This is a genomic window from Silanimonas sp., from assembly GCF_027531545.1.
GTDB lineage: Bacteria > Pseudomonadota > Gammaproteobacteria > Xanthomonadales > Xanthomonadaceae > Silanimonas.
In genome coordinates, this window is record NZ_JAPZSC010000016.1 from 391,576 (window position 1) to 447,583 (window position 56,008).

Here is a 56,008-nt window from a genome sequence, read left to right on the forward strand (position 1 = left end):
TGACGAACAGAAGCTTCGAGCCGTCCGGCGAGAACTGCGGCGTGCGCGCACCGGTCGAAATCGACGTGACGCGGCGCGGCTCGCCGCCCTGGCGCAGGTCGATCACGTAGACCTGCGGCGCGGTGTCGCCTTCGCGTTGCACGGTGTAGGCGATCTGCGAGCCGTCCGGGCTGAACACCGGGCCGGCTTCCGCGGCCTTGCTGAAGGTGAGCTGGCGCGGCTCGCCCTTGCCGTCGGTGGGCAGCAGCCAGAGGTCGGCGCTCTGCTGGGTCGGGTCGTAGGCCGGCCGGGTGGCGACCACGGCGGCGAAGCGCCCGTCATGCGACAGCGCCGGCGGCGACAGGCGTGCGAAGCCCCAGAGGTCTTCGTGGGTGATCGGCCGGCCCGCCGCGGAGGCGGCGGTGCTGGCGGCCGCGGCCGCGAGGGCGAGCAGGACGATGGTCGCGCGGGTGGCGCGGGGCAGGGCGAGGCGACGCAGCAGGCTCATGCGGGGTCCCGTGGGTTGGCGAGCCGCCGAGGATCGCCGAAATCCCCGCGCCGCGCGTAGGCCTGAAGTGAGGGGTCGGGTTCAGGTGCCCGGGGCGGGGCGGGGGTATCCTGCGCGCCCTTTCCCTTTCGGCACGCAGCGATGCGCCTGAACAAGTACCTCTCCGAGGCGGGCTACTGCTCGCGCCGCGAAGCCGACCGCCTCATCGGCGAAGGCCGCGTCACCATCAACGGCATCCGCGCCCGCGTCGGCGCCGAACTGGGCGAGGGCGACAAGGTCGCCGTCGATGGCCAGAACGTCGCGCAGCGCGCCGCCGGTGCCGCGAACAAACGCCGCCACGTCTACATCGCGTACCACAAGCCTGTCGGCGTCACCTGCACCACCGAGGCCGACGTCGCCGGCAACATCGTCGAGGCCATCGGCCACGAGCAGCGCATCTTCCCGATCGGCCGTCTCGACAAGGACAGCGAAGGCCTGATCCTGCTGACCAGCAACGGCGACATCGTCAACGAGATCCTGCGCGCCGAGAACAGCAAGGAGAAGGAATACCTGGTCGGCGTCAACAAGGACGTCACCATGGAATTCCTGCGCGGCATGGCCCGCGGCGGCATCGCCATGCACGGCCAGACCACGCTGCCGTGCAAGGTGTCGAAGATCGGGCCGGTCGGTTTCCGCATCGTGCTGACGCAGGGCCTCAACCGGCAGATCCGCCTGATGTGCACGCACTTCGGCTACCGCGTGAAGCGCCTGTTCCGCAGCCGCATCGTCAACATCCAGATGGGCCACCTGAAGCCGGGCCAGTGGCGCAACCTCACCGACGCCGAGCTGCGCGGCCTGCTGCCGAACCGCACCGAGTGGTGAGATGGCGGCCCGAGGGCCGCCGTTGGGCTCAAGTCAGCGCGGGCAGCACGAAAGCGAACACCGCGCCGGTGATCGTGGCGAGCACCGAGAACACGTAGAGCCCGTTCGACCAGCGGCGCAGCCGCGTGCAGGCACGGGCCAGCGCCGGATCGGCCGGGCAGGGCGCCGAGCGTGCCCGCCAGAGCAGCGTGCCGGCGATGGCGAGCGCGAACGCCGCCACGCCGAACACCAGGCCTTTGCGCTCCGAGAGCCAGATCAGCTGCGGCACGGCGGTGACGAGCCCGGCGAGGGTGGCCCCCGCACCGACGCTGACCATCACCGCCGGCAGCACGCAGCAGACCAGCGTGCCCGAGCTGGCCAGCAGGGCGCCGAAGGCGCCCCACAGGCCCTGCTTCAACTCATTCACCGGTGACCTCGGCCTTGATGGCGGCGACCGTGGCGTCCGTGCGCTGGATGCCGACCACGGTGTAGCCGGCGTCGGTGAGCAGCTTCGTCGCCGTGGCATCGGCGATGTCCTGCCCGTCCTTCAGGCCCACGGCGACCAGCTTGTTCTCGAGGCTGACGAACACCTCGGCGGTGGCGGCGTCCTTCTTGAACGCACGGGTGATGCCGTCGGCGCAGAACGCGCACACGAGGCCGTTGACCTCGATGCGCAGGCTACGGGCCTCCAGCGTCGAGGTGGCGAAGGTGGCGCCCAGGACGAGGGCGGCGGTGGCGAAGGCAAGGAACGAACGGTTCATGGGGTGGCTCCTGGGAATCAAAGGTTGATCATCACGTTGGCGAGGGGCTGTCCGTCGGCATCGGCGCCCACTTCCAGCCACCAGCGGGTGGTGAAGAAGCGCAGCACCGCGACGGGCTTGATGTCGTCGTCGATGGCGTTCGTCGTGCGCATGCCCTTCAGCACCACCCAGGTCGCGACCCGGTCGATGTCGTGCTCGTAGGGCGCCCAGCCGATCGCCGCGGTGTCGAAGCGGTGCGACCAGCCATCGCCTTCGTGCAGCTCGCTGACGAGCGAGGTGTAGATCCGCCGGGTCTCGTAGTCGAGCTGCAGGCCGACGTGACGCGCCAGGCCGTCGCCGAGCGCGGTGCGGCCTTGGCCGACCCCGCCCCAGACGAAGGCGTTGGCCTGTGCGGCAGGCAGGTTCCAGCGATGCAGCAGTCGCGAGGTGCGGACGTAGCCGAGTTCGAGCTCGTCCGTGCGCTGGAGGCCGTCGGCGCGGACGCCGCCCGCCGACACCGACCAGCGGTGGCTTGGCGAATAGGTGTAGCTGAAGCGGTCGACGTCCGGCTCGTGCTCGACCATCAACATGTGGCCGCCGGCGTAGGAAATCGGGCGGGCGAGGGTGGGCGACGCGAGGGCGACGCCGGCGAGGGCCATCAGGCCCAGGGAAAGAATGCGTGGCATGGGAACTCCGTGCGGCAGGCGGTGGCGCCTGCGGTGCATATCCGTCGCGCAACGGGCGCGACGGGGCGGCGACGGGGTTCAGGAGATCGGCGGGCGGAGCGGGGACTGCGCGCTCCAGCGGAGCGCGGGCAGGAGCGGTGTGGCACCGGGGCGTTCTGCCAGCACGTGCTCGGTCGTGAGCACGAGCCGCGGAGTGAAGCCGAGGGCCTGCGCGCAGGACCAGCGGCAGGATTCACCGAGCGCCGAATCACCACAGCAATCCGCCGCCGTGGCCGGGTCGGCATCCACCACCGCGGCCGCCAGCGCATGGCAGGGCGGCAGCGTCGCTGCGGTTTCGGTCGCCAAGGGGGCTGGCGTGTCGCCCGTCGCCCCCATCACGGGTGAGGCATGCATCGCGACGGCCAGACTGGCCTGCAGCAGCACGGCCAGCGCCAGAAAGGCGTGCATGGCGAAGCGCAGCAGGGGCGGGCAGGCGACGGGCATCGAGGCTCCAGTCTAGCGGGCGTCGGACCCCGCCTGAACCGCGAAGTTCCCACCCAAGACAAAAAAGTTGGCTTTCGTCAAGAAAAGGTTTAAGGTCGGCGTCGCTGAGCTTGCCGGGTCACGGTGAATTGTGTCCCGATGCGGTAGATCGATGATCCGCTACATCGCCCTTGTGTTGCCTCCCTGCAGACAGCCGCCGGTCCCAAACCCGGTGAAAACCTCAAAACATCGAATCTGTTCTTAGGAGACAACTCATGTCCGATCGTCAGACTGGCACCGTCAAGTGGTTCAACGACGCCAAGGGCTTCGGCTTCATCTCGCGTGAAGGCGGCGAAGACCTCTTCGTCCACTTCCGCTCGATCCAGGGCTCGGGCTTCAAGACGCTGAAAGAAGGCCAGAAGGTCAGCTTCACCGTCGTGAAGGGCCCGAAGGGCCTGCAGGCCGACGCCGTCCAGGCGCTCTGAGCCGCACCAACGCGTTTGCGTGACGAACCCCGGGCTTGCGCCCGGGGTTTTTCATTTTTGAAGGAGAATCCCCGATGCAGATCGCCGAGCGCACCGTCGCTTCCTTCCACTACACGCTGACCAGCCCCGAAGGCCAGGTCATCGACAGCTCCCGCGGCCGTGAGCCGCTGCCGTACCTCCACGGCGTTGGCCAGATCGTGCCGGGCCTCGAGAAGGCCATGGCCGGCCGCGTCGCCGGCGACACCTTCCAGGTCGTCGTCCCCGCCGCCGAAGGCTACGGCGAGAGCAACCCCGAAATGATGCAGGCCGTGCCGCGCGCCGCGTTCCCGCAGGACGTCGAAGTCCAGCCGGGCATGCAGTTCGAGGCCAACGGCCCGATGGGCCCGATCACCGTGGTCGTGAAGTCGGTCGATGCCGACACCGTCACCATCGACGCCAACCACCCCCTCGCCGGCATGCCGCTGCACTTCGACATCGAGATCGTCGAAGTCCGCGAAGCCTCGGTCGAGGAAGTGCTGCACGGCCACGTGCACGGCGCCGGCGGCCACCAGCACTGAGCCCCGCGGGGCCGCGGCTTTCGAGCCGCGGCTCCAGTACCATCCGGTTAAACTTCCGTTACCCCGCGCTCCGCGCGGGGTTTTGCGTTTCCCGGCCAGGATGGCCCCGAATCCCACTCCCTTTCGTCTCCAAGGAACCGAGATGCGCCGCACTCAGCCCACCCGTTTGAACCGCCACGCGCTGGCCCTCGCCATCGCCCTGACCCTGCCGGCCCTTGCGTCGGCGCAGGATGCCGCCCCCGCGGACGCCACGACCGACGCCACGACGCTGGACACCATCACGGTGACCGCCACCCGTCGCGCCGAGAACGCCCAGCAGGTGCCCATCGCGGTCAGCGCGGTCGACGGCGAGAAGCTGGACGCGATCCGCTCCGGTGGCGATGACATCCGCTTCCTGGCGGCGCGTTCGCCCAGCCTCAACGTCGAGTCCTCGTTCGGCCGCGTGTTCCCGCGCTTCTACCTGCGCGGCCTCGGCAACACCGATTTCGACCTCAACGCCTCGCAGCCGGTGTCGCTGGTGTACGACGACGTCGTCCTCGAGAACGTCACGCTGAAGGGCTTCCCGGTGTTCGACGTCGACCGCATCGAAGTGCTGCGCGGCCCGCAGGGCACGCTGTTCGGCCGCAACACGCCGGCCGGCCTCGTGAAGTTCGACTCGGTGCGCCCGGACTTCGAGACCTCGGGCTACGGCCGTCTCTCGTACGGTGAGTACGACACGATGAACGCCGAAGCCGCCATCGGCGGCGGCCTCACCGACACGCTGGCCGGCCGCGCTTCGGCGCTGTACCAGCGCCGCGGCGACTGGGTGGACAACACCTTCGGTGGCACGCGCCGCAACAACGCCGTCGAGGGCTACGAGGACATGGCCTTCCGCGGCCAGGTCCTGCTGCAGGCCAGCGAGGACTTCGAAGCCCTGCTCAGCGTGCAGATGCGCGATCTCGAGGGCACCGCCCGCCTGTTCCGCGCCAACATCCTCGGCGCCGACGGCCGCCTGGTGCCGGGCTTCGACCCGGAGAAGGTCGCGATCGACGCGCTGAACCAGCAGGACCTGGACACCGACGGCGCGAGCCTGCGCATGAGCTGGAACCTCGGCTCGGCCACGCTGTTCTCGATCACCAGCCTGAACCACGGCGAGCTCGCTTCGCGCGGCGACATCGACGGCGGCTTCGGCGCCGTGTTCCTGCCGAGCGGCGGCGGCCCCGGCCTGATTGCGTTCCCGGCCGAGTCGGGTGATGCCGCCGAGGTCAAGCAGGCCACGCAGGAACTGCGCCTCGCCTCGAACGGCGACAACGCCATCGACTGGCAGGCCGGCCTGTACTGGTTCAAGGACCAGGCCGACATCGAGAGCATCAGCTACGACACCCTGGGCGGCGGCACGATCAACGCCCTCGCCACGCAGCGCCAGGACAACACCGCGTGGGCGGCCTTCGGCTCGGTGGATTGGGCCGTGAGCGAGACCTTCGTGCTGCGCGCCGGCCTGCGCTACACCGAGGACGAGAAGGACTTCACCGCCCGTCGCGTGTTCGGCGCCTTCGGTGCGCCGGCGATCGCGCCGATCACCGTGAACCCGTCGGACGAGAACGTGAGCTGGGACCTCGCCGGCACGTGGACGGTGGCCGATGACGTGAACCTCTACGCCCGCGTGGCCAAGGGCTTCCGTGCGCCGTCGATCCAGGGCCGCCTGGCCTTCGCCAACGCGGCGCTGCCGGCCAACCAGCTGGTGACCGTCGCGGATTCGGAAGAAGTGCTGTCGTACGAAGTCGGCATGAAGGTCGCGCTGTTCGACAACCGCGCGCGCCTGAACCTCGCCGCGTTCAACGCGACCGTCGACAACCAGCAGCTCACGGCCGTGGGTGGCACGGCGAACTTCAACAGCCTGCTCAACGCCGACGAGTCGTCGCTGCGCGGCTTCGAAGCCGACCTCGAGGCCTACCTGACCGACCAGCTGCTCGTCACCTTCGGTACCGGCTACAACCGCACCGAGATCAAGGACGCGAACCTGACGACGGCGATCTGCGGCAACCCGCTGGGCTGCCTCGTCACCGACCCGACGGTCGTGGTGGGCGGCGTCACGCTGGCCCGCATCGACGGCAACCCGCTGCCGCAGGCCCCGGAGTGGACGACCAACCTGACCGCCCGCTACGGCATCCCGCTGTCGGACGACTCGGAGCTCTACGTCTACACCGACTGGGCCTACCGCAGCGAAGTGAACTTCTTCCTGTACGAGTCGACGGTGTTCACCGGCGCCCCGCTGCTCACCGGCGGCGTGCGCGTGGGCTACAGCTGGGGCCTCGGCCAGTACGAAGTCGCGGCGTTCGGTCGCAACATCCTCAACGAGATCGAGGCCGTCGGAGGCATCGACTTCAACAACCGCACCGGCTTCATCAACGAGCCGCGTACGTGGGGCGTGGAGTTCAAGGCGAGCTTCTGATCCCGCGCCGCGCGAGCGGCGAGATCGTGGCAACTGAGACGGCCCGGTGACCCCGGGCCGTTTACTTTTCGGCGCCGGCGCGGAAAAGGCGGGGCGGATGGCCGCCTTCTCGCGCCACTGGGGTGGGGCAGGCTAGGCTTCGCTTCCCGATTCCGGAGCACAGGCCCATGACCAACGCTTTCGACTTCAAGGCCATCGACATCGACGGCAAGGAACGCTCGCTCGACGAGTTCAAGGGCAAGGCCGTGCTGGTGGTGAACACCGCGAGCAAGTGCGGCTTCACCCCGCAGTACACCGGCCTCGAACAGCTGTGGAAGGACTACGGCGACAAGGGCCTCGTGGTGCTGGGCTTCCCCTGCGACCAGTTCGGCCACCAGGAGCCGGGCGACGAGGCGGAGATCAAGAACTTCTGTTCGCTCACGTACGACGTGAGCTTCCCGATGTTCAAGAAGGTGGACGTCAACGGCCCGAAGGCGCACCCGTTGTTCAACTGGCTGAAGAGCGAGAAATCGGGCTTCCTCGGCACCGAGGGCATCAAGTGGAACTTCACCAAGTTCCTCGTTGGCCGCGACGGCCAGGTGCTGAAGCGCTTCGCCCCGACCGACAAGCCCGAGAGCCTGCGCAAGGACATCGAGAAAGCGCTGGGCTGAGGACCGCCACGCGGTTCACTCGCGGCGCCGCACCGGCAGCAGGATCTCGTTGCGGCGCATCGGGCCCGGAACCCAGGGCGCGTCGTACTGCGCGGACTGGGGCTCGGCGGCGGCGATCCAGTCCGTTTTCGCGAGTTCGCGTTCGAGCAGGCGCAGGTTCTCGGCGTAGCGGATCGTGCTCCAGCGCCCGCTGAAGCGGATGGCGGCGACGTTCCGCGAAGGCACGCCGACGATGCGGATGCGTGGATCGCGCGGCAGCGGCAGGTTCTCGGCCGTGTAGCGGGCGGGCATCACGAAGCCCACCACCCAGCCCTGCGCCGAACCCGACTGCGTGACCGGTGCCGTCATGCCGATGCGTTCGCCTTCGCGTTCCTGCGTGACCGGTGCGGTCATGCCGATGCGCTCGCGCCGCGTGTTGTTGCCGAAGATGTAGTCGGCCAAGGGCTGGAAGCCGAGGCTGCCGGCGCGGCCGAAGTCCTCGGTGGCGACCACCACTTCGGCGACCAGCATTGGCGCGTACTCGCGCACTTCGACGCTGGCACCGAGCGAATCGACCACCGTGTAGGCGGGTTCTTCCGCGCGGGATGCGGTGGGCGTCAGCGCCACGGCGAGCGCGGAGAGGAGCAGCAGGGCGGAACGCATCGGGGCACGGCTCGGCGGGATTAATGGAGTGAGCCCCACATTGAGGCCCATGCCGTCGCCGCCGCGTCGTGGTCTCGGGGAGTCAGCCCTGGCGCTCGGCCAAGCGCATGCGGACCATGCCGGCCAGGGCGCCGAGGCCGCCGAAGGCGATGCTGGCGACGACCAGGGTCACCACGCCGGCGACCATCAGGACGGGCAGGCCGCTGTCGCCCATCAGGTAGGCGATCGCCACCGCGAGCACACCGACTCCAGCACCCAAGGCGAGGGTGATCGGCAGGGCGGCCAGCGCGGCCCAGGCATCCCCCGACCAGGCCAGTGCCGCATCCGTCCGAAGTCGTCGCCACGCGTAGCCCAGGGCGACGTTGGCGCCGACCAGCAGCGCCAACAGCGGCGACCATTGGGCGGTCGCGAACACGCTGGAACCGAGTGTGTCGTGCAGCAGGCCCGGTAACGCGCCGCTCACTAGGTCAATGCCGAACGCGAGGAGGGTGCCGAAGATCGCGGCGCCAGCCCAGGCTTGGCGCGAAGGCTTGGCCGGCATGGGAGCCGTGCCCGGCTTCAGCAACACTGCGGTGCCCACGGAGGCGCCGAGCGCGGCGACAGCGACGTGCAGCAAGGACATGGCGACGCCGACCACGGCGAAGCCGATCGGTGACTGCAGGGCGGGGATAAAGCTGTAGGCCAGGGCGGAGACGAGGCTCACCGCGGCCCAGGCGCCGAAGGCCGCCAGCAGACCGGTGGCCGCTGCCGCGCCATGCGCGTGGCCAACGCGGTCAGGCGCCCGTAGCTGCCGACGCGTCGCGATAACGAAGACGAGGACGGCCATCAGCGCCGCGCCGAGCAGGCTCTGGCCGACGAGGCCCGGGAGCAGGTCGCGCAGCACGTCGGGCATCGCGCTGTCGCCCATGTAGCGTCCGAAGGTGATGCCGGCGTTGACCAGGCTCGCGGCGAGGGACCCCGCGACCGCCCACAGCGCGGCGGCCAACGGAAAGGTGAAGGTGTCGCGGGGGGACGACGGAGGCATCAGGAGGTCATTTCTCGACGAAGGCGCGTTCGAAGACGTAGTGGCCCAGCTGGCCGATCTTCGGCGAGGCCACGAGGCCGCGCTCGTCGAGCAGCTTCCGGAAGTCGGCGAGCATCTGCGGGCTGCCGCAGATCATCGCGCGGTCGGTCGCGGGGTTGATCTCGGGCAGGCCGAGGTCGCGCTGCATGGTGCCGTTGGCCATCAGGTCGGTGATGCGGCCGTGGTGCTTGAACGGTTCGCGGCTGACGGCGGGGTAGTACAGCAGCTTCTCGCGGATCTGCTCGCCGAGGTATTCGTGTTGCGGCAGTTCGCGCTCGATGTAGTCGCGGTAGGCCAGGTCGTCGGCGTTGCGCACGCCGTGGGTGACGATGACCTTGTCGAAGCGCTCGTAGGTGGCCGGGTCGCGGATCACCGACAGGAAGGGCGCGAGGCCGGTGCCGGTGGCCAGCAGGTAGAGGTTGCCGCCCGGATGCACGTCGCTGATCAGCAGGGTGCCGGTGGGTTTGCGCGACAGCAGCAGGGTGTCGCCGGGCTTGATGTGCTGCAGGCGGGACGTGAGCGGGCCGTTCTGCACCTTGATGGAGAAGAACTCCAGGTGCTCGTCCCAGTTGGGGCTGGCGATCGAGTAGGCGCGCATCAGCGGCTTGCCGGCGACCTCGAGGCCGATCATCACGAACTGGCCGTTCTCGAAGCGGAAGCCGTCGTCGCGCGTGCAGGTGAAGCTGAAGTAGGCGTCGGTCCAGTGGCGGACGTCGAGGATGGTTTCGGAGATGAAGGGCGAGGTCATGCCGGGCCGCGGGATCGGAAGGCCGCCATTGTCGCATCCGGCACCGCGGCGACGTTGATCGGGGTCATCCCCCGCTGGCGCGGGGGGGCGGACTCGGGCGACGGCTCGAAATCGCCACGGAGTGGGCGGATTCGCGCATTTTCCTGCTGCAACGCAGCAGCCGATGCCCGGGATTCAGCCCCGGACCCCTGTTTTCGCGAACTGGATCACGGCTTCACGGGGCCTTACTTTTCGTTCAGGCGCGGGTTACTGTAGGGCCGCTGCTGCGCTTGGGTCACAGTGAACCGTGGCCGGGTGTGCTGATCCGACCGATCCGCTGCATCGACGCAACGATTCCCCGGGCAAGCAGTCTTGGCGCGATGCCTGCGCCGTTCCCAACCAGCCAATGTTCGAGGACGCATAGCAATGTCGGATCGTCAGTTCGGGACCGTGAAGTGGTTCAACGATGCCAAGGGCTTCGGCTTCATCACGCCGGAGAACGGCCAGGACGTGTTTGTCCACTTCCGTTCCATCATGGGTAACGGCTTCAAGACCCTCAAGGAAGGCCAGCGCGTGAGCTTCAAGGTCGTCGCCGGCCAGAAGGGCATGCAGGCCGATGAGGTGCAGGTGGCCTGAGCCATCTGCACGGAAGCTGCCGAAGAACCCCGGGCCCGTCCCGGGGTTTTTTTCACCCTCGCGGGCGCACACTGCCCCCACGCCTTCGGAGATCGCCATGGACCTGCTCTACTTCGCGCCCGGCAGCGCCAGCCTTTGCGTGCACTGGATGCTGCTGGACATCGGACGCCCACCCGAACTGCGTCGCGTCGACCTCGCGGCGGGCGAGCAGCGTTCGCCGGAGTATCTGAAGCTGAATCCGGCCGGAGTGGTGCCAACGTTGGTACTGGATGGCGAGCCGTTCAACGAGTCAGGCGCGCTGGTGCTGATGCTGGCCGATCGCTACCCCGACGCCGGCCTGCTGCCGCCCCCCGGTACCGCCGCGCGCAACGCCGCCTACCAATGGCTGCTGTTGATGGCGAACGGCCTGCAACCGCCTTTCCGGACCTGGTTCTACCCGCACGAGCCGGCGGGCGAAGCGGCCAGCGACGCTGCGAAAGCCGCGGCGGGTCAGCGCATCGGGGCCTTCTTCGACCGCGTGGACGCCCATCTCGCCGCCAACGGCCCCTACCTGCTGGGCGAGCGGGTTTCCGCGCCCGATTTCTTCCTGGCCATGCTGTGCCGCTGGTCGCGCAACATGCCGAAGCCGGCCACCGAGTGGCCCGCCCTGCGCGGCTTCATCGATCGCATGCGCGCACGCCCGAGCTTCAAGCTGCTTTGCGAGCGCGAAGCCCTGACGGAGTGGCTTGCGTGACTGGCGTCGCGCCGATGCAGGCCATCGCGGGCCTCGAGCCCGCGGATCTGCGTTGGCGCATCGACGTCGATGTACTCGTGGTGGAGTTCCGTGGTCGTCGGCACACCCCCGCCCATATGGCGGGCTGCTGGCGTGCCGTGCAGGGGCTCGCCGCCGAGCGGGGCCTCGGCAAGGTGCTGGCCATCGACCTGATGGACGACGATCCGCTCACTGGCGAGCAGCGTGCGGCCTTCATCCGCCAGCTTGGGATGGATGTCTTCGCCGGGCGCCGTTGGGCGTACGTCGCGCGCTCCGTGGACCGCGTCGGTGCCTACGAGGCCACCCAGCTCGACGCGCAGGAGCAGGGGCTGGACGTGCGGGTCTTCAGTTCCGTGGCCGAAGCCGAGCTCTGGGTGCGCTTCCCCGGCTGACTTAAACTGGCGGTCTGTCCCCAGCCCGCGGCGCCGCGCCGCCATGCCATGACCGTCATCAAGCAAGAGGACTTCATCCAGTCCGTCGCCGACGCTTTGCAGTACATCAGCTACTACCACCCGGTCGACTACATCAAGGCTTTGGCGGCCGCGTACGAGAAAGAGGAAAGCCCCGCGGCCAAGGACGCGATGGCGCAGATCCTCATCAACTCGCGCATGTGCGCCGAAGGCCACCGTCCGATCTGCCAGGACACCGGCATCGTCACCGTGTTCCTCGAGATCGGCATGGACGTGCGCTGGGACGCCACGATGAGCGTCGAGGACATGTGCCACGAGGGCGTGCGCCGCGCCTACCACCACCCGGACAACAAGCTGCGCGCTTCCGTCTTGGCCGACCCGGCGGGCAAGCGCATCAACACCAAGGACAACACGCCGGGCGTGGTGAACATGAAGGTCGTGCCCGGCGACAAGGTCGACGTGATCGTCGCCGCGAAGGGCGGTGGTTCGGAGGCGAAGTCGAAATTCGCGATGCTCAACCCGTCGGATTCGATCGTCGATTGGGTGCTGAAGACCGTGCCGACGATGGGTGCCGGCTGGTGCCCGCCGGGCATGCTCGGCATCGGCATCGGCGGTACCGCCGAGAAGGCCATGCTGCTGGCGAAAGAATCCTTGATGGAGGAAATCGACATCCAGGAACTGATCGCGCGCGGCCCGAGCAATCGCGCGGAAGAGCTGCGCATCGAGCTCTACGAGAAGGTGAACCAGCTCGGCATCGGCGCGCAGGGCCTTGGCGGCCTGACCACCGTGCTCGACGTCAAGATCAAGGATTACCCGACCCACGCCGCCAACCTGCCGGTGGCGATGATTCCGAACTGCGCGGCCACGCGGCATGCGCACTTCACGCTGGATGGCAGCGGCCCGGTGATGCTGGAGCCGCCCTCGCTCGAGGACTGGCCGGAGCTCACCTACGACGCCTCGAAGGGCAAGCGCGTCAACCTCGATGCGATCACCAAGGAAGAGATCGCGAGCTGGACGCCCGGCGACGTGCTGCTGCTCAACGGCAAGCTGCTGACCGGCCGCGACGCCGCGCACAAGCGCATGGTCGACATGCTCAACAAAGGCGAGGCGCTGCCGGTCGACCTGCGCGGCAAGTTCATCTACTACGTCGGCCCGGTCGATCCGGTGCGCGATGAAGTCGTCGGCCCCGCCGGCCCCACCACCGCCACGCGCATGGACAAGTTCACCGGCCAGGTGCTCGAAGCCACCGGGCTCTTCGGGATGGTGGGCAAAGCGGAGCGTGGCCCGGTGGCCATCGAAGCGATCAAGAAGCACCAGAGCGCCTACCTGATGGCGGTCGGTGGTGCGGCGTATCTCGTCTCGAAGGCGATCAAGGCGGCCAAGGTCGTGGGCTTCGCCGACCTCGGCATGGAAGCGATCTACGAGTTCGAGGTGAAGGACATGCCGGTGACCGTGGCCGTCGATTCGCGCGGTGAATCCGTGCACACCAGCGGCCCCGCCGAGTGGAAGGGCCGCATCGCCAAGAGCCTCGGCATCCCGGTGGTCGTCGAGTGAGTGAGCGCGAGCCGTCGTCGCGCCTGCGGCGGCTGCTCGCGATCGATGCGGCGGGCGCGGTGCTCACCGCCGTGATCACGCTGGCGTTGCTGGCGAGCGGCGTCGTCCAGAGCGGCGTGCCGTCCATCGCTTGGTGGGTGTTGGGCGGCGTGGCGATGGGTCTCGCCGTGCTCGGTGCCGTTGCACTGTGGCGGCAGTGGCCGCCGGCCCTCCAACTGCGGCGCCTCGCCGCCGCGAACCTCGCCTATGCGCTCGCGTCCCTGCTGCTCGTGGGGACGTTTCGCGACACCGTGACGATCCTCGCCCTCGCCTACGTCATGATCGAAGCGACGGTGCTGGTGATCCTCGGGAGCGTCGAGTGGCGCGAATCCGCTCGCATCGGCTGAGCGGCGCGACTCAGCCGAAAACCCGCCGCAGCAGGTCGGTATTGCGCGAGGCCGGATTCGAACGGATCGCCTGTTCCTGCCCGCCGATGACGTGGAACAGGCCATCGATGGACCGGTTCGTCACGTAGTCGTCGAGGTCCAGCGCCGAGCGGCCGTCGCGACCGCTGCCGCCGAGCAGCGCGCCCAGGGAGCCGCCACCGGCGCGTTCGCTGAGGGCCTTGTACTTCTCGGTGACGCCGACGCTGGCGGTCTGTCGCGCGACGATCGGGCGGAATGAGGCGAACAGGGCTTCGCCGCTGCTGCGCTTGAAGTAGTCGGTGGCCGAGGTGCCGCCACCACGAACGATGCCGATGGCGTCCTGCATGGTCATCGCGCGCACCGCATCGGCGAGGATGCCGGCGGCTGCGGGCACGGCCTTTTCGGCCGCGCGGTTCATCGATTCTTCGAAGGCATCGACGCGCGCGCCCTGGCCAGCCTTGCGCGCGAGGTCGGCGACCTGTCGCAGCCGATCCGGCACGAGGATCTTGACCGCCTGGTCGCGGAAGAACCCGTCCGGCCGGCCCAGCTGCCGCACCGAGCGGTCGACGCCCTGCGCGAGTGCTTCCTTGATGCCGCCGGCAGCGTCCGAGGACGTCAGGGCCCCCGCGCTGCCGCGCGAACCGCCAATGCGTTGCAGGGCGCGTTCAAGACCGGACTGCGCGAGCAGCGATGGCGCCGCCACGAGGGCGGGGACACCGACGAGCAGCGCGGCGAGCAGTTCGCGGCGGCGGGCGGATGGCGGACGCATGGCGGGGCTCCTGCAGGGGGAGCCCCGAGCATACGCCGGGCCTTACCAGCCGTAGCGGAGGCCGGCGACGATCTGGCGGGGATTGCCGAAGAGGATGCCGCGCGTGCGATCGACGATGTACTCGCGGTCGGTCAGGTTCTTCACCGCGAGGTAGCCGCTCCAGGCGCTGCCCGTCGGCTCGTAGTTCAGCGTGGCGCTCCAGGTGGCGTAGCCGTCGAGCTGCCCGATCTGGCCATCGCCATTCACGACCGGGTGGCGCGTGTTGGCGAAGTCGGCCCACTGCCGGCCCACCTGCTGCACTTCCACCGAACCGTCCCAGGCGCCGCGCACGTAGCCGACGCGGAAGGTGGTGGTGAGGTCCGGGGCGTAGGGCAGGCGGTTGCCGGCCACGCTGCCGTTGGCGGCAGCGCCGGTGTCGACGCGGCGCAGCACCGTGCTCTGTTCGGCCGTGGGCAGCCAGGTGACGGCCAGGTTGGCGTAGAACTCGCCGCTGCGGCGCTGCAGCGCGCCGCGATTCATGCCGGCCGCGAACTCGAAGCCCGCGTACTCGGTTTCGCCCTGCGCCAGCGGCGTGCTGCCACCGGCGATCGATCCGACGACGACCTGGTTGGCGAAGTCGGTACGGAACACGGTGGCTTCGAGGTCGATGCCCTGCCAGCGCGTGCGCAGGCCGAGTTCAAGGTTCAGGCTGTCTTCTGCGCCCACGGCGACGCTGGTGCCGTTTCCGGCGATCAGGTCTTCCACGCGCGGCGGAGCGAAGCCTTCATGCGCCGAGGCGAAAAGCACGACGGCGTCGCTGACGATCCAGTTCGCGCCCAAGCCCCAGGTGGTTTCGGCGATGTCTTCCGCCCCACCGAGGCCGCCGGGCAGGCGGTTCTGGCGGGCGAACGCGATGTCCTCGCGACGCACGCTCGGGGTCAGTTGCACGGTGCCGAGGTCGAAGGTGGTGGTGGCGAAGGCGGCCAGTGCTTCGGCGGTGCGCAGGTTGTTTTCGACCAGGGTGCCGGTGCGCGCGGCGGGCGCCGTGCCGTTCACCTGGAAGCGGACCTGGTCCTCCTCGTGCCAGCGCAGGCCGGCCTCGCTGCTGCCCGCCGTCCCGAACAGGCTGGTGTTCCAGGTCAGGCGCGTGTCGACGCCCCAGGTGTAGTAGCGGCGAAGGCGGCCCTGCGCGGAGTTGCACAGCGCAGGGTTCACGCGCTCGCCGCGCAGGCGGGCGTCGCGGAACGCGGTGCCGCACTGCGTGTCGGTGGTCGTGCTGGACTGGCGCCACCAGTCGCGCACGAACTCGGTGTAGTAGGCCGAGGTCAGCAGTTGCAGGCCCTCGCGCGGGGTCCAGGCGTGGCTGGCCGAGAGCGCGCCATGCTCGATGTCGAACAGGTCGTTCTCGAACGGGTAGTACTCGGCGCCGAAGTTGCGGGACTCCGCTTCCGTGAGACCGGAGTAGCCGACCTCGGAGGCTTCCCGGAGCGTGTTCGCCCGGAAGGTGAGGGCGTGCTGCTCATTGACCTGCCACTGGTACTTCGCGAACAGGTCGGTCTGTTCCAGCGCGGTGTTGTCGCGCGCGCCGTCGCCCTGCTTGTGGCCGAGGTCGACCAGCAGCCCCTGGCCGCCCACGCTGGCGTGCAGCGCGCGGTAGCCCCGCGTGCCGACCGAGATCTCCGCGTGACCCGAGGCGTCCTCCGGCGGATCCGGGGTGATGTAGTTGATCGCCCCGGTGATCGTCTGCGGGCCGAAGCGCAGCAGGCCCGCACCCTTCAGGACCTCGATGCGGTCGTAGCGCTGGATCGGTGCGTGGTAGTAGCTGGCGTTGTCGCCATAAGGCGCGTACATCGCCGGCAGTCCGTCCTCGAGGATCAGCACCTTGGTGCTGCGCGTCGGGTTGCTGCCGCGGATGCCGATGTTCGGGCGCAGGCCGAAGCCTTCCTCGTCGCGGACGGTCACGCCGGGCACCTTGCGCAGCGCCTCGTTCACGGTGAGCGCGCGGGCCGAGACCAGCACGCTCTGGTCGAGCGTGGTGGCGCTGCCCTCCGCCGTTTCCGGGGCGGGCAGGCGGCCCACCACTTCGATTGTCGCCAAGGTGCGCTTGGCGTTCGCCGGTTCGGGGGCCGGGGCGGGCGCAGCGAGGCCGGGAAGGGGAGCGAGGGCAAGGGCGAGGGCCAGCGAAAGCGGGGTGCGGCGGGTCATGGTCCGGACGAGTTGCAAATGCGAATGGTTATTATGCGGAAATGATTCCGTTTCGTCATCCCTGCGCCTCCGCGGCGCAAAACCGTGGCGGCCATCGGATTTCCGTCTTGGGGCCCGTGATAGCCTCGGGCGTCCTTCACGCCCCCACCACGTCCCCATGCAGGCTCGTCTGCCGCTGCCGGAAACCGACGCGCAGACCCGCCGGGTGCTGCTCACCGGGGCGTCGGGGCTGGTCGGCGGGCAGGTCCTGAAGCGCTTGTTGGCATCGGGCGAGCGTTTCGAGGTCGTGGCGCCGACGCGCACGCCCTTGATGGCCCAGTCGCCTCGTCTCCGCAATGTCGTCTACGACTCCAGCACGGCCGAGCGCCGTACCGACAGCGGTCTGCGCCGCAGTCTCGTCGGCCTGAAGGCGGACATCTGGATCTGCGCCTTGGGCACGACGATGGGCAAGGCGGGCAACCAGGCGGCCTTCGTGGCCGTCGATCGCGACCTCGTCCTGAAATTCGCGGCGCTCTCGCGGGCCCTCGGGGCGCGCCACGCCATCCTCGTGTCCTCGGTCGGCGCAGACGCGAAATCGGGCAACTTCTACCTTCGGGTCAAGGCCGAAGCCGAGCGTGGCCTGGCCGAACAGAACTTCCCGCGCGTCGACATCCTGCGCCCCGGCCTGCTGCTGGGGGAGCGTGGCGAACGCCGGCCCGGCGAGCATCTGGCCCAGCGCCTGGCGCCCTTCTACAACCCGCTGCTCTTGGGGCCGCTGGCGCGCTTCCGCGCCATCGAAGCCAGTGCCGTGGCCGGGGCGGCGGTGTCCCTTGCGCGTGACGTCGGCAGCGGCTGGTTCGTGCACGAGTACGCTTCTCTGCGAAAATTGGCCGGCCGCTGAGCCGCGCCATCGCGCGGCCGCCCATGAGGTCCACCGTGCCGACGTCGCTCGAATCCCGCTTCACCCCCTTCCGCGAACAGATCATCGGCATCGACCAGACGTTCCGGTCGCCGTTCGGCGAGCAGGCCATCCGCTATGCGGACTGGACGGCGAGCGGGCGGCTCTACGCACCGATCGAGCGCGCCTTGCTCGAGCGCTTCGGGCCCTTCGTGGCGAACACCCACAGCGAATCCAACACGACGGGAACGCTGATGACGCGCGCCTACCAGGCGGCGCAGGCGATCATCAAGCAGCACGTCAACGCCGGCCCGGCCGACGTGATCATCACCCAGGGCAGCGGCATGACCGCGATGATCAACAAGTGGCAGCGCATCCTCGGGCTGCGCGTGCCCGAGCAGCTCGCGGCCTACGTCACGCTGCCGGAGCGGCGCCCCATCGTGTTCGTGACCCACATGGAGCACCACAGCAACCAGACCTCGTGGGTGGAGACCATCTGCGACGTCGAAGTGGTGCCCGCCGACGAGCGCGGCCTCGTCTGTCCCGACCAGCTCGATCGCCTGCTGCGTGAGTACGCCGACCGGCCGCTGAAGATCGGTGCCTTCACAGCCTGTTCGAACGTCACGGGCATCCAGACGCCGTACCACGCGCTGGCGAAGGTGATGCATCGCCACGGTGGCCTGTGCTTCGTCGATTTCGCGGCGTCGGCCCCCTACATCGACATCGACATGCACCCGGCCGACCCGGAGAGCAAGCTCGATGCGATCTTCTTCTCGCCGCACAAGTTCCTCGGCGGCCCGGGAACGCCCGGCGTGCTGATCTTCGACAGCGCGCTCTACCACAACCGCGTGCCGGACCAGCCCGGTGGCGGCACGGTGAACTGGACGAACCCCTGGCAGCAGCATGCCTTCGTCGATGACGTCGAGGCCCGCGAGGACGGTGGCACCCCGGCGTTCCTGCAGACCATCAAGGCCGCCATGGCCATCCGGCTCAAGGAGCAGATGGGCGTCGCGAACATCCTCGCGCGCGAGCACGAGTTGCGGGACATCCTGATGCCGGGGCTTCGCGCGATCCCGGGCGTGCACCTGCTGGCCGACCACCTCGAGGACCGCCTCGGCATCTTCTCGTTCTATGTCGAGGACCTGCACTACAACCTGCTCGTGCGCCTGCTCAACGACCGCTTCGGCGTGCAGGTTCGCGGCGGCTGCTCGTGCGCCGGCACCTACGGTCACTACCTGCTGAACGTCGACCCCAACCGTTCGAGGGCGATCACCGAGAAGATCGACAGCGGCGACCTCTCGGACAAGCCGGGCTGGATCCGCCTGTCCATCCACCCGACCACCACGGACGACGAGGCCCGCGCGCTGGTCGACGCGGTGCGCGCCTGCGTGCTCAACGCCGCCGAGTGGTCGAAGGACTACCGCTATTGCAACAAGCGCAACGAGTACGTGCATCCCACCGATGCCGACGGCGCCGAGGCGATGTTGTCGTGGTTCGAAACCCCGGCTGAGGCGACGGCCTGAGGCCTCCCAGAGTCACCGCTCGTCGGCGATGAGCCCGTAGATCGCCGAATCCTGAAGTTCCCCGCCCGTGCGCCAGCGTTGGCGCAGCAGCCCTTCCCGCTGGAAGCCGAGGGATTCGAGCACCCGGCAGGACGCCGCGTTGCGCGGGTCCACGTCGGCCTCGATCGTGTGCAGTGCCATGGCCTCGAAGGCGTGGTCGAGCGCGAGGCCCACCATCCGACGCCCCAGACCGCGACCCCAGAGCGCGGTGTCGATGAGGTAGCCGATCTCGGCGCGGCGGTGCGTCAGGTCGATGCGGTACAGCGTCACCCAGCCCACCAGCGCCGAGGATCCGGGCAGGCGCGCGGCGAACTGCCGCAGGTCGCCTTCTTTGGCACCGTCGTCGATCGCGTCGAGGTAGGCCTCGGCCCGCGCACGATCGCCCGGCACCCAAGGCTCGGTGCTCCAGTAGCACATGGCGGTGGCGTCGGCATGCAGACGGGCCAGCGCTTCTGCGTCTTCGTCGGCCGTTTCCGCTAGCCACGGGCCGAGGTGGATCGCGTCGGCCTCGAGGACGGGCAGGGCGGCGGCGTGCGGTCGGCGCGGCTCCGCGGAGCCGGGTTCGACAGACGTCATCGCTCAGCCCTGCGCCAGCGTCGTGAACAGCGCCCGCGCGGCGCGCAGGCGGCTCGGTGCATCGGGCAGCTCGAGCTTCATCTTCAGCTTCTCCGGGCCGTCCATCGCGTAGACCTTGGGCTGGCCCTGGATCATGCGGATCACCGACATCGGATCGATGTTCGGCTTGGCATCGAACACGAGGCGCCCGCCGGTCGGGCCGAGATCCAGCTTGCGGATGCCAAGGCGCGCGGCATCCAGCTTCAGTTCGCTGATGGCGAACAGGTGCTTGGCGGCGTCGGGCAGTACACCGAAACGGTCGACCAGCTCGACCTGCAGTTCCTTGAGGCGGTCGGCGCTCTTCGCCGCGCTGATGCGCTTGTACTGCGTCAGCCGCGCGTGCACGTCGGGCAGGTAGTCGTCGGGCAGCAGGGCGGGGAGGTGGAGGTTGATCTCCGGCCCGATCGGCGCGCCCGCGTCGAGGTCGGGGATCTTGCCGGCCTTGATCGACTTGACCGCGCGCTCGAGCAGCTCGGTGTAGAGGCTGAAGCCGACTTCGGCGATCTGGCCGGATTGCTCCTCGCCCAGCAGCTCGCCGGCACCGCGGATCTCGAGGTCGTGCGTGGCCAGCATGAAGCCGGCGCCGAGCTCCTCGATGGCGGCCAGCGCTTCGAGGCGCTTCTCCGCATCGCCCGTGAGCTTCGGCGGCACGATCAGGTAGCAATACGCGCGGTGGTGCGAGCGGCCGACGCGGCCGCGCACCTGGTGAAGCTGCGCGAGGCCGAACTTGTCGGCGCGGTTGACGATGATCGTGTTCGCGCTCGGGATGTCGATGCCCGATTCGATGATGGTGGTGCACACCAGCACGTTGAAGCGCTGGCGGTGGAAGTCGAGCATCACCTGTTCCAGCTCGCGCTCGGCCATCTGGCCGTGCGCGACGCGGATGCGGACGTCGGGCACGAGCGCCTGAAGGTCGCGGGCCATCTTCTCGATGGTGTCGACCTCGTTGTGCAGGAAGTACACCTGCCCGCCGCGGGCCAGCTCGCGCTGGAAGGCCTCGACGACGGTCTCGTTCTCCCACGGGGTGACGAAGGTCTTCACCGCGAGGCGGTGCGCCGGTGGCGTGGCGATGATCGACAGGTCGCGCAGGCCGCTCATCGCCATGTTCAGCGTGCGCGGGATCGGCGTGGCGGTGAGCGTGAGCAGGTGCACCTCGGCGCGCAGCGCCTTCAGGCGCTCCTTCTGCCGGACGCCGAAGCGCTGCTCCTCGTCGACGATGACGAGGCCGACGTCCTTGAACTTGACGTCCTCCTGAAGGAGACGATGAGTCCCGACAATCACGTCGACCTTGCCCTCGGCCACCTGCTCAAGCACGGCCTTGATGTCCTTGGCCGACTTGAAGCGCGACAGCACTTCGACGCGGATCGGCCAGTCGGCGAAGCGGTCGCGGAAGTTCCGGTAGTGCTGCTCGGCGAGCAGGGTGGTGGGCACCAGCACCGCCACCTGCTTCCCGGCTGCCGCCGCGACGAAGGCGGCGCGAACGGCCACTTCGGTCTTGCCGAAGCCGACGTCGCCGCAGACCACGCGGTCCATCGGCGAGGGCTTGGCGAGGTCGGTGATGACTGCCTCGATGGCGCTGAGCTGGTCGGGCGTTTCCTCGAAGGGGAAAGTGGCAGCGAACGGCTCGTACATGGCGCGGTCGACCGGCAGGGCGAGGCCGGCGCGGGCCTGTCGGCGCGCCTGGATCTCCAGCAGTTCGGCGGCGACGTCGCGCACCTTGTCGGCGGCGCGCTTCCGGGCTTTCTCCCAGGCCTCGCCACCGAGGCTGTGCAGCGGCGCGTGTTCCGTCGAAGCTCCTGAATAGCGCGACACGCGTTCCAGCTGCGAGACCGGCACGTAGAGCTTGTCGCCCTTGGCGTACTCGATGACGAGGTATTCGCCGGCCACCCCGCCGGCTTCCAGCACTTCGAGGCCGCGGTAGCGACCGACGCCGTGTTCCTCATGGACGATCGGCGAGCCGACGGCGATCTCGGACAGGTCCTTGATGATCGCGTCCGGGTCGCGCACCCCGCGCCGCGTGCGCCGGCGCGACTGCTCGGCCTTCTCGGGGAACAGCTGGCGTTCGGTGAGCACCGCGATGGCGGGCTCCGTCAGCGCGAAACCGGCATCGAGCGGCACGACGCCGATGGCGTAACGATTTTCGCTGGCAAGGAAGGACGCCCAATCGGCCACCGTGGGGGGCTTCAGGTCGGCGGCCGCCAGCACGTCGATCAGCGCTTCGCGGCGCCCCGGCGAATCGGCCGCGATCAGGACGCGCCCCGGATAGCTCGACAGGAAGGTCCGGAGCGCCGCGGCCGGTGCTTCGCCCTTGGCGGCGAGCGGCAGGTTCGGCGCCGGTTGCGCGTCGAAGGTGAGGCCCTTCTCGAAGCGCGGGTGCTCCGGCGGCACCTGCTCGATGCGCACGTGCCGGTTCAGTGCGGCGCGCAGCTCGTCGAGGCGCAGCCACAGGTCTTCCGGCGGGAGCACCGGGCGCTCGATGTCGTGGCGGCGCTGTTCCCAGCGCTGCGCGCATTGCGCGAGCTGCTGCTCGGCCGCGGGCTCCCAGCCGGCGTCCAGCACCACCAGGGCGTTCGCCGGCACGTGTTCGAACAGGCTCGCCGTCTTGTCGAAGAACAGCGGCAGGTAGTACTCGATGCCGGCCGGTGCCACGCCTTCCTTCAGGTCCTGCACCAGCGGGCAGCGCCGCGGGTTCACGTCGAAGCGGTCGAGCATCGCCTCGCGGGCGCGCTTGCAGGAGGCTTCGTCGAGCGGGAACTCGCGGGCCGGCAGCAGTTCGATGGCGTCGATGGCGTGCATCGATCGCTGCGTCTCCGGGTCGAAGCTGCGCAGCGAATCGATGGTGTCGTCGAAGAGCTCGATGCGGTACGGCTCGGCGGCACCCGTGGGGAACAGGTCCAGAAGCGCACCGCGCACGCTGAAGTCGCCGGGATCGTTCACCTGCGGCACGTGCCTGTAGCCGGCGGCCTGCAGGCGGCGTTTCTCGGCATCGAGGTCGAGCTTCTGGCCCTTCTTGAGGTCCAGCACGTTGCCGGCCACCCACTCCGGCGGCGCGAGCCTCTGGAGGAGGGTCGAGACCGGCACCACGAGCACGCCGCGCTTGAGCGACGGCAGCCGGTACAGCGCCGCGACACGTTCGGAAATGATGTCCGGGTGCGGCGAGAACAGGTCGTAGGGCAGGGTCTCCCAGTCCGGGAAATGCAGGACGGGCAGCCCGCGGGCCAGCGACTTCAGGTCGGCTTCGAGGCGCAGGGCCGATGAGGTGTCGCGCGCGACGGCAACCACCAGGCCATCGTGCGCATGGGCGCGTTCGACGATCGCGAGCGCGGCAGCGGTCGGGTTGACGGGGAGGCGCCAGTCGGCGCGCTGCTGGCCGCGGGCGGGGAGCGGCGCGGCGGGAAGTCTGGGAAGCGTCATGAGGCCGCGGAGTTTAGCCCTTTGCTTGCGTGCGGAAGGGGGCGGGGCGCGCCGCCGCGGGGTCGGATCGCGAGGCGCGTGCACAAAGTCTTGACGCTCCGGGGCCGTCGCGGCCTGATCGACCTCAGGGGAAAACGAGCCATGCATCACGTTCCACGCCGCGGTCCGCGGTGGGGTCGCCGGTGCTCGCCAAGGGGACGCGCGGATGGCGAATGACAACATCCTGAGCCACGAGCGTCTGCGCTACTTCAAGTGGTCGGCGCTGCTGATGGCCGCCAGCATCGGCTGGTACGCCGTCGACACCCCGCGCTTCGGGCCGGGGGGCGGCACCGTGCTCGGCTACACCCTCGGCACGGTCGGGGCGCTGCTGATCGTCTGGCTGCTGCTATTCGGCATCCGCAAACGCCAGTACCTCGGCGGCGCGGGCACCGTGCGCGGCTGGCTTTCGGCGCACGTCTACCTCGGGCTCTCGCTGCTGGTCGTCGCGACCCTGCACACCGGCTTCCAGTTCGGCTGGAACGTGCACACGCTGGCGTACGGCCTGATGGTCGCGGTCATCGCGAGTGGCGTCTGGGGCGTGGGCGTCTACCTGCGCAATCCCGGCTTGATGAGCGACCTCCTCGACGGCAAGACGCTGGAGCAGCACGCCGCCGCGCTGGGCGAGATCGACGGGCAGGCCCGCGCGCTGGCGGCAACGATCTCGCCGCGCTTCCTCGAGCTGGTCGAGGCCTCGGCCAAGGCGCCCATCGGCCTGCCGGGCTGGCGTCGGCTGTTCCGTCGCGTGCCGGGCTGCGCCACGACGGCAGCGGTCGAATCCCTGCGCACCGACCTGCGTGCGTCCGAGCGCGAGGTGCGCGATCTGTTCGCGCTGCAGTTCCGTCGCCTGCAACAGCTGAAGCGCATCCGCGCCTACCTGCGCCTGCGGGCGTGGACGGAAGTCTGGCTGGTCGTGCACGTGCCGCTGTCGCTCGCGCTGCTCGGGGCCCTGCTGGCGCACATCCTCGCGGTCTTCACCTACTGGTAGCCCATGGCCTCGAGCTCGCCCTCCGACCCGAATGCCGCCGAGCTCGACGCCCTGCGTCGGCCCCTGCGCGGCCGTCGCCTGCTGTCGTGGATCCTGTTGCTGGCCGCCCTCGCCACCTTGGCGTTGGTGCCGTGGTGGTTGTCGAACTCGGCCGCCGAGCGGCAGGCGAGCGCGACGGCCGACGCCGCGCCGAGGATGACGGCGGTGAGTGCGGAGGAGATCCAGGCGCATCGCACCGCCCATGCCTGGGATCGCGTCTGGGACGCCGGCCCCTTGGATGCCGCGCATTCGGCGCTGTCCCTCGACTGCCGCGCCTGCCACAGCGAGCCCTTCGCGCGCGTTCGCGACGAGGACTGCACGGCGTGCCATCTCACGGTGACGGCGCACGGCGGACCCTCGCCGCCGATCGCCGGTGATCCGGCGCCGCGCTGCGCCGCCTGCCACCGCGAGCACCAGGGCCCACAGGGTTTGGCCCTGCAGAACATCGCGCAGTCCGGCCCGACCTGCGTCGATTGTCACTCGGCGCTGGCCGCACGCAAGCCCGAACTCGGCCTCCTCGATGTGCGCGACTTCGGCGACGCCCATCCGGAATTCGCGGTGCGCTTGGCCGGCGACGGCGGGACGCTGCGCAAGCTGCGCCTCGGTGTCGAGCCCGCCATCGAGCCGACCGGCCTGAAGTTCCCGCACGACGTGCACCTGAAGGCCGGTATCGACGGGCCGGAGGGTCCGCAGACGCTCGCTTGCGGCAGCTGCCATCGCGCGACCGAGGACGCGCTGGGCTTCGAGCCGGTGCGTTTCGAAACCGACTGCGAGAGTTGCCATGCGCTCACGCTGGAGACATCGCTCGCGCGCCGCAGCGTGCCGCACGGCTCCGCCGAGGACGCGCTGTCGATGATCCGCGAGTTCTACAGCTTCGCCGCCAACAACACCGACCCGCGCCGCGACGAGGTCGCCCCGGGCGCCGTGCAGCGGCCCGGTGCGACGGAAGCGGCCGATGCGCGATTCGTCGGACGCCCCGGCGATGCCTTGGCCCTTGCGCGCATCGAAGCCACCGACCTGTTCGAAAAGCGCGCCTGCGCCGTCTGCCACACCGTCACCCGCGTCGCCGAGAGAGGCCCGCCCGGCTCGCCGGGGGCCGACCTGCCGCAGTACCGGATCGATCCGGTGGCGCCGGTGCATCCGTGGATGCCGGGTGCCCGCTTCAGCCACGCCGCGCACGTGCAGACCGAGTGCAGTGCCTGCCACGCGGCGGCCACGTCGACGGACGCCAGCGAGGTCCTGATGCCGGGTATTGCCGGTTGCCGCGACTGCCATGCCGGTGCCGTGGCCGAACCGACGCAGGTGCGATCCGACTGTGGCCTGTGCCACGACTACCACCCGGCCCATGCCGCGCTGCAGGAGGCGGACGTGCTCGCGGGCCGCCTGGTGCCGACGGAGGCGCAATGACGGCATCGGGCCGGCCGCGACGTCGCCCCCGCGCCGCCGCGCTGCGCGGCGCGGCCATGGTTGGCGCCGCCCTGCTGGCTGGCGCCTCGTTCGAGGCGGTGGCGCGCTGCCCGGGCACGCCGTTGCCGAACCAGCGTCTCGAGTCCGCCGACGTGCGCCGCGTGGTGGCACAGGCCGCCGATGTCGCGCAGCGCTTGAACCAGCCGGCGACGATCGCCGTGGTCGACCGGGTGGGCAACGTGCTGGCCGTGTTCCAGACCAACGGCGCGGCGCCGAGCGTGCGCATCACCAGTGGCGTGTCGAGCAGCGGTGGGCTCGAAGGCCTGGTCGTGCCGAGCACGGCGGCGGCGATCGCGAAAGCGGTCACCGGCGCCTACCTGTCGTCGTCGGGCCAGGCCTTCAGCACGCGAACCGCCAGCTACATCGTGCAGGATCACTTCCCGCCGACCATCCGCAACGTGCCCTCGGGGCCGCTGTTCGGCGTGCAGTTCAGCCAGCTGCCCTGCGGCGACCTCGTGCAGGGCGGCAGCGCGCTGGGCATCGGCCCGCGGCGCTCGCCGCTCGGCTTGTCGGCCGACCCGGGCGGTTTCCCGCTGTACAAGGGCGGCAGCGTCGTCGGCGGCATCGGCGTGATCGCCGGCAGCGCGCCCACCTACAGCCTCGATCTCTTCCCCTTCGACTTCGACAACGACCCCGAGGAAGTGATCGCGCACTCGGCGCTGTCCGGTTTCGCCCCGCCCGATTGCATCCGCGCCGAACGCGTGACCGCCGGTGGCGTGAGCCTGCGCTTCTCCGATGCCGACGGCCGGCTCGTGGCCACCGCGGCCACCGTGCCCAGCGGCGGCGCGTTTGTCGATGTGGGCGGCTATTACGTCGCCGCCGACGGCGCACGCACCGGGCGCATCTTCGGCCTGCCGGAATCCGGCGTGGCGCGCGAGAACGTCAATCTCGCCGGCGGCTCGCATGGTCTGCTGAATCCGGACGGCAGCAACCGCTACCCGCCGATCGCCTCGGCCGGCCTCAGTGCCAACGATGTGGTGAGCCTGCTGGACGAAGCGCTCGCCGTCGCGAACGCCGCGCGCGCGCAGATCCGCATCCCGCTCGGCTCGCCGGCACAGGTGACGGTGTCGGTCGTGGATGCGCAGGGCGTGGCGCTGGGCATCGGACGCACGCCGGACGCGCCGATCTTCGGCATCGACGTCTCGCTGCAGAAGGCGCGCGCGGCGGCGCTGTTCTCGCGCACCGATGCCGCGACGCGCATCACCGCGGCGAACTCCGCTGCGCAGCAGGCGTTCTATTTCAATGGTGATCCGCGCGCGGCCGTCGGCTTTTTCCAGCGTCCGACCATCTTCACCGACGGCACCGCCTTCACCGCGCGCGCGATTGGCAACATCGCGCGGCCGATGTACCCGGATGGCATCGACGGTCGTTCGCGTGGCCCGCTGTCCAGCCCGAAGCCGAACTGGAGCCCGTTCAACGTCGGCCTCCAACTCGACCTGGTGTTCCCAGGCCTTGCCGCGTCGCTGGCGCCCGGCGGCCCGATCATCAATCGCTGCACCGCTGCAGCCATCGGTGCCGACAACGGCATCCAGATCTTCCCTGGCGGCGTGCCGATCTACCGCAACGGCGTGCTGGTCGGGGCCGTGGGCGTCTCCGGCGACGGCGTCGACCAGGACGACATGATCGCCTTCCTCGGCATCACCCGAGCAGGGCGCTGGCGCGGTGGCGGTCTCGGCCATGCGCCGCTGGCGAAGCGCGCCGACCAGCTCGGCTTGCGCTACGTGCAGTGCCCGCAATCCCCCTTCAACGGCAGCGATGCGCAGAACGTCTGCGGCGGCGACGGCGACCTGCCGACGACGGGAGCGGCCCCGGTGACTGCCGCGCTGCCGCGCATCCCCGAGTTGCTGCGCCGCGAACGCATGGAGGACCGCCGATGACTCGCCGGCTCCGCGCGCGCCTGCATCCGCTTCGGCTGTCCGCCGCCTGTGCCACGGCGCTCGCGCTGGTGGCGGCCCTGCCGGCCCTGGCCGCGCCGGTCGCCGAGCCGGTGGCCGTAGAAGCCGACGTCGCGCTGGTGCAGGTGATGGCGCCGCGCCTCGTGTTGCGCGCTGCCGCACGGGCTGATGCGGAGCCGCGCTTCGACGTGGCCCGCGGCCGTTTGCTGGAAGTCGTCGCCGGGCAGGGTGACTGGATCGAAGTGCGCGTGCGCGGCGGTGCCATGGGCGCCGACGGCGGCACCGCCTGGCTGCTGCGCGAGCGCCTGCCGGATGGCCAATGGAACGTCGAACCGATGCGCGCGCCGGCTGCGCCGCGCGTGGTGGGTGCGGATGGCGTGCCGGCCCCGGCGATCGAGCCGCTGGTGCGGCCTGGCGGCGATGTCGCGCCGCTGGTGACGCTGCCGCCGCCGCAGCCCGGCCAGGTCGAGGCTCCGGCGCCGAACCTGCCGCGCGAGTCGGTGTCCGTGCCGGACCGCTGGCGGATCATGCAGGGCCTCGGCTACCGCTTCCCGTGGTACGACCCTTACCACCAGAACGTGCTTAAGGGCGATTTCCCCATCCTCGAATGGGGCAGCGACTGGTTCCTCGCGCTGAACCTCGTCAGCGACACGCTCGGCGAGGCGCGCCGCTTCCCGGTGCCGGTGGCCCAGGTGATCGGCACGCCGGGGCAGGGCAACGACATCTACGGCCGCAACCGCTTCGAGATCGGCGCGCAGACCTTCATCCTCAGCGCCTCGGCGATCAAGGGCAACACCACCTTCAAGCCGCCGGACTACGAGTACCGCATCGTCCCGGTGATCAACATCAACCGCGTCGTGGCGCAGGAGTCCGGACTGCTGCGCATCGATCCGGAGGCCGGTCGCACCCGCACCGACACCTTCTTCGGGCTGCAGGAGCTGTTCTACGACAAGCACCTGCGCAACGTGTCGGACCGCTACGACTTCGACAGCCTGCGCATCGGCATCCAGCCCTTCACCAGCGATTTCCGCGGCTTCCTGTTCCTCGACCAGCCTTTCGGCGTGCGTCTGTTCGGCAATCGCGACAACAACTTCTGGCAGTACAACCTCGCGTGGTTCCGCCGGATGGAGAAGGACACCAACAGCGGCCTCAACGACATCACCGAGCCGCTGCGCCACGACGACGTCTTCGTGGCGAACGTGTACCGGCAGGATTGGCCGAGGCTCGGCTTCACCTCGCAGGCCACGGTGGTGCACAACCGGAACCGCGAGGACCGCTTCCACTACGACACCAACGGCTTCCTGGTGCGCCCGGCCTTCCTCGGCGACCTGCGGCCGCACCGCTACCACGTCACCTACCTCGGCGTCAGCGGCGACGGGCACTTGACCTCATGGTTCCCGAAGTCGCGGCTGAACCTCACCACCACGACCTATGTCGCGCTGGGTGATGACGAGCGCCATCCGCTGGCCCAGCGCTCGCAGAGCATCCGCGCGCTCTTCCATGCCGGCGAGCTGTCGCGCGATTTCAGCTGGGTGCGCGTGCGCGCCAGCGTGCTCTACGCCAGTGGCGACAAGGACCCGTACGACGGCAAGGCCACCGGCTTCGACGCGATCTTCGAGAACCCGCAGTTCGCCGGCGCCGACACCAGCTACTTCATCCGCCAGACCATCCCGCTGATCGGCGGTGGTGGCGTCGCGCTGAGCGGCCGCAACGGCCTGCTGCCCTCGCTGCGCTCGTCGAAGGAGCAGGGGCAGTCCAGCTTCGTGAACCCCGGCCTCGCGCTGGCCGGCGTCGGCGCCGACATCGACCTGACGCCGGAGCTGCGCATCACCAGCAACTTCAACCATCTGTGCTTCCTCGAAACGGAGGTGCTGGGCGTGCTGCGCAACGAGGCGCCGCCGCCGAAATCGATCGGTTGGGATGCTTCGTTGGGCGTGCAGTGGCGGCCGCTGTTCATCCAGAACATCGTCGTCAACGGCTCGCTGGCGGTGCTGAAGCCGGGCGACGGCCTCCAGCGTTTCTACGGAACGGAGCAGGGCACGCTGTACTCCGGGATCGTCAACGTGCTTCTGACCTTCTGAGCCCATGACCGACGCCAACGTCCATCGTTCCACTTTCCGGCTGCGCGCCGCGCTGTTCTCGCTGAGCGTGACGCTGGCGCTGGCCTCGGTCTCGCTCACGGTGCGCTCGGCCGGCATCGAGAAGGTCGAGCGCACCTACCACGAGTTCCCCGCGGCCCCGGCGCGGCAGCCGCAGACGCTGGCCGACACGAAATCGGTGGGCTGCACGACCTGCCACGAAAAGACCGACCAGCCGACCATGCACGCCAACCCCGGCGTGGTGCTCGGCTGCGCGGATTGCCACGGTGGCGATCCCGCCGTGCGGCGCGGCAGCGAGGCGCCGGACAGCGAGGCCTACACCGCGCTGAAGGAGGCGGCCCACGTGCTGCCCGCCGACGTCGGCACCTTCGGCCACGGGCCGGGCAACCCCAAGCACACCATGGCGCGCTGGACACAGGAGCATCCGGCCTACGTGCGCTTCGTGAACCCCGGCGACCTGCGCATCGCGCGCGAGGCCTGCGGCGCCTGCCACCTGCCCATCATCCAGGCGCAGGAACGCAGCCTGATGGCCACGTCGGCGATGCTATGGGGCGGTGCGGCGTACAACAACGGCATCCTGCCGAACAAGATCTACAACCTCGGCGAAGCCTATTCGCGCGACGGCACGCCGGCCCTGCTGAGGAACCCGGTCGACGCCACCGACCCGGCGCTTGCCGCGCGCGGCGTGCTGCCCTACCTCGCGCCGCTGCCGGCGTGGGAGACGGTGCCGCCGGCCGACGTGTTCCGCGTCTTCGAGCGCGGCGGCCGCGTCATCAATTCACAGTTCCCTGAAGTCGGCCTGCCGAACTCGCTCGGCCAGATCCAGCGCCTCGACGAACCCGGCCGCCCCGACCTCCGGCAATCGAACCGCGGGCCGGGCACCGGCAGCCGCATCGCGGTGCCGGTGATCAACCTGACGAAGACGCGCCTCAACGATCCACACCTGTGGATGCTGGGCACGAACGACAACCCGGGCGACTACCGGAGCTCGGGCTGCACCGCCTGCCACACGGTCTACGCCAACGACCGCGATCCGCGGCATTCCGGCCCCTACGCCGTTCACGGCAACCGCGGCCAGACCGCGACGGTCGACCCGACGATCCCCGCGGGCACGCGCGGCAGCCCGATCCAGCACGCGTTCACGCGTTCGATCCCGTCTTCGCAGTGCATGGTCTGCCACATGCACCAGCCGAACATCTACGTGAACTCGTTCTACGGCTACGTGCAGACGGATTACGAGAGCGACGCCGCGGCCCTGTGGCCGGAGGAGCAGCGCTACCCGACGGCGGCCGAGATCCGCGAGATCAACCTGCGCAACCCGGAAGAGGCGGTCGTGCGCGGCAAGTGGGCCGACCCGGAGTACCTCGCCGAAATCTCCCGGCTCAACCCGACGCTGAAGGACACCCAGTTCGCCGATTACCACGGCCACGGCTGGGTGTTTCGCGCGGTGTTCAAGCGCGACCGCGAGGGCAACCTGCTCGACGCCGAAGGGGCGCAGGTCGCCAACGACGACCCCGAGAAGTTCGACAAGGCGGTGCACCTGTCGTCGATCCACCTCGACAAGGGCATGCACTGCGTCGACTGCCACTTCGAGCAGGACATGCACGGCAACGGCCACATCTACGGCGAAGTGGCCGCCGCCATCGAGATCGACTGCGCCGACTGCCATGGCACGGCGCGCGCCTACCCGACGCTCACCACTTCCGGCCCGGCGGCGCGCCCCGGCGGCATGGACCTCTCCCTGCTGCGCACCCAGGACGGCCGGCCGCGCTTCGAGTGGCGCGACGGCGCGCTGTACCAGCGTTCGGCGCTGTACCCGGACCTCGAGTGGAAGATGAGCCTCACGCGCGACTCGGTGAACCCGGCCAACCCGGATTACAACGAGAAGGCGGCGCGCGCCAAGCTCACGCAGATGGGCGCGGCGGCGCGCAATGGCGAATGGAACGCGGAAGCGGCCTTCGCCAATGCCTCCGACGCCGAGCTCGCCCACGGCGACGACAAGATGGAGTGCTACACCTGCCATCTGTCGTGGACGACCAGCTGCTCCGGCTGCCACCTGCCGATCCAGGCCAATTGGAAGACCGAGCGCAACCATTACGAAGGCGGCGAGACGCGCAACTACGCCACCTACAACGTGCAGGTCGTTCGCGATGATGTGTTCCAGCTGGGCCTGCACGGCACGGTGAAGGGCAACACCATCGCGCCGATCCGCTCCAGCTCGGCCCTGGTGCTGAGCTCGCAGAACATCAACCGCGAGCGCATCTACATCCAGCAGCCGCCGGTAGCCTCCAGCGGTTTCTCGTCGCAGGCCTTCGCGCCGCATTACCCGCATACGGAGCGGCTCACCGAAACCAAGCAGTGCGAGGACTGCCACGTCTCGGGCAATGGCGACAACAACGCAATCATGGCCCAGCTTCTGCTGCAGGGCACCAACTTCGTCAACTTCATCGGCGGCTACGCGCTGGTGGGCGAGGAGGGTCATGTGGAGGGCGTCAACGTCACCGAGCTCGACGAGCCGCAGGCGGTGATCGGCAGCTACCTGCAGCGCATGGCCTACCCGGACTTCTACCGGCAGCACGAGGCGCGCGACCGCCAGCTGCGCGAGGCCTACGGCATCGACAGCGATGGCCCGGCGCAGTGCATCCAGATGCGTGGCGAGTACGTCTACGTGGCGGAAGGCGAGGGCGGCTTCCGCGTGTATGACGCGGCCTCGCTGCCCAACAAGGGCTTCTCGCAGCGGATCATCCGCGCACCGTTCTCGCCGCTGGGCCACGACGCCCACGTGCCGTCGAAGAACGCCACCTGCATGGCCCTGCCCACCAACCAGCCGATCGCCCCGTTCAAGAACGAGGGCGAGCTGATGCGGGTCACCAACCAGGAGCAGCCCTTCCACCCGATCTACCACTACGCCTTCGTGGTCGATGCCGAGGAAGGCCTGATCGTGGTGAAGGTCGACACCTTCGCCGACGGCGAGCCGCGCAATAACTTCCTCGAGCGCGCGGCCACGTGGAACGAGGGCGGCGTGCTCACCGGCGCCCGCCACATCGTCGTCGCCGGCCATTACGCGTACGTCACCACGCCGCGCGGCGTGCAGGTGGTCGACCTCGATGATCCGTTGCAGCCTAAGGCGCTGGCTTTCGTCGCGTTGGACGACGCCCGCGCCACCGCGGTGCAGTTCCGCTACCTGTTCGTCACCGCCGGCAGCGGTCTGCACGTCGTTGACCTCACCGACATGCGCGTGCCGCGCCTGCTTCCGATCTCCGTCCCGCTGCGGGATGCCCGCCGCGTCTACGTCGCGCGCACCTACGCCTACGTGGCCGCGGGCGAGGAGGGGCTGGCCATCGTCAACGTGACGAAGCCGGAGGCGCCGACTCTGCTGGCGCGCTTCACGGCGGACGGCGTGATCAACGACGCGCGGGATGTGGTGGTGGGTTCGACCAACGCCTCGCTGTTCGCCTACGTGGCCGACGGCCGCAACGGCCTGCGGGTGATCCAGCTCACCTCGCCGGAAAGCCAGCCGAACTTCTACGGGTTCTCGCCGGAGCCGAAACCGGCGCTGATCGCCAGCCGCGCCACGCGCAGCCCGGCGATCGCCCTCTCGAAGGGGCTGGATCGCGACCGCGCCGTCGACGAGACCGGCGGGCAGATCGCGGTGTTCGGCCGGCTCGGCTCGCGGCCGTTCAACCTCGAAGAGATGCAGCGCCTGTACCTGAACCCGGATGGGACGGTGTGAGCTGTCCGCAATACCTTGCCCGCCGCTGGAGCCCGTCAATGACCCCGCGCGATGCTTTGGTCGTCCTGCTGCTGGCGATGGCGCCGGTGTTCCCTGCGCTCGCCGCGTCCGACGCAGGCTCGACGCCGGTGGCATGGACGCCGTCCGATGACGCCATCCGTGCCGAGAACGCGCTGCGCCAGCCGATGCCCGATCGGGCCTCCGGCGCCAGCCTCGGCACCGTCACCTGCGCCAGCAGCACCTGCCACGGCTCGGTTCTGGCCTGGGACGACGTGGTGCTGCACAACGAGTACACCACCTGGGCGCGCCTCGACCGCCACACCCGCGCCTACGCCACGTTGCTGACGCCACAAAGCGTGTCGATCGCGCGGAAGCTGGGCCTCTCGACGCAGGCGCATGAAGCCCCGGAATGCCTCGCCTGCCACGCCTACGCGCCGCCGGCCGAGCAGCGCGGGGAGCGCTTCGTCCTCAGTGATGGCATCAGCTGCGAAGGCTGCCACGGCCCGGCGGAGCGCTGGGTGGCGTCGCACACCTCATCCGACGCGTCGCACGCGAAGAACCTCGCCAACGGCCTGTACCCGACCCCCGATCCGGTGGGTCAGGCGCGGCTGTGCACGTCCTGCCACGTGGGCGACGGCGACCGCTGGGTGACGCACCGGATCATGGGCGCCGGCCATCCGCGCCTCGGTTTCGAAGTGGGCACGTTCGCCGCGCTGCAGCCGCCGCACTACGCCATCGATGCCGACTGGCGCCAGCGCAAGGGCGATTTCTCCGCCGGGCGCGTGTGGGCCTTGGGCCAGCTGTTCGGCGCGAAGGCGATGCTCGAAACGTTGGCGCACCCGACGCGCGGCCGCGACGGCCTCTTCCCGGAACTCTCCGCCTTCGATTGCCACGCCTGCCACAAGCCGATGAGCAGCAACCGCTGGTCGCCGCGCTTGGGCATCGGCCCGGGCCGCGTGCGCGTCAACGACGGGCACCTGCTGATGGTGCGCGCCATCACCGAGGCCGTGGTGCCTGACCAGGCCGCGGCCTTCCGCAACGAAGTTCGCGGCGTGCATGCCGCCGTGTCGGCCGGGCAGGGCGACCCGCAGGCCGCGCTGCGGCGACTGATCGCGCGGCTCGATGCGCTGGTGCCGGTGCTCCGTGCTCAGGCCTTCGACGCCGCGCAGATGCGCGCGGTGCTGCAGCGCCTGATCGCCATCGGCCGCAGCGGCGAGTACAGCGACTACGCCGGCGCGGAGCAGGCCTACATGGCCATTGCACCGCTGTTGGAGCAGCTTGCTGCCGACGGCCAGCTGGCGGATGCGGCCGCGCTGCGGCCCCTGTTGGCCCGCGCCCGCGAGACGCTGGCGGGCGAAGACACCTACCGGGCCGAGCGCTTCCGCGCGGCCCTCGATGCCTTGGCCGGTGCCGTCCGCGCGCCCGCCGGAACGGAGGGCTGAGCCATGGCCGTGCGCGCCTTTGATCGTCCCGCCGAGTACGACGTCGTCATCATCGGTGCCGGTCCCGCCGGCCTCTCCGCCGCCTCGCGCGCTGCCGCCCGCGGCAACCGCTACGTGCTGCTGGAGGCCGCGCCGCATCCGTCGGACACGATCTTCAAGTACCAGAAGGGCAAGCACGTGATGGCCGAACCCGGGTTCCTGCCGCTGCGAAGCGGCATGAGCTTCGCGGCGGGCAAGCGCGAGACCGTGCTCGGCACCTGGAACGACGAACTCACCGCGCAGGGCATCCACATCCTCCACGGCAAGCGCGTCAACGGCATCGACCGCGATCCGAAGGCCGCGCCATTCACGGTGCGCTGCGAGGACGGCAGCAGCTACACCACGCGCAACGTCATCCTCGGCATCGGCCTGCAGGGCAACGTGCGGAAGATGGGCGTGCCGGGCGAGGAGCACCCCAACGTCCAGTACACGCTCTCCGACCCGGACGAGTACGAGGGCGAGACGGTCATCGTGGTCGGTGCCGGTGATGCCGGCATCGAGAACGCGATGGGCCTGATCGCGAAGAACACCGTGCACCTGATGAACCGGCAGGAAGAGTTCACGGTCTGCAAGGACGCCAACCGCGACGCCATCCAGGCGCAGGAGCGCGCCGGCAAGGTGCGCATCTGGCATTCGGCCTTCGCCGCGCGTGTCGATCCCCCGCCGGCCGATCCGAAGCTCGCGCCGGGCGCGAAGCCGCCGCTGATGAGCTTCGTGTTCAACGGCAAGGTCGGCGAACAGAGCATCCCGTGCCATCGCATCATCGTCCGTGCCGGCGCCATCCCGCCGCGCAAGCTGGTCGAGAGCTTCGGCGTGCAGTTCCCGAACGAGGACCCCTCGGCCATCCCTGTGCTGTCCGAGGCCTACGAATCGAACGTTCCTGGCCTGTTCGTCGTCGGCGCGCTGGGCGGCTACCCGCTGATCAAACAGGCGATGAACCAGGGCCACGAGGTCGTCGACACCATCAACGGCGACGTGGTCGAACCGGTGGACGAGCCCCTGCTGCGCGACCGCCTGAAGGCCTGGCGGCCCGGCGTGGCGGCCTCGGTGGTGGTCGACGAGATCGGCCGCCACCCCTTGCTCGGCGCGCTCACCAAACTGCAGCGTCGCGAACTGCTCCTGGAAAGCACCGTCCACGTGCTGCCGAAGGACGCCGTGGTCTTCAAGAAGAGCTACTACAGCAACAGCTTCTGGTCGATCATCGGCGGCAACGTGCAGATCGACACCGACGGCGACGAGGGCAACCGTCGCGCCGTCGTCCTCGGCGCCGGGCGCTTCTTCGGCGAGATGGGCTTGCTCTCCGGCCGCCGCCGCACCGCCACCGTGTCGGCCGGCCTGAACTGCGTGCTGATCGAAACGCCGCGCCGCACGATGCTCAAGCTGATGAGCGCTTCGGAGCGCCTGCGCGACAAGATCGACCAGGCCTTCGTCCGCAACGCGGTGTTCAATTACATCGGCCCGCTGCTCGGCACCGAGGTGATCGACGCGATGATCGACCGCGGCGTCACGCTGAAGCGCTTCAACGCCGGGCAGGTGCTGTTCAAGGAAGGCGACCCCGCCGACGGCCTTTACCTGATCCGCCGCGGCTCGGTGGCCGTGTCGAAGCGCATCAAGAGCGAAGACCGCGTGCTCGCCTATGTCAGCGCCGGCAACTACGTCGGCGAGATGGCCATGCTCGACGGTGGTGCACGCACCGCGACGGTGACGGCCTCGGTGCTGACCGAAGTGCTGGTGTTCGAGGCCGAAGGCATCCGCAAACAGATCCAGTCCACGCCGGCGCTGCGCAAGGCGTTGGAAGCGATCATGCAGGCGCGCACCGAGCAGAACATCGCCGCCGAGCAGGACGTCGAGGACGGCAGCGCGCTGTCGCGCTTCCTGTTGAAGCAGGGCGTGGGTGACGCCTCCGACCTGCTCGTCATCGACGAAGGCCTGTGCGTGCAGTGCAACAACTGCGAGACAGCCTGCGCGGAATCCCACGGCGGCACCTCGCGCCTGAAGCGTGAGGCCGGCGCCACCTTCGCCCGCGTGCATCTGCCGGTGGCCTGCCGCCACTGCGAGAACCCGCATTGCATGAAGGACTGCCCGCCCGACGCGATCCGTCGCGGTCCCGGCGGCGAAGTCACCATCAGCGAAGCTTGCATCGGCTGCGGCAACTGCCAGCGCAACTGCCCCTACGGCGTGATCCAGATGGCGCCAGAAGCGCCGCCGAAGCCCGGCGGTGGCTTGCTGTGGTTGCTGTTGGGCCTCGGCGCGGCACCGGGCCAGCGCCAGCCCGAGGTCGAAGGCGATGTCGTCAAGAAGGCCGTGAAGTGCGACATGTGCACCGGCATCAAGGGCGGCCCGCGCTGTGTCGATGCCTGCCCGACCGGCGCGGCGAAGCGGCTCTCGGCCGAGGCGCTGTTCCGGCAGATCCGCCAGGTCGCGGACTGATCCAGACCCGCTGCGCCCCGAGGGCCTGGCGGTTCAGAGCGTCTTTTCGATGCGCACGAGGCCCGGTTCATCCGAGGGCAGGCGGCGGAAGCCGAGCTGCTGCGCGAGGTGCAGCATCTGCGTGTTCTCCTGAAGCACGTCGCCGTAGACGGCGTCGAGGCGTTTGAGCTTCGCCCAGCGCAGCATCTGCTTCATCAGCAGCGTGCCGAGGCCCTGGTTGGCCAGATAGCGGATCACCAGGATGGCGAAGTCGGCGCGTCGGGTTTTGTTGTCGATCGCGGCGCGCACCACGCCGCCCACCAGTGCCTGCCCGGGAGCCTCCGGCTCGGCCAACACGAGGGCGAACTGCGTCCGTGGATCGATGTGGGTCAGCCGCCGCGCCATCTCCGGCGTCAGCTCGGTCAGCGGGTGCAGGAAGCGCATCCGCACCTCCTCCGGGGTGAGCAGCGCGAAGCCCGCGCGCAAGGGTTCGGCATCGGCGGGGAGGATGGGCCGCAGCCATAGCCGCCGACCGTCGTCGAGCTGCAGTTCTTCCTGCCAGGGTTTGCCCAAGGGCCGTCGGTGGATCACGGGTGCGCCTCCGCTCAGATGCCCAGACTCGCGCATCCCCGGCCTTCGGTCGAGATCGCCGGGTGAAGACCGGCGGGGTCATTGCTGTTGGGCTATTGACCAATGTAATAACGCGCTATTACAGTGCGTACCCATGAAGCGCCGTCCCGCCCTCGATCGCTCCCCCGTCGCCATTGCCGCACCCGCGGCCCCGGGCGCGTCGGCCGACGACCGGTTGCTGGGGCTGGTGGGCGCCCTTCGCGCGCTGGAGACCCCGGACGAGCTGCGGCGTTTCCTCGTCGATCTGTGCACCCCGGCCGAGCTTGAGGCCATGGCCGACCGCTGGGCTGTGGTGCCGGAGCTGGCCGAAGGCCGGGCCTACCGCGAGATCCACGACCGCACCGGCGTCAGCGTCACCACCGTGGGCCGCGTGGCCCGCTGCTTGTCCCTCGGCGCCGGCGGTTATCGCCTGGCGGCCGAACGCCTCGGGCATCTGTCGCCCGGCGCGGCTTTCGCCGTGCCCGGCCACGACGACGCCCACTGATCTCCCAACCGATTCGCTTTCCCACGGAGCCCGCACCATGCGGACGCACGATCGCCTGCGCATTGCCATCCAGAAATCCGGCCGCCTCTCGGACCCCGCCCGCGACCTGCTCGCGCGCGCGGGCTTGAGCTTCCGCGAGAGCCGCGACCGCCTGTTCTGCTATGGCGAATCGCTGCCCATCGACCTGCTCCTCGTCCGCGACGACGACATCCCCGGGCTCATCGCCGAGGGCGTCTGCGATCTCGGCATCGTCGGCCTGAACGTGCTGGCCGAGCAGGACTACGAGCGCCGCGCGAAGGGCGAGGGCGAGGCCTTCAGCGTCGTGCGCCGCCTCGGCTTCGGCCGCTGCCGACTGTCGGTGGCGGTGCCGCAGGATTGGGAATGGCCCGGCCCGCAGCGCCTAGCCGGCCTGCGCTGCGCCACCAGCTACCCGGCCCTGCTGGCGAAGTGGCTGAAGGACAACGCCGTCGATGCCGAACCCGTGCTGCTGTCGGGCTCGGTCGAGATCGCGCCGCGACTCGGCAAGGCCGAGACCATCTGCGACCTCGTCTCCACCGGCGGCACGCTGGTGGCCAACCAGCTGAAGGAAGTGGCGGTGATCCTCGAGAGCGAGGCGGTCATCGCCGGGCCCTCGAAGCCCTTCAACGACGAGCGCCAGGCGCTGGCCGACCTGCTGCTGCGCCGCCTCGACGGCGTGCTGTCGGTGAAGGCCGCGAAGCTGCTGATGCTGCAGGCCGAGCGCGCCGCGCTGGGCGAGTTGCTGAAGCTGCTGCCGGACGCCGACGCGCCGCTGGTCACCACCCTCGACGGCGACGGCTCGCGCGTCGCGGTGCAGGCGCTGTGCCGCACCGCGGTGACCTGGCAGCGCCTCGAAGACATGAAGAAGGCCGGTGCCAGCGCCCTGATGGTGCTGCCGGTCGAGCAGATGCTGGCCTGACGCTGCAAACGACGAAGACCCCTGACCATGAAGACCCTCGATTGGGCCCGGCTCTCCGCCGACGAGCGCGCCGCCGCGCTCGCCCGGCCACCGTCGAACTCCAGCGAAGAACGCATCGCCGCGGTGCAGCGCATCCTTGCGCAGGTGCGCGCCGATGGCGATACGGCGCTGCGCGCGCTGACGCGCCGGTTCGACAACGTGGAACTCGACACCTTGGCCGTCGGCGAAGCGGAATTCGCCGCGGCGGAGGCGGGCATCGATCCGGCTTTGCGTGCGGCCATGGTGGAAGCGAAGTCGCGCCTCGACGCCTGGCACCGCGCCGGCGCCCCGACCGAATTCGAGATCGACACCGCGCCGGGCGTGCGTTGCGGCCGCGTGCTGCGCGCCATCGACACCGTCGGGCTCTACGTGCCGGCGGGTTCCGCGCCCTTGCCCTCCACCGCGCTGATGCTGGGCGTGCCGTCGCAGATCGCGGCCTGCCGCGACGTCGTAGTGTGCACGCCGCCGCGGGCGGATGGCACGGCCGACCCCGCCGTGCTGGTTGCGGCGCGGCTGTGCGGCATCCGTCGCGTATTCAGGATCGGCGGCGCGCAGGCCGTCGCCGCCATGGCCTTCGGCACCGAATCCGTGCCGCGCTGCGACAAGCTGTTCGGCCCCGGCAACGCCTGGGTGATGCTGGCGAAGTCGCAGGTCACCGCGCTGCCCGACGGCCCGGCCATCGACATGCCGGCGGGCCCTTCCGAAGTGCTGGTGATCGCGGATGCCGGCGCCAACCCGGCCTTCATCGCCGCCGACTTGTTGGCGCAGGCCGAGCATGGCCCCGATTCGCAGGTGGTCTTCGTCACCGACAGCGCGGCGCTGGTCGCGGCCGTGGAAGCTGAGGTGCGCGCGCAGGTCGCGCGCCTGCCGCGCGAAGCGATCGCGACGAAAGCGCTGGATTTCGCCCGCCTCATCGTCGTACCCACGCTGGACGAGGCCTTCGCGATCAGCAATGCCTACGGCCCGGAGCACCTGATCGTGCAGCTGCGCGACCCGCGCGCCTGGTTGCCGAAGATCACCTGCGCCGGCTCGATCTTCCTCGGCGATTACGCGCCGGAATCGCTGGGTGACTACTGCTCGGGCACCAACCACGTGCTGCCCACCGGCGGCGCGGCACGGGCCTGGAGCGGCGTGTCGGTGGCGAGCTTCCAGCGCAGCATCAGCGTGCAACAGGTGAGCCGCGAAGGCCTGCTCGCCATCGGCCCCTGTGCCGTCACGATGGCCCGCGCGGAGTCGCTGGAAGCACACGCGCAGGCCGTCGTGCAGCGGTTGGAGGCCTCGGCATGAACGTGCTCGACCTCGTCCGCGCCGACCTGCGCGATTTCGGCGGCTACGGATCGGCGCGCAAGACCGGCCTGAAGGGCAGCGTCTGGCTCAATGCCAACGAGAGCCCGTGGGCCTCGCCGGCCGATCCGGGGCAGGGCCTCAACCGCTACCCGGAGCCGCAGCCTGCGGCCCTGCGCACTCGGCTCGCCGCGCTCTACGGGGTGCCCGAGGACACGCTGCTGATGACCCGCGGCAGCGACGAAGGCATCGACCTGCTCACGCGCGGGCTGTGCCGCGCCGAGCGCGAGGCGATCCTCGTTTCCCCGCCGGTGTTCGGCATGTATGCCGTTTCCGCCCGTGTTCAGGGCGCGCCGGTGGTCGAGGTGCCGCTGGTCGACGAGGGCGACCGCTTCCGTTTCGACATCGACGCCGCGCTCCGCGCATTGGAGCTGTCGGTCGCGAAGGCGCCGGTCAAGATCCTCTACGTCTGCTCGCCGTCGAACCCCACCGGCGGCGCGGTGTCGAATGCCGACCTCGAGCGCCTGCTGCGCGGTGTCGCTGGCCGCGCGCTGGTTGTCGTCGACGAAGCCTATGGCGAGTACAACGACGCCCCGGGCGCGCTCGCGCTGCGCGAGCGCTTCGCGAACCTCGTCGTGCTGCGCACGCTCTCCAAGGCCTATGCGCTTGCTGGTGCGCGGCTCGGCATCACCATCGGTGATCCGGCGCTGATCCGCGTGCTCGCCGCCATCGCCCCGCCGTATCCGCTGGCCTCGCCGGCAGTGGCGCTGGCGCTCGACGCGGTTTCGCCCTCGGCGGCGGACGAAGCGAAGCGTCGTGCCGGGCGCATCGTCGCCGAGCGCGGCCGTGTCGCCGAAGCGCTGCGCGCCTTCGATGGCGTGCGCCGCGTGTACGCCTCCGACGCCAATTACGTGCTGGTGCGCTTCGTCGATGCCGAGGCGGCCATGCAGGCCCTGCTCGGCGCCGGCGTCGTCGTGCGCGACCAGCGCGCGGCACCCCAGCTCCAGGATGCCCTGCGCATCACCATCGGCACCCCGGAGGAGAACGACGCGATGCTCGCCGCCCTTGCCGCCCTTCCTGCGCGCGTCGCCGCGACGGCCTGAGACCCTGCCATGCCCCAGAAGATCCTGTTCATCGACCGCGACGGCGTGCTCATCGACGAGCCCGCCGACGAGCAGATCGATGCCTTCGAGAAGTTCCGCCTCACCCGCGGCTGCATCGCCGCCCTGCAGAAGCTCCGCGATGCGGGCTTCCAGTTCGTCATGGTCAGCAACCAGGACGGCCTCGGCACGTCGAGCTTCCCGCGCGAGACGTTCGAGGGGCCACAGCGCCTGCTGCTGCAGATCCTCGAATCGCAGGGCATCACCTTCCGCGAAATCCTGATCGACGAGAGCTTCGCGCGCGAGAACCTGCCGACCCGCAAGCCCGGCATCGGCATGGTCATGCACTACCTGCGCGACCGCGACATCGACCTCGCCAGCAGCGCGATGGTGGGCGATCGCGAGACCGACATGCAGTTCGCCACCAACCTCGGCGTGCGCGGTTTCCGCCTGAAGGACGGCCACTACGACTGGGCCGGCATCGCGCACGCGCTCACCGCCTCGCCGCGCACCGCCACCGTCGAGCGTACGACGAAGGAAACGAAGATCACCGTGCAGGTCGACCTCGACCGCGCGTCCGAGCCGGCCGTCGCCACCGGGCATGGCTTCTTCGATCACATGCTGGAGCAGCTTGGCAAGCACGGCGGCTTCGGGCTGGCGGTGCGCTGCGCCGGCGATCTGCACATCGACGAGCACCACACCGTCGAGGACTGCGCGCTGGCGATCGGCCAGGCCCTGAGGCAGGCGCTTGGCGACAAGCGCGGCATCGGCCGCTACGGCTTCGATGGTGGCGAAGGGCAGGGCGGTGAACCCGCGTCGGCCGCTGCGGACGCCCTCGGCGCCGAGGCCCGCGCCGCGTTCGCGCTGCCGATGGACGAGACCCGCGCTTCCGCGGTGGTCGATTTCTCCGGCCGGCCGTACTTCGTCTTCGAAGGCGCGTTCCCGCGTGCCGAGGTGGGCGGCCTCGCCACCGAACTGGTGCCGCACTTCTTCCGCTCGCTGTGCGAGACCGCCGGCCTGAACCTGCACCTGCAGGTGCGCGGCGAGAACACGCACCACATGGTCGAAGCCTGCTTCAAGGTCGTCGCCCGCGCCCTGCGCCTGGCGATCCGCCGAGACGGCACGGCGCTGCCGAGCACCAAGGGCGTGCTGTGACGGACGCGTTGCCTGCCCTTGATGCCTCGCGCATCCGGCTGGTGCTGCTGGATTCCGGTGGCGCCAACCTCGGCTCGGTGCAGGCCGCGTTCGCGCGCCTCGGCGTCGAGGCGCCGGTCACCAGCGACGCGCAGCGTATCCGTGCAGCGACCCACGTGATCCTCCCCGGCGTCGGCGCCGCGGCCCCGGCGATGGCGCGACTGCGCGCGAACGGTCTCGATCGCCTCATCCCGACGCTCACGCAGCCGCTTATGGGCATCTGCGTCGGCATGCAACTGCTGTTCGAGCACTCGGTCGAAGGCGAGGTGGATTGCCTCGGCCTGCTGCCGGGCCGCGTCGAGCGCCTGCCGGAGTCGCCGGGCGTGCGCGTGCCGCACATGGGTTGGAATCGCCTTCAGCCGGCGTCCGTCGAGGCCGCCGCGCACCCGCTGATGGCCGGGCTCGACGGCCGCCATGCCTACTTCGTGCACAGCTACGCGTATCGCGGCGACACGAACGCGCTGGCCACCAGCACGCACGGCCAGCCCTTCACCGCCATCGCCGCGCACGGCCGGGTGATGGGCGCGCAGTGCCATCCGGAGCGCAGCGCTGCCACCGGCGCGCGCCTGCTCCGCAACTTCCTCTCGCTCCAGGCGTCCTCGTGACCTTCATCCTCTATCCCGCCATCGACATCCGCGAAGGCCGCGTCGTTCGCCTGCGCCAAGGCGACTACGACGCCGAGACCCGCTACGCCGACGACCCGCTCGCCCTCGCCAAGCGCTACGCCGAGGCCGGCGCCGAGTGGCTGCACCTCGTCGACCTCGATGCCGCGAAGGCTGGCGGTTGGACGCTCGGGCCACTCGTCGAAGCGATCCGCCGCGAGACGACGCTGAAGGTGCAGACCGGCGGCGGCGTTCGCGACGATGCGGACGTCCTGACCATCCTCGGTGCGGGCGCCTCGCGTGTCGTCATCGGTTCGCTGGCCGTGCGGCAGGCGAACCGGGTGCTGGGCTGGCTGGAGCGCTTCGGCAACGATCGGATCACCATCGCCCTCGACGCCCGCGCGGACGACGCCGGCGTTTTCCGCTTGCCGGTCCACGGTTGGACCGAGGCCTCGGGCCTCGCGCTTTTCGACCTGCTGAAGCGCTACGCCGATACTGGCCTGCGCCACCTGCTGTGCACCGACATCGCGCGCGACGGCATGCTCGCCGGGTTGAACCTCGACCTGTATCGCGAGATCGCCACGCGCTTCCCCGAGGTGGCGGTGCAGGCCTCCGGCGGCGTGGCCTCCCTCGATGATGTCCTCGGCGCCCGCGCGGCCGGTGCCGGCGGCGCCATCCTCGGCAAGGCCTTGCTGGATGGCCGCTTCACGATGGTCGATGCCTTCGCCGCGATCGATGCGGCCGAGGGCCGGCCGCAGGAGACAGCCTGATGCTCGCGCGCCGCCTCATTCCCTGCCTCGACGTCCGCGACGGCCAGGTCGTCAAGGGCGTGCGCTTCCGCGACCACGTGGTCATGGGCGGCATCGAGGAGCTCGCCCTGCGCTACCGCGATGAAGGCGCCGACGAGCTGGTGTTCTACGACATCACCGCCAGCCCCGAAGGCCGCAGCGTCGATCGCACGTGGGTGGAGCGGGTCGCGACGATCATCGACATCCCGTTCTGCGTGGCCGGCGGCATCCGCTCCGTCGACGATTCGCGGGCCATCCTCAACGCGGGCGCCGACAAGGTGTCGGTGAACTCGCCGGCGCTGGAGCGCCCCGATCTGATCGACGAACTGGCCGCCGCCTTCGGCGTGCAGTGCGTGGTCGTCGGCGTCGACTCGCTCAAGGACGCCGACGGCGAATGGCGCGTGCGCCAGTACACCGGCGACCCCTCGAAGACCAAGGCGCTGGGCCGCCGTACGCTGGACTGGGTGGTCGAGGCGCAGCAGCGCGGCGCCGGCGAGATCGTCCTGAACTGCATGGGCAGCGACGGTGCCAAGACCGGCTACGACCTCGAGCAGCTGGCCGCCGTGCGTGCGATCTGTCGCGTGCCGCTGGTGGCGTCGGGCGGCGCGGGTGCCATCGAGCACTTCGTCGACGCCTTCCGCGTGGCCGACGTCGATGCCGCGCTCGCCGCATCCGTCTTCCATTCGGGTACCGTGCCGATCCCCGAACTCAAAGACCGCCTGGCGAACGCCGGCATCGAGGTGCGACGTGACTGAACCGACTTCCGGCGCCGTGGCCGCGCCCTTCGACCTCGACGCCCTCGACTTCGCGAAGCAGGACGGCCTGTTGCCGGCCATCGTGCAGGACGCGCGTACGCGCCGCGTGCTGATGCTCGGCTACATGGACCGCGCCGCCGTCGAGGCCACCGTGGCCAGCGGCAAGGTCACCTTTTTCAGCCGCAGCAAGAACCGCCTGTGGATGAAGGGCGAGACCTCGGGCGACATCCTCGAGTTCGTCGCCATCACCACCGACTGCGATGCCGACGCGCTGCTGGTGCAGGCCATCCCCCATGGGCCCACCTGCCACCTGAAGCGCGCGAGCTGTTTCCCCGAGGCGCCCGGCAGCGTGCTGGCCGAACTCGAAGCCACCATCGAGCAGCGCGAGCGCGAGCGTCCGCCGGGCAGCTACACGACGACGCTGTTCGAATCCGGCGTACGCAAGATCGCGCAGAAGGTCGGCGAAGAGGGCGTCGAGACGGCCCTCGCGCTGGTCGCGCAGGACGACAAGGCCGTGCTCGACGAGGCGGCCGACCTCGTGTTCCACACGCTCGTGGGTCTTCGCGCACGCGGCCTCGGCCTCGACGACGTCGAGCGCGTGCTGGCCAAGCGGCACCAGAGCAAGGCCCGCGTCAGCGGTTGACGCGGTTGCGGCCCTCGCGCTTCGCCGCATAGAGCGCGGCGTCCGCGCGCGCGACCAGCGGCTCGAATGGATCGTCGCTGCGGCACTGCAAGCTTGTTGCCCGTATCGTGCCCCGATAGGCTCGCGCGGCCACTCCATGCCACCGACGATGACCTCCACGACACGCCGTCGCCTTCGCCTTCTCGTCCCCGGCCTCTGCCTCATCGCTGCGACGGCGGCTTGCGCTGCGCCGCCGGCGATGGTCGGGCGCGTGCACGTCGACCGCGACGCGAACGGGCGGATCGACGCCGGGGAACTGCCCTTGGCCGGAGTGCAGGTCTCCGACGGCGAGCGCATCGTCACCAGCGATGCCTCAGGGCGATTCCGCCTCGAGCGTCCTGCAGGACCGGTGTTCGTGGTGAAGCCGCCGGGCCACCGCTTGCCGACACGCGACGATGGCCTCCCGGACTTCTGGCGCCCCGCGGGAACGGCACGTTGGGATATCGCCTTGGCCGAAGCGCCGTCGGCGCCGCCCTACGACATGCGCGTGTTCGGCGATCCCCAGCCGAAGAACCGCGCCGACGTGGACTACTTCGAACGCGACATCGTCGCCGACGAAGCCCGCCTTCCTCGTGCGCGCCTCGGCGTCTCGCTCGGCGACATCGTCCACGGCAACCTCGCCCTGCTGCCGGCGATGGCCCGCGCCACGGCAGCGACGCGAACGCCGTGGCTTCATGCCAGCGGCAACCACGACCGCGACCATGCGGCGGGTACCGACGAGGCGTCGCTCGACAGCTTCCGGCAGGTCTTTGGTCCGGACACTTTCGCGTGGGAGGAGCCCGGCCTCGCGGTGGTCGTGCTCGACAACGTCATCCACCAGCCCGGCAGCGGCGTGCCCGCGCGCTATGTCGGCGGATTGCGCGAGGCGCAGTTCCGTTTCCTTGAAGCATGGTTGCCGACGGTGCCCGGCGACGCGCTGCTCGTCCTGGCGATGCACATCCCGCTGTTCGACGACGACCCGGATCCCACCATCGACTCCTTCCGCGACGCCGATCGGCAGCGGCTGTTCGACCTGCTGGAACGGCGCGCCAACACGCTGGTGCTCTCCAGCCACACGCACATCCAGCAGCATCGCTGGCATGGCGCCGAGGCGGGGTTCGTTGGCGCTACGCCCTTGCACGAGTACAACGTGGGCGCGGCTTGCGGCGCGTTCTGGACGGGGGTGAAGGATGTGCGCGGCATCCCCGACACGCGCATGGCCGATGGCACGCCCAACGGCTACGCCACGCTCACCGTCCAACCGGAGGGTCGCTACGCGCTGCGATGGCACGTGGCCGGCGCAGCGGACGATCCGCCCTTCGGGTTGCACGCGCCGAAGGTGCTGCGGCGTGGCGCGTGGCCGGGTTTCGGTGTCTACGCGAATGTCTGGATGGGCGATGCCGACATGCGCGTGGAGTACCGCGTTGGCGGTGGCGAATGGCAGCCGATGCGCCGCGCCGATCGGGCCGACCCCGAACTGCGGGCCATCAATACCGACGATGACCGCAGCGATGTCCTGCGGGGCTATGACCGCGCGCCGGAAGCCATCCTCTCGCCGCACCTGTGGCGTGGCGCGCTGCGGACCGACCTGCCGGCCGGCGAGCACGAGGTCGAGGTGCGCGTCTTCGACCGTTGGCGCGGCGAGTTGCGCCGCACCACGCGCTATCGGTTGGTCGACGCCGAAGCGCCCTGAGCGTCGCTGCTGCGCGGCCCGGAGCTACAGAAGGATCGGTAGCAGGCTGGCCTTGGCGGCCAGCAGCAGAACGAAGCCGGCCTTCGCCCACTGCCAGGCGTCGTGCCGGCCCGGCGCGCGCCCGCGTTCGGTCCATTCCGCCGCGGCCACGCGTGTGCGACGGAGGGTTTCCTCGATCCGGGCGTCCTCGCTGAAGCGCGTCGTGGCCTCGTGCTGGGCCGCCGAGCGGATCGCGCGCGCCTTCTCGGCGGGCAGCGCATACACCTCGGCCAAGGTGCGCCGCCACGCGGCCGCATCGCCTTCGGGCACGAGGAAGCCCGTGCGCCCGTGCTCGATGTAGATCCGCGACGACATCGCATCCGTCGCCACGACGATGGCACCGAGCGCCATCGCGTTGCAGATCGTCTGGTCGGCGGTGCAGCGCTGCAGCCCGGGCGTGATCGCCATGGCGAACACCCGGCTGTCGGCCACCGCCTGCCAGTAGGTCCGGAAGGTCCAGTCGCTGACGACCTCGACGTTCGGCAGGTCGGCGGCCCAAGCCCTGACCTGCTCCGTCACCGGCGAGGGCGGCAGGCCGATGCGCAGGGTCCAGGGCTCGCCGCGCATCGCGTCGAGCAGGGTGCGGTAGTCGCGGTAGCTGTGTCCGCCGGTGACGATGGCCTCGCCGGGTTCAGCCTGCCGCTGCAGGTCGTAGCCCGTGAGCGAGGTCGACCACGGCAGCGGCTTCACCACGGCTTCCGGCAGCCCGAACACCGACGCGTAGAGCGGGATCTCCTCGCGCGAATGGGGTTGGACTTCGGCGAGCAGGCGACGGCCCAGCCACAGGGGCAGGCGTTGCGCCCAGCGGTGCAGGGCGGTCCGGCCCGGCTGCCAGTGCGCGTCGACGATCAGGTGCGGTGCGGTGATCCAGGGGCACAGGGCCGCGAGCGCCAGATACACGAGGTCGGCGCGCTCGCCGCCGTTGATCAGCACCGCATCGGCCGAGCCGGCGCGGCGCAGGAGCCGCGAAATCACCGACGGGTCCGGCACGCCCATTCGTCCCCAAGTCCGCCGCAAGGGGCCCCGGCGAGGCGCACTCGAGGCGGCGATCGTCTCCACGCTGGACGTCCAGCGCGGGGATTTATGGAAGGGCAGGGTCGAGACGAAGTGCGCCATCGGGGACGTCCATGATCCAAATGTGCTTTGGCGCACAGTTTATCGGGCCCGGGCTCCCCCCAAGAAGCATGGCCGTGTGAAAAGTCGTGGCAGCCGGCCGCGAAACGCTGCGTTCCGCCCGCGGACCCTCGCCAGCGCTTGGGAGCTGGCCGCGGCGCCCGCACCTCCGGAGTCCCAACCTGCGGAGCCGCCATGAGCCCCCTGTTCACCCCGACCACTGCCGGCACCCTCGCCCTGCCGAACCGCATCGCCATGGCGCCCTTGACCCGCGCCCGTGCCGGCCGCACGCACATCCCGAATGCCCTGATGGCCGAGTACTACGGCCAGCGCGCCAGCGCCGGCCTGCTCATCGCCGAGGCGACGATGGTGTCTGCCGACGCCAGCGCCTTCACGGGCGAGCCGGGCATCTTCGACGAGGCCTGCGTGGCGGGTTGGAAGGGCGTGACCGACGCCGTGCACGCGAAGGGTGGCCGCATCCAGCTCCAGATCTGGCATCCGGGCCGCGCCGCCCACTCCCTGCTCGATGGCGGCCGGCAACCGGTGTCCAGCAGCGATCGCGCCATCCAGGGCGACACCATCCATACGCCCGAGGGTCCGAAGCCCTACGAAGTGCCGCGCCGCCTCGACGTGACCGAGCTCCCGGGCATCGTCGACCTGTTCGTGGAGGGGGCCAAGCGCGCGATCCGCGCCGGGTTCGACGGTGTGCAGATCCACGGCGCGCACGGCTACCTGATCGACCAGTTCCTGCGCGACAGCGTCAACGACCGCGCCGACGGGTACGGCGGCAGCATCGAGAACCGCGCCCGCCTGCTGCTCGAGATCGTCGATGCGGTGTCGGCCGAGATCGGTGCCGGGCGCGTCTCGGTGCGCATTTCGCCGCTGGTCGCCTACAACGACATCCGCGACAGCCAGCCGGTGGCGCTGGTCGAGTACGTGGCCCGCGAGCTCGACGCCCGCGGCATCGGTTTCCTCGAGATCCGCCACGGCGACCAGTCGCTGCCGGAGGAGCAGGCCGTCGGTGCGGCGGCACGGCGCCATTTCCGCGGTCCGCTGTTCCTCAACGGCGGCTTCGACGCGGTGTCCGCCGCCGAAGCCATCGCCTCGGGGCGTGGCGACGTGATCGTGTTCGGCCGGCCCTACATCAGCAACCCGGATCTTGTCGAGCGACTGCGCGCCAACGCACCGCTGGCCGAGGTCGATTTCTCGACGCTCTACACGCCGGGCCCGAAGGGCTACACCGACTACCCGGCGCGGGACGCCGTCACGGCGTGATCTCGGCGAAACTCTCCACGCGCGGGTGGCCGTTCGTCGCGGCCTCCCGCGAGTTCGGGTAATCACCGCGGCGATCGAGCAGCGCGGTGCGAAGGCCCGCCTCGCGGGCCGCGTCCAGTTCCTCGACGATGTCGGAGAGGAAGAGGATGTGCGAGGGCGCGACGCCGATGTCGGCGGCGATGTGGCGGTAGCTGCCGACCTCGCGCTTCCCGCCGATCTCGGTGTCGAAATAGCCGGAGAACAGCGGCGTCAGGTCGCCGACGTCGCTGTGGCCGAAGAACAGCTTCTGCGCGGGCACCGAGCCCGAGCTGTACACGTAGAGGTCGTGGCCCGCGGCCTTCCAGCGCTTCAGCGCCTCGCCCGCGTCGGCGTAGACGTGCGCCCGGTATTCGCCCAACGCGTACCCCTCGGCCCAGAGCTGGCCCTGGATGGCCTTCAAAGCCGTGTGCTTGCGGTCCTCGTCGATCCAGGCGAGCAGCTGCTGCACCGCGGCCTCGTCGCGCGAGTCCTGGTGTGGATGGCCGATCTCCAGCGCCACGGCATCGAGCCAGCGGCGGATCTCCGGCTCGTGCCGACGGGCTTCCACGAAGCCGGGCAGCGCCGCGCGGGCATAGGGGAACAGCACGTCTTTCACGAAGGCGATGCTGCTCGTCGTGCCTTCGATGTCGGTGAGGATGACGGTGGGTGTCGTGTTCAAGCCAAGGCCTCGCCGCGTTCGAAGCGGGGGAAGCGCTGGGCGATGTCGCTGCCGGTGAAATTCGCGACCCAGCCTTCCACGTTGGTGAACAGGCGGATGGCGATGAAGAACGGCTCCGGGCCCATGTCGAACCAGTGCGTCGTGCCATCCGGCACGCCGATCAGGTCGCCGGCCTCGCACAGGATCTCGTAGACCTTGCCGCCCACGTGCAGGGTGAACAGGCCGGAGCCCGCGACGAAGAAGCGCACCTCGTCCTCGCTGTGCGTGTGCTCGTTGAGGAACTTCTGGCGCAGCGCGTCCTTCTGCGGATGGTCGGCGGTGAGGCTGATCACATCGACCGCCTTGTAGCCGCCTTCGGCCATCAGGCGATCGATGTCGCCCTTGTAGGCGGCGATCACGTCGTCCTGCGACGCGCCGGGCTTCACGGGCGCGTTGGCAGCCCACTGCTCGAAGCGCACGCCGATCTTCGCGAGTTCCGCGGCGATCGCGGCGTGCTCGCGGGTATCGAGCAGCACGGTGGACGGGTCGGTGTCGTTGAACAGGCGGATGCGGCTCATGCGTGCAGTCTCCGGAGCTCGAGTTCGCAGGAAAGGAGGAATTCGAAGGCGTCGAGGTGGCGGCGGGCTTCGGCTATGTCGCGGCCCCAGGCATACAGGCCATGGCCTTCGATCAGGTAGCCCCACAGCGGGCCGCGGTCGAGTTCGGCCTCCACCATGGCGGCCAGCGCCGGCATGTCCTGCGAGTTCGGCAGCACGGGTACGCGCACTGCGCCTTCGTGGGTGTCGTTGCCGCGGAAGGCCTTCTGCAGCTCGTAGCCCTCGAAGGTGATGTGGCCGAGCTTGGCGAACAGGCGGGAGGCGATCGTTTGCGTCTTCGAGTGCGTGTGCAGGATGCAGCCCACGTCGGCGAAGCGGCGGTAGAGCTGCGTGTGCAGCAGCGTCTCGGCCGAGGGGCGCTTGTCGGTCGCGACCGGGCGGCCGTCGAAGTCGACGACCATGATGTCGTCCTGAACCAAGCGGCCCTTGTCGCGGCCCGACACGGTGATCGCGCAGTGCTGCGCATCGAGGCGCTGCGAGAAGTTGCTGCTCGTGGCCGGGGTGAGTCCGAGGTGGGCCAGCTCACGGCAGTTCGTGATCAGGCTGCCGGCGGCGTCGGCGAGACGGTGGGGGTCGTAGGGCAGGGCGCTCATGGGCGAAGTTTAGGGTGCGCCGGGTGAATGGGCCATTCGCGATGCGAAGCATTCGCCGATGGGCTTGCGGGTCGTCAAATGTCCGCGACGCGAAGGCGGCTACCTTGACCCTCGCCAACCCACTGGGAGAGCTCCATGGACACCCCGAACCGCCGTCGTTTCCTGCAGCTGGGCGCCGTCGCCCTCGCCGCGCCCTTCGCCGCCCGCCTCGCCGTTCCGACCGCGCAGGCGCAGGCCCTGCCGCGGCTCCCGCTCGACCACCCGCAAGGCAAGGCGCTGGCCTACATCGAGGACGCGTCCAAGACCACGCACGCCAGCTTCAAGCCGGGCAGCAACTGCCTGAACTGCCAGTTCTACACGGCTGCCAACCAGGGCTGCACCCTGTTCGCCGGCTTCAGCGTCGAGCCGAAGGGTTGGTGCGCGGCTTGGGCGAAGAAAGCCTGATCGAGCCGCGACGTCCGATGACGGGTCGACGGTGCCTTGGGTGCCGTCGGCCTAGCCGGCGTCCGGGCTGCCGTCGAGCAGCGGCAGTACCGCAGGATCCGTGCCCGACGCCGGAACCAGGTCGTCGTGCAGGGCCTTCTTGCCGCGGGCGCCGGTCTCCACCAGTTTCTGAGCACGTCGGATCACGGACTGCGGCGAATCGGACAGCCGGTGGCGCGCCTGGCGGAAGGCCTTCGAGGCGGCTTCGATCCGCTGGTCGACGACGTCGAATTCTTCGATGAAGGCAGAGAGGGCGTCGAGCAGGTTGCCTGCCTGCTCGCCGATCAGCCCGACCTGCTTCTGGAGTTTGTCGCGCGTCCACAGCCGCTCCACCACGCGCAGCATCGCCATCAGCGTGTTGGGAGAGACAAACACGACCTTGCGCTCGAAGGCCTCGGCCTGCAGGCCGGGGTTGAACTCGAGCGCCGCCGCCAGCGCGCCTTCGATCGGCACGAACATCACCGTCAGGTCCAGCGCCTTGCCGCCCAGCGCCTTCGGGTAGTTCTTGTCGGCCAGGTCGCGCATGTGGGCGCGCAGTGCGGTCGTGTGCCGTGCCAGCGCCTCCTGGTGCGCCGCGGGCGTGTCGGCGTTGCAGGCCTCCGCCCAGGCCACGAGGTTCACCTTCGCATCGACCACCACGTGCCGCTCGTCCGGCAGCTGCACGATGACGTCCGGCCGCAGCAGGCCGCCGCTGTCCTCGTCGCGCGTGCTGTTCTGCTTGGTGTAGTTGCGGCCTTCCTCCAGCCCCGAGGCTTTCAGCACGGTATCGAGGATCATCTCGCCCCAGTCGCCGCGCGTCTTCGCGTTGCCCTTCAGCGCGCGCGCGAGGTCGTCGGTCGAGGTCGCCATCCGCTGGTTGAGCTGCTGCAGTTGCTCGATGGAGCCGCGCAGGGTGTGCACCGTCGCCGTCTGGTCGGTGCCCAACTTGCGCAGCTCGGTCTGGAACTCGCTGAGCTTCGTGGCAAATGGCGTCAACGCGGACTCGAGGCCCACCTTCGACGCGATCGCGGAATCGCCGATCTTGCGGTCGAGGGCCACGGCCTTCTCGTCGAAGACCTTGCTGGCCACTTCGATGAAGGCGGTACTGAGCTTGGCCTGCGCGTCCTCGAGGAAGGCCTTGGCCTGCTCACGCGAGGCGATGGCGGCATCGCGCTCCGCCGCGGCCGTCGCCAGCGAGGACGACAGCTCGCGGGCCTCGCGCTGCGCGGCCTCCACACGGACCCGCGACTCCTCGGCGTTGCGTTCGGCCTTCGCCTGCGCCTCCCGGGCGGCGTCGAGTTGTGCCGTGGCGCCGGCTTCGCGCGCGGCGGCCGCGGTGAGGTCGTCGCGGAGGGCGCGGAGCGCAGCGTCGGCCTCGGCCAGCCGTCGCTCCAGGTCCGGCAGGCGCGCGGCATCGCGCAGCAGGCTGTCGATGCGTGATTGCTGCTCGACGCGCTGCGCTTCGAGCTGCGCCGCGCGCTCTTCCAGTGCCCGGCGGCCGCGCCACAGTCCGATCGCCATCGCGCAGGCGGCCACGAGCAGCACCAGCAGGGTGGAGAGAATCCCGATGTCCATCGTTGCGTCGTCCATACGCCGCCATTCTAGGCGCGCGGCGTCTCACGGGCGGAGACGGGAAACGAAAACGGCGCGGAAATCCGCGCCGTCGTCGTGGTCTGGGGTTGCCGCCGGGCCGGTCAGGGCGTGGGCGCGGTTCGCGATCCGAACAGCCGGAAGCCGCCCCAGGCCACCAGGGCGATCAGCGCGGCACCGGCAGCCATCTTTGGTGGCGAAGACACGATCAGCAGCGCGCAGGCGAGAAGGGCGCCGATGCCGAGCAGCCGGTCACCGCCCGAGGGACGCCGAGTGGGAGTCCCCAGCAGCAGGCTCAGGCCCGCCGCTGCATAGGCAAGGACCACCAGCAGAACGACCATGCCGACGATGTCGCCGAACTGCGAGGCCACCGTATCGCTGATGGTGATGAAGGCGATGGCACTCATGCCGAGGGCCACGGCGAACAGGCCCCAGCCCGCGGCGCCGTTCGGGCGCAGCACGCCGAAGATGCGCGGCAGGTAGCCGCGCTGCGCGGCGCGCGCGCCGGACTCACCGGAAACCAGCATCCAGCCACCCAGCGTGCCGGTGGCCTTGAGCGCGGCGGCGGCAGCGATCATCGGTACCGCCCAGGCACCGAAGATCTGCCCCGCCACGAGAGCGAACGGAGCGCTAGACGCCGCGAGTTCCTGCGCGGGCACGATGCCCATCACCAGCACGGACGACACGAGGTACACCGTGCCGGCGATGCCGATGCCGGCCAGCGTTGCGCGCGGCACGTTCTTTTCCGGGTCGCGGACGATGCCCGCGACCATCGCGCCAGTCTCCAGCCCGACGAAGGCCCAGAACACCGGGGCGAGGGCCGAGAACATGAGGGCGAGGTCCGACTGCGGGTTGGGCACGCCGTTCTCGCCGACGTTCCACGCTTCGCCGCTGGTGTTCCAGGCCGACAGGAACAGTTCGCCATCGAAGCGGCCCCAGCCGCCGAGCAGCACGGCGGCCACCGGCAGCAGGCCGAAGATCACGCACATCGACTGGAAGCGCGCCACGCCGCGCGGGCCGAACAGGTTGATGGCGAACATCGTCCAGATCAGCACGAGCTGGCCGAAGAGCTGCACCGTCGAGTTGCCGCCGTCGAGCGGCAGCAGCGTGACGAGGTAGCCGAACGCCGCCACCGCGATGGCGTTGTTGCCGATCCACGAACTCAGCCAGTACAGCGCGGTGGCGAGGAAGCCCATGTCGCGGCCGAGCGCCGGGCGCACGTAGTCGTCCGGCGATTCGAGGTTGGGGTAATCCCGGGCGAGGCGCGAGAACGCCCCGCCGAGGAAAGCCGCGATGACCGTGCAGGCCAGCCAGCTCAGGGCGGTCACGCCGCCCTGGGTCGCCAGCGTGGCCGGCAGCAGGAAGAACCCCGAGCCGATCATGTTGTTGGCCACCACGAAGGTGGCCAACACCGGCCCGATCTTGCGAGCGTCAGTCATCGCGGTGCGTCTCCGTCAGGCCTTGCGCAGCTTGCTGTTGCGGTAGCCGTAGAAGAAGTAGATCAGGAAGCCGAGCACCGTCCAGCCCGTCATCACCTGCCAATGGTCGGCGAACGGCTGGATGAACAGGTAGAGGCAGGAGACCACGGCGATCGGCACCACGAGCCACACGCCCCAGACGCGGAACGGGCGGGCCAGTTCCGGACGGGTGTAGCGGAGGATCAGGACGCCGGCCGAGACGGTGGCGAAGGCGAGCAGGGTGCCCATCGAGACGAGGTCGCCGAGGAAGCCCAGCGGCAGGAAGCCGGCCATCAGGGCGGCGACGATGCCGACGATGATCGTGCCGACGTAGGGCGTGCCGTAGGTCGGGTGCACCTTCTCGAACGCCTTCGGCAGCAGGCCGTCCTGCGCCATCGCGTAGAAGATTCGCGGCTGGCCCATCAGCATGACGAGGATCACCGAGCTGAGGCCGGCGATCGCACCGATCTCGACGACGTGCTTCAGCCAAGCGAGTTGCGGGTAGGCCTCCATCGCCGTCGCGACCGGCTTCGACGTGCCGAGCTCGGTGAAGGGCAGCAGGCCGGTCATCGTGGCGGCCATGGCGATGTAGAGGATGGTGCAGAACACCAGCGAACCGAGGATGCCGATCGGCATGTCGCGCTGCGGGTTCTTGGCCTCACCGGCGGCGGTGGAGACGGCGTCGAAACCGATGTAGGCAAAGAACACCACGGCCGCACCGCGGATGACGCCATCCATGCCGTACTGGGCGTGCCCGGCGGTTTCGACCGTCGGCGGGATCATGGCCAGCGCGCTCGGGTCGGTGGCGCAGGCGGCGACCAGCTTCGCGGCGAGTTCGGCGCTGAGCAGGCCGCTGCTCTTGGCGACGGCGGCGCAGGCGTTCCAGTTCTCGGGGTTGATGAACTGGAAGGCGAAGCCGAGGAACA

The 56,008-nt window shown here is 69.8% G+C and carries 51 protein-coding genes (2 of these 51 running past the window's edge); 31 read left to right on the forward strand and 20 right to left on the reverse strand.

Annotated features, from left to right (window positions below; all coding sequences use genetic code 11):
• On the reverse strand, positions 1-487 hold the 5' portion of the coding sequence (locus O9280_RS10830; RefSeq protein WP_298342268.1) for a S9 family peptidase. It extends 1,652 nt beyond the left edge of the window; 487 of the gene's 2,139 nt are visible here — the first part of the coding sequence; the start codon lies at positions 485-487; the stop codon falls past the left edge of the window.
• A 141-nt stretch (positions 488-628) separates the two neighbouring features.
• On the opposite strand from O9280_RS10830, the gene O9280_RS10835 reads away from it, so the two are divergent.
• A complete protein-coding gene (locus O9280_RS10835) occupies positions 629-1,348 on the forward strand; it encodes a pseudouridine synthase (protein WP_298342271.1) in 720 nt (239 codons plus the stop codon).
• Positions 1,349-1,376: 28 nt separating this feature from the next.
• Here O9280_RS10835 and O9280_RS10840 read toward each other — a convergent pair whose 3' ends face one another.
• The 4 genes from O9280_RS10840 to O9280_RS10855 form a co-directional block, all read right to left on the reverse strand.
• A complete protein-coding gene (locus O9280_RS10840; RefSeq protein ID WP_298342273.1) occupies positions 1,377-1,754 on the reverse strand; it encodes a hypothetical protein in 378 nt (125 codons plus the stop codon).
• Positions 1,747-2,088, reverse strand: a complete 342-nt coding sequence (locus tag O9280_RS10845) for a heavy-metal-associated domain-containing protein (protein ID WP_298342276.1) — start codon at positions 2,086-2,088, stop codon at positions 1,747-1,749. Before O9280_RS10845 ends, O9280_RS10840 begins: the two co-directional genes overlap by 8 nt.
• Positions 2,089-2,105: 17 nt before the next feature.
• The gene (locus tag O9280_RS10850) at positions 2,106-2,753 is read right to left on the reverse strand and encodes a hypothetical protein (protein WP_298342278.1); all 648 of its coding nucleotides are present in this window, start codon (positions 2,751-2,753) and stop codon (positions 2,106-2,108) included.
• A 78-nt stretch (positions 2,754-2,831) separates the two neighbouring features.
• The gene (locus tag O9280_RS10855; protein WP_298342282.1) at positions 2,832-3,236 is read right to left on the reverse strand and encodes a hypothetical protein; all 405 of its coding nucleotides are present in this window, start codon (positions 3,234-3,236) and stop codon (positions 2,832-2,834) included.
• 254 nt (positions 3,237-3,490) lie between these two features.
• Here O9280_RS10855 and O9280_RS10860 point away from each other — a divergent pair, with 254 nt between their 5' ends.
• The 4 genes from O9280_RS10860 to O9280_RS10875 all read left to right on the forward strand — a co-directional run bounded on the left by O9280_RS10860 (position 3,491) and on the right by O9280_RS10875 (position 7,338).
• A complete protein-coding gene (locus tag O9280_RS10860; protein WP_297865894.1) occupies positions 3,491-3,700 on the forward strand; it encodes a cold-shock protein in 210 nt (69 codons plus the stop codon).
• 74 nt (positions 3,701-3,774) lie between these two features.
• A complete protein-coding gene (locus tag O9280_RS10865) occupies positions 3,775-4,257 on the forward strand; it encodes a peptidylprolyl isomerase (RefSeq protein WP_297876317.1) in 483 nt (160 codons plus the stop codon).
• A 142-nt stretch (positions 4,258-4,399) separates the two neighbouring features.
• Positions 4,400-6,688: a TonB-dependent receptor gene (locus O9280_RS10870; protein ID WP_298342285.1), complete on the forward strand. Its 2,289-nt coding sequence runs from the start codon at positions 4,400-4,402 to the stop codon at positions 6,686-6,688.
• Between the two features lie 167 nt (positions 6,689-6,855).
• Positions 6,856-7,338, forward strand: coding sequence for a glutathione peroxidase (locus tag O9280_RS10875; protein WP_298342288.1), 483 nt, complete (start codon positions 6,856-6,858; stop codon positions 7,336-7,338).
• 15 nt (positions 7,339-7,353) lie between these two features.
• Here O9280_RS10875 and O9280_RS10880 read toward each other — a convergent pair whose 3' ends face one another.
• The 3 genes from O9280_RS10880 to O9280_RS10890 all read right to left on the reverse strand — a co-directional run bounded on the left by O9280_RS10880 (position 7,354) and on the right by O9280_RS10890 (position 9,791).
• A complete protein-coding gene (locus tag O9280_RS10880; protein ID WP_298342291.1) occupies positions 7,354-7,980 on the reverse strand; it encodes a heme-binding protein in 627 nt (208 codons plus the stop codon).
• Between the two features lie 82 nt (positions 7,981-8,062).
• The gene (locus tag O9280_RS10885) at positions 8,063-9,004 is read right to left on the reverse strand and encodes a hypothetical protein (RefSeq protein ID WP_298342294.1); all 942 of its coding nucleotides are present in this window, start codon (positions 9,002-9,004) and stop codon (positions 8,063-8,065) included.
• Positions 9,005-9,011: 7 nt separating this feature from the next.
• Positions 9,012-9,791 carry a ferredoxin--NADP reductase gene (locus O9280_RS10890; RefSeq protein ID WP_298342298.1) on the reverse strand — a complete coding sequence of 260 codons (780 nt, stop codon included), beginning with the start codon at positions 9,789-9,791 and terminating at the stop codon, positions 9,012-9,014.
• Between the two features lie 405 nt (positions 9,792-10,196).
• Here O9280_RS10890 and O9280_RS10895 point away from each other — a divergent pair, with 405 nt between their 5' ends.
• The 5 genes from O9280_RS10895 (at position 10,197) to O9280_RS10915 (ending at position 13,507) form a co-directional block, all read left to right on the forward strand.
• A complete protein-coding gene (locus O9280_RS10895) occupies positions 10,197-10,406 on the forward strand; it encodes a cold-shock protein (protein ID WP_297865901.1) in 210 nt (69 codons plus the stop codon).
• A gap of 97 nt (positions 10,407-10,503) precedes the next feature.
• Positions 10,504-11,139, forward strand: coding sequence for a glutathione S-transferase family protein (locus tag O9280_RS10900; protein ID WP_298342301.1), 636 nt, complete (start codon positions 10,504-10,506; stop codon positions 11,137-11,139).
• Entirely contained in the window at positions 11,136-11,549 is a 414-nt protein-coding gene (locus O9280_RS10905) for a hypothetical protein (protein WP_298342304.1), read from the forward strand. Before O9280_RS10900 ends, O9280_RS10905 begins: the two co-directional genes overlap by 4 nt.
• Before the next feature lie 48 nt (positions 11,550-11,597).
• Positions 11,598-13,121, forward strand: coding sequence for a fumarate hydratase (locus tag O9280_RS10910; protein ID WP_298342307.1), 1,524 nt, complete (start codon positions 11,598-11,600; stop codon positions 13,119-13,121).
• Positions 13,118-13,507: a hypothetical protein gene (locus tag O9280_RS10915; protein ID WP_298342310.1), complete on the forward strand. Its 390-nt coding sequence runs from the start codon at positions 13,118-13,120 to the stop codon at positions 13,505-13,507. Before O9280_RS10910 ends, O9280_RS10915 begins: the two co-directional genes overlap by 4 nt.
• 10 nt (positions 13,508-13,517) lie before the next feature.
• Here O9280_RS10915 and O9280_RS10920 read toward each other — a convergent pair whose 3' ends face one another.
• Complete coding sequence (locus O9280_RS10920; protein ID WP_298342313.1) at positions 13,518-14,294, reverse strand: DUF4197 domain-containing protein; 777 nt, start codon at positions 14,292-14,294, stop codon at positions 13,518-13,520.
• 42 nt (positions 14,295-14,336) lie between these two features.
• Entirely contained in the window at positions 14,337-16,478 is a 2,142-nt protein-coding gene (locus tag O9280_RS10925; RefSeq protein ID WP_298342316.1) for a TonB-dependent receptor, read from the reverse strand.
• A gap of 157 nt (positions 16,479-16,635) precedes the next feature.
• Between O9280_RS10925 and O9280_RS10930 the strand changes: the two genes are divergently transcribed.
• Positions 16,636-17,358: an NAD(P)H-binding protein gene (locus O9280_RS10930; protein ID WP_298342318.1), complete on the forward strand. Its 723-nt coding sequence runs from the start codon at positions 16,636-16,638 to the stop codon at positions 17,356-17,358.
• Positions 17,359-17,393: 35 nt separating this feature from the next.
• Positions 17,394-18,878 carry an aminotransferase class V-fold PLP-dependent enzyme gene (locus O9280_RS10935; RefSeq protein ID WP_298342321.1) on the forward strand — a complete coding sequence of 495 codons (1,485 nt, stop codon included), beginning with the start codon at positions 17,394-17,396 and terminating at the stop codon, positions 18,876-18,878.
• A 12-nt stretch (positions 18,879-18,890) separates the two neighbouring features.
• Here the strand turns inward: O9280_RS10935 and O9280_RS10940 are convergent, their stop codons facing one another.
• Both O9280_RS10940 and mfd read right to left on the reverse strand, forming a co-directional pair.
• Positions 18,891-19,493 (reverse strand): GNAT family protein, encoded by a 603-nt coding sequence (locus O9280_RS10940; protein WP_298342323.1) that lies wholly within the window; start codon positions 19,491-19,493, stop codon positions 18,891-18,893.
• Between the two features lie 3 nt (positions 19,494-19,496).
• On the reverse strand, positions 19,497-22,946 hold the full coding sequence (gene mfd, locus O9280_RS10945; protein ID WP_298342325.1) for a transcription-repair coupling factor: 3,450 nt from the start codon (positions 22,944-22,946) through the stop codon (positions 19,497-19,499).
• A gap of 205 nt (positions 22,947-23,151) precedes the next feature.
• On the opposite strand from mfd, the gene O9280_RS10950 reads away from it, so the two are divergent.
• From O9280_RS10950 to O9280_RS10980, 7 genes are read left to right on the forward strand one after another with little or no spacing between them, the layout of a single operon-like run.
• On the forward strand, positions 23,152-23,970 hold the full coding sequence (locus O9280_RS10950) for a hypothetical protein (protein WP_298342328.1): 819 nt from the start codon (positions 23,152-23,154) through the stop codon (positions 23,968-23,970).
• Between the two features lie 3 nt (positions 23,971-23,973).
• Positions 23,974-25,416 carry a cytochrome c3 family protein gene (locus O9280_RS10955; protein ID WP_298342331.1) on the forward strand — a complete coding sequence of 481 codons (1,443 nt, stop codon included), beginning with the start codon at positions 23,974-23,976 and terminating at the stop codon, positions 25,414-25,416.
• Positions 25,413-27,353, forward strand: coding sequence for a heme-binding protein (locus O9280_RS10960; protein ID WP_298342334.1), 1,941 nt, complete (start codon positions 25,413-25,415; stop codon positions 27,351-27,353). Before O9280_RS10955 ends, O9280_RS10960 begins: the two co-directional genes overlap by 4 nt.
• On the forward strand, positions 27,350-29,452 hold the full coding sequence (locus O9280_RS10965; protein ID WP_298342338.1) for a hypothetical protein: 2,103 nt from the start codon (positions 27,350-27,352) through the stop codon (positions 29,450-29,452). Before O9280_RS10960 ends, O9280_RS10965 begins: the two co-directional genes overlap by 4 nt.
• 4 nt (positions 29,453-29,456) lie before the next feature.
• Entirely contained in the window at positions 29,457-33,203 is a 3,747-nt protein-coding gene (locus O9280_RS10970; protein WP_298342340.1) for a hypothetical protein, read from the forward strand.
• A gap of 38 nt (positions 33,204-33,241) precedes the next feature.
• A complete protein-coding gene (locus O9280_RS10975; RefSeq protein ID WP_298342343.1) occupies positions 33,242-34,645 on the forward strand; it encodes a multiheme c-type cytochrome in 1,404 nt (467 codons plus the stop codon).
• A 3-nt stretch (positions 34,646-34,648) separates the two neighbouring features.
• Positions 34,649-37,114: a cyclic nucleotide-binding domain-containing protein gene (locus O9280_RS10980; protein WP_298342345.1), complete on the forward strand. Its 2,466-nt coding sequence runs from the start codon at positions 34,649-34,651 to the stop codon at positions 37,112-37,114.
• 33 nt (positions 37,115-37,147) lie between these two features.
• Here O9280_RS10980 and O9280_RS10985 read toward each other — a convergent pair whose 3' ends face one another.
• Positions 37,148-37,681 (reverse strand): GNAT family N-acetyltransferase, encoded by a 534-nt coding sequence (locus O9280_RS10985; RefSeq protein WP_343228750.1) that lies wholly within the window; start codon positions 37,679-37,681, stop codon positions 37,148-37,150.
• 136 nt (positions 37,682-37,817) lie between these two features.
• Here O9280_RS10985 and O9280_RS10990 point away from each other — a divergent pair, with 136 nt between their 5' ends.
• From O9280_RS10990 to O9280_RS11035, 10 genes are all read left to right on the forward strand, one after another.
• Positions 37,818-38,207, forward strand: coding sequence for a YerC/YecD family TrpR-related protein (locus O9280_RS10990; protein ID WP_298342350.1), 390 nt, complete (start codon positions 37,818-37,820; stop codon positions 38,205-38,207).
• Between the two features lie 37 nt (positions 38,208-38,244).
• Positions 38,245-39,144: an ATP phosphoribosyltransferase gene (gene hisG / locus O9280_RS10995; RefSeq protein WP_298342353.1), complete on the forward strand. Its 900-nt coding sequence runs from the start codon at positions 38,245-38,247 to the stop codon at positions 39,142-39,144.
• A 27-nt stretch (positions 39,145-39,171) separates the two neighbouring features.
• The gene (gene hisD, locus O9280_RS11000) at positions 39,172-40,470 is read left to right on the forward strand and encodes a histidinol dehydrogenase (protein ID WP_298342356.1); all 1,299 of its coding nucleotides are present in this window, start codon (positions 39,172-39,174) and stop codon (positions 40,468-40,470) included.
• Entirely contained in the window at positions 40,467-41,570 is a 1,104-nt protein-coding gene (gene hisC / locus O9280_RS11005; RefSeq protein WP_298342359.1) for a histidinol-phosphate transaminase, read from the forward strand. The genes hisD and hisC overlap by 4 nt, the downstream gene beginning before the upstream one ends.
• 9 nt (positions 41,571-41,579) lie before the next feature.
• Entirely contained in the window at positions 41,580-42,722 is a 1,143-nt protein-coding gene (hisB, locus tag O9280_RS11010; RefSeq protein ID WP_298342363.1) for a bifunctional histidinol-phosphatase/imidazoleglycerol-phosphate dehydratase HisB, read from the forward strand.
• A gap of 32 nt (positions 42,723-42,754) precedes the next feature.
• Positions 42,755-43,366 (forward strand): imidazole glycerol phosphate synthase subunit HisH, encoded by a 612-nt coding sequence (gene hisH / locus O9280_RS11015; RefSeq protein WP_298342500.1) that lies wholly within the window; start codon positions 42,755-42,757, stop codon positions 43,364-43,366.
• The gene (gene hisA / locus O9280_RS11020) at positions 43,363-44,133 is read left to right on the forward strand and encodes a 1-(5-phosphoribosyl)-5-[(5-phosphoribosylamino)methylideneamino]imidazole-4-carboxamide isomerase (protein ID WP_298342366.1); all 771 of its coding nucleotides are present in this window, start codon (positions 43,363-43,365) and stop codon (positions 44,131-44,133) included. The genes hisH and hisA overlap by 4 nt, the downstream gene beginning before the upstream one ends.
• Positions 44,133-44,906, forward strand: a complete 774-nt coding sequence (hisF, locus tag O9280_RS11025) for an imidazole glycerol phosphate synthase subunit HisF (RefSeq protein WP_298342368.1) — start codon at positions 44,133-44,135, stop codon at positions 44,904-44,906. The genes hisA and hisF overlap by 1 nt, the downstream gene beginning before the upstream one ends.
• 16 nt (positions 44,907-44,922) lie before the next feature.
• Positions 44,923-45,549, forward strand: a complete 627-nt coding sequence (hisIE, locus tag O9280_RS11030) for a bifunctional phosphoribosyl-AMP cyclohydrolase/phosphoribosyl-ATP diphosphatase HisIE (RefSeq protein ID WP_298342502.1) — start codon at positions 44,923-44,925, stop codon at positions 45,547-45,549.
• Between the two features lie 148 nt (positions 45,550-45,697).
• A complete protein-coding gene (locus tag O9280_RS11035) occupies positions 45,698-47,260 on the forward strand; it encodes a calcineurin-like phosphoesterase C-terminal domain-containing protein (protein ID WP_298342371.1) in 1,563 nt (520 codons plus the stop codon).
• A gap of 24 nt (positions 47,261-47,284) precedes the next feature.
• Here O9280_RS11035 and O9280_RS11040 read toward each other — a convergent pair whose 3' ends face one another.
• Positions 47,285-48,415, reverse strand: a complete 1,131-nt coding sequence (locus tag O9280_RS11040; protein WP_298342375.1) for a glycosyltransferase — start codon at positions 48,413-48,415, stop codon at positions 47,285-47,287.
• Positions 48,416-48,607: 192 nt separating this feature from the next.
• Here O9280_RS11040 and O9280_RS11045 point away from each other — a divergent pair, with 192 nt between their 5' ends.
• Positions 48,608-49,687: an alkene reductase gene (locus O9280_RS11045; protein ID WP_298342378.1), complete on the forward strand. Its 1,080-nt coding sequence runs from the start codon at positions 48,608-48,610 to the stop codon at positions 49,685-49,687.
• Here the strand turns inward: O9280_RS11045 and mtnC are convergent.
• From mtnC to O9280_RS11060, 3 genes are read right to left on the reverse strand one after another with little or no spacing between them, the layout of a single operon-like run.
• Positions 49,677-50,384 (reverse strand): acireductone synthase, encoded by a 708-nt coding sequence (gene mtnC / locus O9280_RS11050; RefSeq protein WP_298342381.1) that lies wholly within the window; start codon positions 50,382-50,384, stop codon positions 49,677-49,679. The two genes, O9280_RS11045 and mtnC, sit on opposite strands and share 11 nt — an antisense overlap.
• Positions 50,381-50,941 carry an acireductone dioxygenase gene (locus tag O9280_RS11055; protein WP_298342385.1) on the reverse strand — a complete coding sequence of 187 codons (561 nt, stop codon included), beginning with the start codon at positions 50,939-50,941 and terminating at the stop codon, positions 50,381-50,383. The genes mtnC and O9280_RS11055 overlap by 4 nt, the downstream gene beginning before the upstream one ends.
• Positions 50,938-51,573 (reverse strand): methylthioribulose 1-phosphate dehydratase, encoded by a 636-nt coding sequence (locus O9280_RS11060; RefSeq protein ID WP_298342388.1) that lies wholly within the window; start codon positions 51,571-51,573, stop codon positions 50,938-50,940. The genes O9280_RS11055 and O9280_RS11060 overlap by 4 nt, the downstream gene beginning before the upstream one ends.
• 135 nt (positions 51,574-51,708) lie before the next feature.
• On the opposite strand from O9280_RS11060, the gene O9280_RS11065 reads away from it, so the two are divergent.
• Complete coding sequence (locus O9280_RS11065; RefSeq protein ID WP_298342391.1) at positions 51,709-52,017, forward strand: high-potential iron-sulfur protein; 309 nt, start codon at positions 51,709-51,711, stop codon at positions 52,015-52,017.
• A 51-nt stretch (positions 52,018-52,068) separates the two neighbouring features.
• Here O9280_RS11065 and rmuC read toward each other — a convergent pair whose 3' ends face one another.
• The 3 genes from rmuC to O9280_RS11080 form a co-directional block, all read right to left on the reverse strand.
• On the reverse strand, positions 52,069-53,625 hold the full coding sequence (gene rmuC, locus O9280_RS11070; RefSeq protein WP_298342394.1) for a DNA recombination protein RmuC: 1,557 nt from the start codon (positions 53,623-53,625) through the stop codon (positions 52,069-52,071).
• Between the two features lie 104 nt (positions 53,626-53,729).
• Positions 53,730-55,064 (reverse strand): amino acid permease, encoded by a 1,335-nt coding sequence (locus O9280_RS11075; protein WP_298342397.1) that lies wholly within the window; start codon positions 55,062-55,064, stop codon positions 53,730-53,732.
• Between the two features lie 15 nt (positions 55,065-55,079).
• Positions 55,080-56,008, reverse strand: partial view of an amino acid permease gene (locus O9280_RS11080; RefSeq protein WP_298342400.1) — the 3' portion only. The gene runs 610 nt beyond the window's last position; 929 of the gene's 1,539 nt are visible here — the last part of the coding sequence; its start codon lies off the right edge, out of view; it ends in the stop codon at positions 55,080-55,082.

Bases quoted from the DNA above. Each gene is read 5' to 3' on its own strand.
- O9280_RS10855 (WP_298342282.1), bottom strand. From the start codon at position 3,236: ATGCCCGTCGCCTGCCCGCCCCTGCTGCGCTTCGCCATGCACGCCTTT.
- O9280_RS11075 (WP_298342397.1), bottom strand. From the start codon at position 55,064: ATGACTGACGCTCGCAAGATCGGGCCGGTGTTGGCCACCTTCGTGGTG.
- O9280_RS10965 (WP_298342338.1), top strand. From the start codon at position 27,350: ATGACTCGCCGGCTCCGCGCGCGCCTGCATCCGCTTCGGCTGTCCGCC.
- O9280_RS10925 (WP_298342316.1), bottom strand. From the start codon at position 16,478: ATGACCCGCCGCACCCCGCTTTCGCTGGCCCTCGCCCTTGCCCTCGCT.
- O9280_RS10875 (WP_298342288.1), top strand. From the start codon at position 6,856: ATGACCAACGCTTTCGACTTCAAGGCCATCGACATCGACGGCAAGGAA.
- O9280_RS10940 (WP_298342323.1), bottom strand. From the start codon at position 19,493: ATGACGTCTGTCGAACCCGGCTCCGCGGAGCCGCGCCGACCGCACGCC.
- O9280_RS10975 (WP_298342343.1), top strand. From the start codon at position 33,242: ATGACCCCGCGCGATGCTTTGGTCGTCCTGCTGCTGGCGATGGCGCCG.
- O9280_RS10895 (WP_297865901.1), top strand. From the start codon at position 10,197: ATGTCGGATCGTCAGTTCGGGACCGTGAAGTGGTTCAACGATGCCAAG.
- O9280_RS10950 (WP_298342328.1), top strand. From the start codon at position 23,152: ATGGCGAATGACAACATCCTGAGCCACGAGCGTCTGCGCTACTTCAAG.
- O9280_RS11065 (WP_298342391.1), top strand. From the start codon at position 51,709: ATGGACACCCCGAACCGCCGTCGTTTCCTGCAGCTGGGCGCCGTCGCC.
- O9280_RS11060 (WP_298342388.1), bottom strand. From the start codon at position 51,573: ATGAGCGCCCTGCCCTACGACCCCCACCGTCTCGCCGACGCCGCCGGC.
- O9280_RS10990 (WP_298342350.1), top strand. From the start codon at position 37,818: ATGAAGCGCCGTCCCGCCCTCGATCGCTCCCCCGTCGCCATTGCCGCA.
- O9280_RS10880 (WP_298342291.1), bottom strand. From the start codon at position 7,980: ATGCGTTCCGCCCTGCTGCTCCTCTCCGCGCTCGCCGTGGCGCTGACG.
- O9280_RS10955 (WP_298342331.1), top strand. From the start codon at position 23,974: ATGGCCTCGAGCTCGCCCTCCGACCCGAATGCCGCCGAGCTCGACGCC.
- O9280_RS10845 (WP_298342276.1), bottom strand. From the start codon at position 2,088: ATGAACCGTTCGTTCCTTGCCTTCGCCACCGCCGCCCTCGTCCTGGGC.
- O9280_RS10900 (WP_298342301.1), top strand. From the start codon at position 10,504: ATGGACCTGCTCTACTTCGCGCCCGGCAGCGCCAGCCTTTGCGTGCAC.
- hisB (WP_298342363.1), top strand. From the start codon at position 41,580: ATGCCCCAGAAGATCCTGTTCATCGACCGCGACGGCGTGCTCATCGAC.
- O9280_RS10970 (WP_298342340.1), top strand. From the start codon at position 29,457: ATGACCGACGCCAACGTCCATCGTTCCACTTTCCGGCTGCGCGCCGCG.
- O9280_RS10960 (WP_298342334.1), top strand. From the start codon at position 25,413: ATGACGGCATCGGGCCGGCCGCGACGTCGCCCCCGCGCCGCCGCGCTG.
- O9280_RS10885 (WP_298342294.1), bottom strand. From the start codon at position 9,004: ATGCCTCCGTCGTCCCCCCGCGACACCTTCACCTTTCCGTTGGCCGCC.
- O9280_RS10980 (WP_298342345.1), top strand. From the start codon at position 34,649: ATGGCCGTGCGCGCCTTTGATCGTCCCGCCGAGTACGACGTCGTCATC.
- O9280_RS11040 (WP_298342375.1), bottom strand. From the start codon at position 48,415: ATGGCGCACTTCGTCTCGACCCTGCCCTTCCATAAATCCCCGCGCTGG.
- O9280_RS11035 (WP_298342371.1), top strand. From the start codon at position 45,698: ATGACCTCCACGACACGCCGTCGCCTTCGCCTTCTCGTCCCCGGCCTC.
- O9280_RS10930 (WP_298342318.1), top strand. From the start codon at position 16,636: ATGCAGGCTCGTCTGCCGCTGCCGGAAACCGACGCGCAGACCCGCCGG.
- O9280_RS10870 (WP_298342285.1), top strand. From the start codon at position 4,400: ATGCGCCGCACTCAGCCCACCCGTTTGAACCGCCACGCGCTGGCCCTC.
- O9280_RS10910 (WP_298342307.1), top strand. From the start codon at position 11,598: ATGACCGTCATCAAGCAAGAGGACTTCATCCAGTCCGTCGCCGACGCT.
- hisD (WP_298342356.1), top strand. From the start codon at position 39,172: ATGAAGACCCTCGATTGGGCCCGGCTCTCCGCCGACGAGCGCGCCGCC.
- O9280_RS10890 (WP_298342298.1), bottom strand. From the start codon at position 9,791: ATGACCTCGCCCTTCATCTCCGAAACCATCCTCGACGTCCGCCACTGG.
- O9280_RS10835 (WP_298342271.1), top strand. From the start codon at position 629: ATGCGCCTGAACAAGTACCTCTCCGAGGCGGGCTACTGCTCGCGCCGC.
- hisC (WP_298342359.1), top strand. From the start codon at position 40,467: ATGAACGTGCTCGACCTCGTCCGCGCCGACCTGCGCGATTTCGGCGGC.
- hisG (WP_298342353.1), top strand. From the start codon at position 38,245: ATGCGGACGCACGATCGCCTGCGCATTGCCATCCAGAAATCCGGCCGC.
- O9280_RS11055 (WP_298342385.1), bottom strand. From the start codon at position 50,941: ATGAGCCGCATCCGCCTGTTCAACGACACCGACCCGTCCACCGTGCTG.
- O9280_RS10920 (WP_298342313.1), bottom strand. From the start codon at position 14,294: ATGCGTCCGCCATCCGCCCGCCGCCGCGAACTGCTCGCCGCGCTGCTC.
- O9280_RS10850 (WP_298342278.1), bottom strand. From the start codon at position 2,753: ATGCCACGCATTCTTTCCCTGGGCCTGATGGCCCTCGCCGGCGTCGCC.
- O9280_RS11045 (WP_298342378.1), top strand. From the start codon at position 48,608: ATGAGCCCCCTGTTCACCCCGACCACTGCCGGCACCCTCGCCCTGCCG.
- O9280_RS10860 (WP_297865894.1), top strand. From the start codon at position 3,491: ATGTCCGATCGTCAGACTGGCACCGTCAAGTGGTTCAACGACGCCAAG.
- rmuC (WP_298342394.1), bottom strand. From the start codon at position 53,625: ATGGACGACGCAACGATGGACATCGGGATTCTCTCCACCCTGCTGGTG.
- O9280_RS10865 (WP_297876317.1), top strand. From the start codon at position 3,775: ATGCAGATCGCCGAGCGCACCGTCGCTTCCTTCCACTACACGCTGACC.
- hisF (WP_298342368.1), top strand. From the start codon at position 44,133: ATGCTCGCGCGCCGCCTCATTCCCTGCCTCGACGTCCGCGACGGCCAG.
- mfd (WP_298342325.1), bottom strand. From the start codon at position 22,946: ATGACGCTTCCCAGACTTCCCGCCGCGCCGCTCCCCGCCCGCGGCCAG.